The organism is Bifidobacterium porcinum (assembly GCF_055378475.1).
The window spans coordinates 1,267,083-1,324,753 of sequence record NZ_AP029603.1 but is presented as its reverse complement, the minus strand read 5'-3'; the positions used below and the strand labels follow the sequence as shown (position 1 = coordinate 1,324,753).

Annotated in this window: 44 protein-coding genes and 1 riboswitch (1 of these 45 only partly in view); of the genes, 33 read left to right on the top strand and 11 right to left on the bottom strand. The window is 61.0% G+C overall.

Going from position 1 to position 57,671, the window contains the following annotated elements; genetic code table 11:
- Positions 1-146: 146 nt before the first annotated feature.
- Positions 147-938: an ATP-binding cassette domain-containing protein gene (locus tag ACZ41G_RS05210; RefSeq protein WP_412170639.1), complete on the bottom strand. Its 792-nt coding sequence runs from the start codon at positions 936-938 to the stop codon at positions 147-149.
- Positions 939-943: 5 nt separating this feature from the next.
- Positions 944-3,169, bottom strand: a complete 2,226-nt coding sequence (locus ACZ41G_RS05205) for a glycosyltransferase (protein WP_464144789.1) — start codon at positions 3,167-3,169, stop codon at positions 944-946.
- A 60-nt stretch (positions 3,170-3,229) separates the two neighbouring features.
- On the opposite strand from ACZ41G_RS05205, the gene ACZ41G_RS05200 reads away from it, so the two are divergent.
- Positions 3,230-6,910, top strand: coding sequence for a tetratricopeptide repeat protein (locus tag ACZ41G_RS05200; RefSeq protein ID WP_464144787.1), 3,681 nt, complete (start codon positions 3,230-3,232; stop codon positions 6,908-6,910).
- 279 nt (positions 6,911-7,189) lie between these two features.
- On the top strand, positions 7,190-9,988 hold the full coding sequence (gene ligA, locus ACZ41G_RS05195) for an NAD-dependent DNA ligase LigA (RefSeq protein WP_464144786.1): 2,799 nt from the start codon (positions 7,190-7,192) through the stop codon (positions 9,986-9,988).
- Positions 9,989-10,163: 175 nt separating this feature from the next.
- Here the strand turns inward: ligA and ACZ41G_RS05190 are convergent, their stop codons facing one another.
- The 5 genes from ACZ41G_RS05190 to ACZ41G_RS05170 form a co-directional block, all read right to left on the bottom strand.
- Positions 10,164-11,435: an Mrp/NBP35 family ATP-binding protein gene (locus ACZ41G_RS05190; RefSeq protein ID WP_464144785.1), complete on the bottom strand. Its 1,272-nt coding sequence runs from the start codon at positions 11,433-11,435 to the stop codon at positions 10,164-10,166.
- 202 nt (positions 11,436-11,637) lie between these two features.
- Positions 11,638-13,074, bottom strand: a complete 1,437-nt coding sequence (glnA, locus tag ACZ41G_RS05185) for a type I glutamate--ammonia ligase (RefSeq protein WP_321046566.1) — start codon at positions 13,072-13,074, stop codon at positions 11,638-11,640.
- 359 nt (positions 13,075-13,433) lie between these two features.
- Positions 13,434-14,225, bottom strand: coding sequence for a DUF4191 domain-containing protein (locus ACZ41G_RS05180; protein ID WP_464144783.1), 792 nt, complete (start codon positions 14,223-14,225; stop codon positions 13,434-13,436).
- A 149-nt stretch (positions 14,226-14,374) separates the two neighbouring features.
- Entirely contained in the window at positions 14,375-15,853 is a 1,479-nt protein-coding gene (gene lpdA / locus ACZ41G_RS05175) for a dihydrolipoyl dehydrogenase (protein WP_464144782.1), read from the bottom strand.
- Between the two features lie 222 nt (positions 15,854-16,075).
- On the bottom strand, positions 16,076-16,702 hold the full coding sequence (locus ACZ41G_RS05170; protein WP_464144780.1) for a DUF3043 domain-containing protein: 627 nt from the start codon (positions 16,700-16,702) through the stop codon (positions 16,076-16,078).
- A gap of 181 nt (positions 16,703-16,883) precedes the next feature.
- On the opposite strand from ACZ41G_RS05170, the gene ACZ41G_RS05165 reads away from it, so the two are divergent.
- Positions 16,884-18,254 (top strand): M20/M25/M40 family metallo-hydrolase, encoded by a 1,371-nt coding sequence (locus ACZ41G_RS05165; RefSeq protein ID WP_464144779.1) that lies wholly within the window; start codon positions 16,884-16,886, stop codon positions 18,252-18,254.
- A gap of 296 nt (positions 18,255-18,550) precedes the next feature.
- Here the strand turns inward: ACZ41G_RS05165 and ACZ41G_RS05160 are convergent, their stop codons facing one another.
- Entirely contained in the window at positions 18,551-19,165 is a 615-nt protein-coding gene (locus ACZ41G_RS05160) for a hypothetical protein (protein WP_464144777.1), read from the bottom strand.
- Positions 19,166-19,502: 337 nt separating this feature from the next.
- On the opposite strand from ACZ41G_RS05160, the gene ACZ41G_RS05155 reads away from it, so the two are divergent.
- The 10 genes from ACZ41G_RS05155 to ACZ41G_RS05110 all read left to right on the top strand — a co-directional run bounded on the left by ACZ41G_RS05155 (position 19,503) and on the right by ACZ41G_RS05110 (position 31,872).
- Positions 19,503-20,243, top strand: a complete 741-nt coding sequence (locus ACZ41G_RS05155; protein WP_464144776.1) for a hypothetical protein — start codon at positions 19,503-19,505, stop codon at positions 20,241-20,243.
- Between the two features lie 69 nt (positions 20,244-20,312).
- Positions 20,313-21,017, top strand: a complete 705-nt coding sequence (locus ACZ41G_RS05150; RefSeq protein ID WP_152356113.1) for a hypothetical protein — start codon at positions 20,313-20,315, stop codon at positions 21,015-21,017.
- Positions 21,018-21,687: 670 nt separating this feature from the next.
- A complete protein-coding gene (locus ACZ41G_RS05145; RefSeq protein ID WP_464144774.1) occupies positions 21,688-22,464 on the top strand; it encodes a hypothetical protein in 777 nt (258 codons plus the stop codon).
- A gap of 68 nt (positions 22,465-22,532) precedes the next feature.
- On the top strand, positions 22,533-23,618 hold the full coding sequence (locus ACZ41G_RS05140) for a hypothetical protein (RefSeq protein WP_464144773.1): 1,086 nt from the start codon (positions 22,533-22,535) through the stop codon (positions 23,616-23,618).
- Positions 23,609-24,364: an ABC transporter ATP-binding protein gene (locus tag ACZ41G_RS05135; protein ID WP_152356117.1), complete on the top strand. Its 756-nt coding sequence runs from the start codon at positions 23,609-23,611 to the stop codon at positions 24,362-24,364. Before ACZ41G_RS05140 ends, ACZ41G_RS05135 begins: the two co-directional genes overlap by 10 nt.
- On the top strand, positions 24,361-25,512 hold the full coding sequence (locus ACZ41G_RS05130) for a hypothetical protein (RefSeq protein ID WP_464144772.1): 1,152 nt from the start codon (positions 24,361-24,363) through the stop codon (positions 25,510-25,512). The genes ACZ41G_RS05135 and ACZ41G_RS05130 overlap by 4 nt, the downstream gene beginning before the upstream one ends.
- 814 nt (positions 25,513-26,326) lie before the next feature.
- Positions 26,327-26,437, top strand: a riboswitch (TPP riboswitch).
- Positions 26,438-26,468: 31 nt separating this feature from the next.
- Positions 26,469-27,098 (top strand): ECF transporter S component, encoded by a 630-nt coding sequence (locus ACZ41G_RS05125; protein ID WP_464144770.1) that lies wholly within the window; start codon positions 26,469-26,471, stop codon positions 27,096-27,098.
- 228 nt (positions 27,099-27,326) lie between these two features.
- Positions 27,327-28,022, top strand: coding sequence for an ECF transporter S component (locus ACZ41G_RS05120; protein WP_464144769.1), 696 nt, complete (start codon positions 27,327-27,329; stop codon positions 28,020-28,022).
- A 258-nt stretch (positions 28,023-28,280) separates the two neighbouring features.
- A complete protein-coding gene (locus tag ACZ41G_RS05115; protein ID WP_464146231.1) occupies positions 28,281-30,809 on the top strand; it encodes an ATP-binding cassette domain-containing protein in 2,529 nt (842 codons plus the stop codon).
- 304 nt (positions 30,810-31,113) lie between these two features.
- On the top strand, positions 31,114-31,872 hold the full coding sequence (locus ACZ41G_RS05110; protein ID WP_464144767.1) for a hypothetical protein: 759 nt from the start codon (positions 31,114-31,116) through the stop codon (positions 31,870-31,872).
- A 53-nt stretch (positions 31,873-31,925) separates the two neighbouring features.
- Here the strand turns inward: ACZ41G_RS05110 and ACZ41G_RS05105 are convergent, their stop codons facing one another.
- Complete coding sequence (locus tag ACZ41G_RS05105; RefSeq protein WP_464144766.1) at positions 31,926-32,498, bottom strand: TIGR01440 family protein; 573 nt, start codon at positions 32,496-32,498, stop codon at positions 31,926-31,928.
- 469 nt (positions 32,499-32,967) lie between these two features.
- Here ACZ41G_RS05105 and ACZ41G_RS05100 point away from each other — a divergent pair, with 469 nt between their 5' ends.
- The 20 genes from ACZ41G_RS05100 (at position 32,968) to ACZ41G_RS05005 (ending at position 56,608) form a co-directional block, all read left to right on the top strand.
- A complete protein-coding gene (locus ACZ41G_RS05100) occupies positions 32,968-33,876 on the top strand; it encodes a TrmH family RNA methyltransferase (protein WP_464144764.1) in 909 nt (302 codons plus the stop codon).
- A gap of 57 nt (positions 33,877-33,933) precedes the next feature.
- On the top strand, positions 33,934-35,001 hold the full coding sequence (gene pheS, locus ACZ41G_RS05095) for a phenylalanine--tRNA ligase subunit alpha (RefSeq protein ID WP_033493423.1): 1,068 nt from the start codon (positions 33,934-33,936) through the stop codon (positions 34,999-35,001).
- A 7-nt stretch (positions 35,002-35,008) separates the two neighbouring features.
- Entirely contained in the window at positions 35,009-37,621 is a 2,613-nt protein-coding gene (gene pheT, locus ACZ41G_RS05090) for a phenylalanine--tRNA ligase subunit beta (RefSeq protein WP_464144763.1), read from the top strand.
- Positions 37,622-37,817: 196 nt separating this feature from the next.
- The gene (locus tag ACZ41G_RS05085) at positions 37,818-38,615 is read left to right on the top strand and encodes a hypothetical protein (protein ID WP_033507328.1); all 798 of its coding nucleotides are present in this window, start codon (positions 37,818-37,820) and stop codon (positions 38,613-38,615) included.
- A 148-nt stretch (positions 38,616-38,763) separates the two neighbouring features.
- Positions 38,764-39,858 (top strand): N-acetyl-gamma-glutamyl-phosphate reductase, encoded by a 1,095-nt coding sequence (gene argC / locus ACZ41G_RS05080; protein WP_033507329.1) that lies wholly within the window; start codon positions 38,764-38,766, stop codon positions 39,856-39,858.
- Entirely contained in the window at positions 39,855-41,024 is a 1,170-nt protein-coding gene (gene argJ / locus ACZ41G_RS05075) for a bifunctional glutamate N-acetyltransferase/amino-acid acetyltransferase ArgJ (protein WP_464144761.1), read from the top strand. Before argC ends, argJ begins: the two co-directional genes overlap by 4 nt.
- A gap of 71 nt (positions 41,025-41,095) precedes the next feature.
- A complete protein-coding gene (gene argB / locus ACZ41G_RS05070) occupies positions 41,096-42,049 on the top strand; it encodes an acetylglutamate kinase (RefSeq protein ID WP_101452661.1) in 954 nt (317 codons plus the stop codon).
- Positions 42,039-43,337, top strand: coding sequence for an acetylornithine transaminase (locus ACZ41G_RS05065; RefSeq protein ID WP_464144760.1), 1,299 nt, complete (start codon positions 42,039-42,041; stop codon positions 43,335-43,337). The genes argB and ACZ41G_RS05065 overlap by 11 nt, the downstream gene beginning before the upstream one ends.
- A gap of 131 nt (positions 43,338-43,468) precedes the next feature.
- A complete protein-coding gene (argF, locus tag ACZ41G_RS05060; RefSeq protein ID WP_464144758.1) occupies positions 43,469-44,434 on the top strand; it encodes an ornithine carbamoyltransferase in 966 nt (321 codons plus the stop codon).
- 14 nt (positions 44,435-44,448) lie between these two features.
- Complete coding sequence (gene argR, locus ACZ41G_RS05055) at positions 44,449-44,967, top strand: arginine repressor (protein ID WP_029577051.1); 519 nt, start codon at positions 44,449-44,451, stop codon at positions 44,965-44,967.
- 266 nt (positions 44,968-45,233) lie between these two features.
- A complete protein-coding gene (locus tag ACZ41G_RS05050) occupies positions 45,234-46,472 on the top strand; it encodes an argininosuccinate synthase (RefSeq protein WP_152356140.1) in 1,239 nt (412 codons plus the stop codon).
- A 232-nt stretch (positions 46,473-46,704) separates the two neighbouring features.
- Positions 46,705-48,207, top strand: a complete 1,503-nt coding sequence (argH, locus tag ACZ41G_RS05045) for an argininosuccinate lyase (RefSeq protein ID WP_033507341.1) — start codon at positions 46,705-46,707, stop codon at positions 48,205-48,207.
- A gap of 1 nt (position 48,208) precedes the next feature.
- Positions 48,209-48,733 carry an HD domain-containing protein gene (locus ACZ41G_RS05040; protein ID WP_033507343.1) on the top strand — a complete coding sequence of 175 codons (525 nt, stop codon included), beginning with the start codon at positions 48,209-48,211 and terminating at the stop codon, positions 48,731-48,733.
- The gene (locus ACZ41G_RS05035) at positions 48,733-49,548 is read left to right on the top strand and encodes a putative ABC transporter permease (protein ID WP_033507375.1); all 816 of its coding nucleotides are present in this window, start codon (positions 48,733-48,735) and stop codon (positions 49,546-49,548) included. The genes ACZ41G_RS05040 and ACZ41G_RS05035 overlap by 1 nt, the downstream gene beginning before the upstream one ends.
- Positions 49,549-49,808: 260 nt before the next feature.
- Positions 49,809-50,762 (top strand): hypothetical protein, encoded by a 954-nt coding sequence (locus tag ACZ41G_RS05030; RefSeq protein WP_464144755.1) that lies wholly within the window; start codon positions 49,809-49,811, stop codon positions 50,760-50,762.
- A 167-nt stretch (positions 50,763-50,929) separates the two neighbouring features.
- Positions 50,930-52,255, top strand: coding sequence for a tyrosine--tRNA ligase (gene tyrS, locus ACZ41G_RS05025; RefSeq protein ID WP_321046216.1), 1,326 nt, complete (start codon positions 50,930-50,932; stop codon positions 52,253-52,255).
- Between the two features lie 153 nt (positions 52,256-52,408).
- Positions 52,409-54,511 carry a helicase gene (locus tag ACZ41G_RS05020; RefSeq protein WP_464144753.1) on the top strand — a complete coding sequence of 701 codons (2,103 nt, stop codon included), beginning with the start codon at positions 52,409-52,411 and terminating at the stop codon, positions 54,509-54,511.
- Positions 54,508-55,542 (top strand): HAD-IIA family hydrolase, encoded by a 1,035-nt coding sequence (locus ACZ41G_RS05015; RefSeq protein WP_033507350.1) that lies wholly within the window; start codon positions 54,508-54,510, stop codon positions 55,540-55,542. Before ACZ41G_RS05020 ends, ACZ41G_RS05015 begins: the two co-directional genes overlap by 4 nt.
- The gene (locus ACZ41G_RS05010) at positions 55,539-55,838 is read left to right on the top strand and encodes a hypothetical protein (RefSeq protein ID WP_464144751.1); all 300 of its coding nucleotides are present in this window, start codon (positions 55,539-55,541) and stop codon (positions 55,836-55,838) included. The genes ACZ41G_RS05015 and ACZ41G_RS05010 overlap by 4 nt, the downstream gene beginning before the upstream one ends.
- On the top strand, positions 55,835-56,608 hold the full coding sequence (locus ACZ41G_RS05005; protein WP_033507354.1) for a TlyA family RNA methyltransferase: 774 nt from the start codon (positions 55,835-55,837) through the stop codon (positions 56,606-56,608). The genes ACZ41G_RS05010 and ACZ41G_RS05005 overlap by 4 nt, the downstream gene beginning before the upstream one ends.
- On the opposite strand, the gene ACZ41G_RS05000 is transcribed toward ACZ41G_RS05005, so the two are convergent.
- Together ACZ41G_RS05000 and ACZ41G_RS04995 are read right to left on the bottom strand one after the other, a co-directional pair.
- Complete coding sequence (locus ACZ41G_RS05000; protein WP_464144749.1) at positions 56,572-57,375, bottom strand: hypothetical protein; 804 nt, start codon at positions 57,373-57,375, stop codon at positions 56,572-56,574. The two genes, ACZ41G_RS05005 and ACZ41G_RS05000, sit on opposite strands and share 37 nt — an antisense overlap.
- A gap of 170 nt (positions 57,376-57,545) precedes the next feature.
- Positions 57,546-57,671, bottom strand: the final stretch of a protein-coding gene (locus ACZ41G_RS04995; RefSeq protein ID WP_464144748.1) for a potassium channel family protein. It continues 528 nt past the right edge of the window; only the last 126 of its 654 coding nucleotides appear in the window; the start codon falls outside the window, past its right edge — the gene reads right to left on this strand; the stop codon is at positions 57,546-57,548.

Sequence of the window (57,671 nt, the reverse complement as noted above, 5' to 3'; positions counted from 1 at the left end):
CCGCGAACGGAAACCCCAAGAACTTTGGTGGCAAGAACCCAAGTTCACTGATATCAGGCGAACAGTGGAGCAAACGGCGCGAACATCGCAAGCGGCGCAGACATATCGCGCGCGCGAATCATCGACTTACGCGAGCAGGCTTAGTCTTACGCGCGATCGCGCAGGCGGCGAATCAGATCAGTATAGGCGGTGACCGCGTCTTGGGGGCTCCCGTCGAACACAATACGTCCGCCGTCCAAGAGCAATGCCCGGTCAATCGCGTATTCCGGTCTGGTGATCATATCCGTGTCGTGCGTGGCGAATACCACTTGACGGTCAAGCGCAAACAGGGCGCGCGCCACGTGGGCGGTTCCGATTTCGTCAAGTCCCTTCGTCGGCTCGTCGGCGACCAGAACCGCAGGATCAAGGCATAACGCGGCCGCGATGGCCAGCAGATGACGGTGCTCACTGTCGAGCGCGTCCGCCGGCCTGTCCCGCCACACCGACAAATCAAGCTGCGCCAACAGCGAGCCGATACGCGCCTGACGCTCCGCATCCGCGATGTGTCGCGCCTGCATATGCGCGTCAAGCGCCTTCGCGATGTTTTCGCTGCGGTAGAAGCTGTTCGGAATCTCCTCCCGTCGCACACAACCGATTAGCTGTTCGACACGTTTGCGGTCTTTGCGGGAGCCGGGGTGCAGCGTGTGCTCGCCCGCGCAGATTGTGACCGAACCTGAAGTGGGGGCGAGCGAGCCATCGAGCAGTTTCAGCAGTGTCGTCTTGCCGGAGCCGTTCAGACCGATTACCGCGGTGCGTCGTGTGTCGAGGGTCAGGGTCGTATCGTGCAAGCCCGTGTTGCCATCCTCATACGTGTACGAGGCCTGTGCCAACGTGAACGTCACATGGTCGGGGCGGGGCGTGTCATCCCTGCGCGAGAACAATCCTGAGAAGATACCCATACCAGTCATCCTAGCAGCGAGAACCAGGCTTGAATCCGCGCGAAAATGTCCGGGGCCGAGCGTTGCAGCGAATCATCGCGGCCGGTGACGAAACACGAGGCGAGAAGGAACAGGATGCTCGCCAGCAGGAGCATCATGATCAGGATGCGCCTGGTATCAAGCGCGAACCGTTGCCAGCGTCCCGTCATGCGAACGTCTTGCAGCGCATGTGTGCCGGTGCCCCCCGTGCCGCCTGTGACCCCTTGTTCGGGCAGTTCGCCGAGCACCCACAGCAGCCCCGGCAGGCTTGCCAGTGTGATGAGCCACCCGAAATCGCAGATATACCGCCAGCCCAACCCGGCTTTGAACGCATCGACCAGCATGATGGCGATGCCGAGCATCAACATGCAGGAGAACAGCGCGCCGAATCGCTCACGACGATGCCGACACAACAGCGGAATGAGGAAGGCCAGCAACGCCATCGGACACATGGCGAACAATCCGGCAACCATCGGCTCGGCGAACCCCCAATGTGGCAATGGCGTGGGGTTGATTGCCACGAACGGGAACGTCGATTGCAGTCGGGGCGGCAGCAGCAGATAATAGCCGATGATCCAAGGGATATTCGCCACCGGTTCGCTGTATGAGGTCATGTCGTTGACGGTGATCTGATACGAATTGCCGAAATTGAACAGCGAGCCGAAACGTAGCGCGTTGTAGACGCACACCGGAATCACCACCGCGATCGCGGGCAGGATCACCGCCGCGGGGCCGGCCCATAGTTGACGCGTCGCCTTGCGTGCCCTCACCAATCTCGCCATCTGCCTGATTTGCCGCCAGAACATGGGGAAGATCAGCAATGCGCTCAACGCGAAGGTCGGGCGGCACCCCGCGTTCGCCGCGATGCAGGCGGCGCCGCAAGCCAACCGTGGCAACGACAATCCGGGGGCGTCACCCACATACCACAGCCGGCGGGAGCCTTCCGGACGTTCAGCTCCCGCCCACAGCCACAATCCAAGCGTCGTGAACATCAGCGAGGCGGCGATCGGCACAGAATAGAAGTTCGTGCGAAGCCACAGATACCCTACGTTCGAACCCAACAGCAGCGTCACCAAAGCCATGCTCATGGCGGCCACCGAGCAATTGGGGGCAACACGCCGCAGCATTCTGATCGTCAGCAGCGAACCGAACAGGACGAATCCGAACAGGAACACCAGCACCGCGCTCGCCGACGGCAGCATGGCCGGCATGCCGTCTATCACGTGCGACAGCGCCTGATAGGGCACGAACAGAATAATCGCCGGAATCACACCAAAATACGAGTACCAGTGCCCGTGATAGAACGCGTAATCCCAATAAATGGGAGATGCCCCCGCTTCCAACAGACGTTCCCTCAGGGCGGGATCATATGGATTGGCACTCTGCGCAAACGTTGATGATACCGGCAGATCAAGCCAGACCCTGCCTTGCAGAAGCGCATCGGCGATATGACCATACTGGTCGAAATCGTACGTGTACTCGTTCGGGGCTTGGAATACCAATGGTTTCCATATGGTGGCGATAATCGCCGCGCCGGTGAGCGAAATCACCCCGACAACCGCCATCACCGCGAAAAAGGCCAAGCGCTGGGCGGCGCTCGCCGGGTTGACGCGAATGCGCCACAGCGCCGAACGAGGCCGCCAACAGGCGATGAGGACGGCGATGGCGGCCATCACGGCGACGCGCAGCCAATCGACTTGGAACGCGACGCGAACATTGGGACGGACCGCGAAAATCGGAACCTGGGTGCCGGCGGGAGCCTGAATCCACAATCTCACCGTATGCTGCGCATCTGTGCGCAGATACAATGAGCGCGGACGGGATATGTCGACCAGCGTGGACGAGCCGGCGCGGCCGTCCGAATCAAGACGGACACGAACGACGGATACGATGTGGGAGCGTGCCGTCCCTGTTGCCCCGGTGATTTGCGCCAGATCGAGGCGAACATAGTGTGAACTGCCGTCCACAGGTACGGACAGAAACGCCTTCGTCTGATCGGTCACTTCCAGCGTGCCGGAGGCTTCACGCACCAGTCCTGAGCCCATGGTGTTGAGCGTGGCGGGTGAATCGGTGCTCGCCGCCACGCCTGTCCAATACGGCAGGTTGAACACCACGCATTCGAGCACGGCGATGATGAGTACGGATATGAGGGCGAACCGCGCCGCCGGATGGGACCGGCCGCGGCGGACAAGAGGTTCGTGGACAGACAGCACGGTTTTATTCTAAGAGCAAGACCACCCCGCCATGTCTGCGCGCATTGGGACAATCGCCGTATGACACGATTCAGGAAGCATACGGACGCACACGGCAGCCAGCCGAAACCATCGATGTTCGCCAAGCTGAAAGAATCGATTCGCCATTCGGTATTCGGCCAGTCGGATGGCAACGGGCACGGCTCATCCGCGCCGGCGAATCCCTTCGGACGGGCGCTGTCGAATCCAGACAATGTGGTGGACGAGCTGAGCCGCCACGCCATCAAACTCACGCCAATCGTCAAGCGCCGGGTCTACGAGGGCCTTTCTGGTGTGCCTGAGGGATTGCGCCTTGGATGGGCGCAGTTGCCGCAGACACGCGGGCGGGCGTTTTCCCTGGGCATGTTCATCGGGGATGATCGTTTCGCCCAGATCGCGCTCGCCGACGATCGCGGCCGTGTATTCGCCGGAACAGACCCGACGATGGATGTTCAAGGCGCTGAAATCCGATTCATGTTCAGCAAGGACGGCGAATCGCGGTTGCCGGACCATACACGGCTGGGAACAGGGGCTCGCGCGCAGGCGTCCATGGGCGTACGCGCCGGCGATTTCCTGCGCGGTGTAATCGGAGGCGAGCGCAACGGCGAATCCGAGGTCGATGTGCTGCAAGGCAGCATCGTCGGGCGTGGACAGGACGGGCGGATGATGTGGCTCGCTTCGTGGATCAAACGCAACAACCGCTATACGTTGGAACAGTTGCGCGCGGAGCTCGACCCCCAGATGCGTTGCGACCTCGAATACCGTGACGCCATCGCGATTGCCTTCTTCACCGCCTATCTGCTGCCCCAGATGAGTGGCTTGCTTATCGGCTTCGGATCGGGCAATATCTTCCGCAGACTCAACCGTGAGGCCCCGATGGGTGCAATCCGGCGCAGCGTCCGCGACACGTTGGAAGCGCGGGCGCATGGCTTGCGCTCTTCCGGCCTTGAAGACTACTTCTCCGACCTCATGCGGGAGGCCGGAGCGCTTCAACCGGTCGCCGGTCTGGAGGCAGTTCATGGCGCCGAGCCGCTGCACCTGTACACTTCGAGTTTCTCGGGGAGCTATTTCTTCAGTTGGGATTCCTCGCTTGAATTCTCGCCGGCGCTTGCATCCTTGGTGATTGAAGGCGGGCTCAACCGTTTCGCCGCCGTCAGCGCGGTGTTGGAACGCAACGCGAGAGTCGGACAGCAGCCGATCGAAGACAATGTCACCCGTGCACAGGCGGCGCAGCTTGATATGGCGTTGCTCAACGATCCCGCGCTCATCGCCCTGCGCAGCGACGACCGCATGCCGTTGGATCCGTTGCATGACGACGGTATCGCCCCGTTGCACACCATGATGCGCATCGCGCGGGATGCCGCCGAGCAGACGGCCCATGATTTCCCCGACCCGACAGGGCGTGCGATGACGGGCGCCAATGATGCCGCGGGGTCCGAATGGGTGTACCGCCAGACGTTGTCGCTGTTGCTGCGCAGCATGCGTCTGCCCTTCCGATTCGACGTTGATTTCCGCACGAACCTGCATGACGGCAACGTGGCAATCGCCTTCACCACGGCGGGCGCCGCGATGATGCCGAAAAGCCGGTACAGCGAACGCCGGCATGACTGGGTGAAACTCGAGGAACATGAGCGCGCCGCGATGAGTGCGGCATACAACCTGCGCGTCGGTCTGATGATGGCCGGTACGGCGTTCGCCGTGGACACACGGGTGCGGCAGGTGTCCGTGACCATTGATTCCATCGGGCTTGAGGAGGCGGTCGCCGAACAGGACAGCGCCATCGCCAAACTCATGGGCGAGGCACTTAAAGCGTTCGAACGCATGCGCACCCAGGAGCCCGGAGCGGCGATGGGCGGCAAATCCGCGCCGAAGGACGGCGATGTGCACGGCGATCCGTCGCTGGCGTCCCCCAAGCCGGAAGACGGGTCGCATGATGCCGCTGATTCGCATGTGGGCGAGGGGCGCATTCCGGCCGACGGGCTGAGTGCGCAATCCTCGTTTGAACACGGCGAGGGGTATGGCGAGGGTCAAGACGAAGGTCATGGTGCGCCGGATAATGCTTTGAAATCCGCGGAAGAGCAGGAATTCGAGGATTTGATGCAGGGCGCCGACATCGACGAAGCGGTGTTCAGCGTTCCGCAAGGCAATAACGAGCGAGATGGGTCCGGAGCTGAATCCTTCACCATCGCCGATTCCGGTTCGACATCGAGCACATTGGACGCTGTGAACGGGGCTGCCGGGCAGGACGGGTCGGATGGATCCGACGACCGAAACAGTTCGCTTGGGCAGAATGAACCGAACGAATCGAAACGAATCGCGGGAAGCGCCGGAATCGCGGGCAACGCCGGGAACGCCCACACGGGCAAACGCGGCGACGACCCGCTGGAAGCCCTGCGCAGCAACCCGACCGTACGGCATATGGTCGCGGTCACGTTCAGCCGGGACGCTTTCTTGGGCTATGTACACAATCATGGGCTCAACGACCCGGTCACCACGTACCGCATGTTCGATGCGGTCATGTCGGTCGATTCCGATGGCGCGCTTGAACCGGTGGACACCGACCTTGATTTGCGTGACGCCAAGTTTAGCCCGCTCGCCTCGCAGCAGGAGCCGGAGTTCTCGGAAGCCCATTTCGGCCCCCAGACCAGCCGGGTTCTGGGATGCACGGATGCGACCGGATTGTCCATTCAGCGAGTCGATCTACTGCAGCGTGCCGTTACCGATTTCCATCACCTCGCCTCGGATGACAGCATGCCGTCGGTCGCCAAAGCGCAACACGCCATGCGCATCGTCGAGCATATCGGCGATCCGGAACTCTCCCAGCTCGCCCCGCAGGTCGGGGCCGCGCTGATTGACGGCAAGGACACCCCCGACTTCGATTTCACCCTAGCCAAACGCTTGGATGCCGAACGTGTCAAAGCGCGAGACCTGCTGTTCTCAGGGCAGCCTGACCAGGCGATCGAGGTCCAGGAAGCGGCGGTCAGTCGGGTCGACACATTGTTTGCGCAGTCGAAAGGCGTGCCCCGATACTTCAACTCCTACGCGGAACGGGTGGTGTACAACCGCCTGTTCGCCACGGCGGGGGAGCGCACGGTCTTGATTCCCGACAGCCTGTTCTACGCGCATATGGAGCTTGCTGACATTCTCTCCCAAGTCAAGGGGGCCAAGGCGTCGCTGAAGCATCTCAACGCGATGGTCTCGTACGCGCCTGCCTACCCGCTGTCGCATATGCGTTTGGCGGTGCAGCTGGCCAGGGACGAGGATTGGGATTCCGCACGCGCCGCCTGCCTCAACGCGCTGCGGGTCGCGCTCGACCGGGCTGATGCGGCGTTCGCATACTACCGGTTCGCATACTCCGAATGGATGCGCGACCGGTTCGACACCGCTGCCGCCGCCTACCTTATGGCCGCCCATATCGCTCCCGGACAGTTCTCCACACTTCCTGCGGAGTTGGATGAGCTCATGGAACGGGCGCGTTCGCAATGCATCCCCGTGCCGCACGATGTCGTGGATGCGGCGACGGTGCTGACTGAACATGATCTGCCGGTGTGGCCGCACACCGAAGTTGAACCGATTGTGCGTCAGGCCGCGCGGGTGTGCGTCGACAACGGCATGTTTGTGCCCGCCCGCACGCTGTCCATCGCGGATGCCCGGTTGAACGACGGGCAAAGCGATGGTATCGATATGGCGCAGGCGCAGTTCCTCCGGTCCTTGGACGCATGAACCGGTGATGTCGCGGCGATGCCGACGCTGATCGGCGGGGTGCGACGCGCGCATTGAAATCGGTTGCGTGAAGCGTCTGCGTGAAGCCGGCACAAGGCGACACACAGCGGCACGCGGTGACGCGCGACGGAAAACGCTAGTGGCGACGCGCGGCGGAATCGGTGACCGCCTCCCCAAGCCGGGCATCATCATGCGCCCATGGTGACGGGCTTCTACTATCATCGAGTGCATGGAAGCGGGCGTTCGGCCCGCGCAACGATGACGAATGGCGGGTTTGGCATGACTGCACATGATGCACACAAGGCTGGCGAGGCTGAAGGGGAACAGCTGGCATGGGATTTCGACGCTCCTGATCAGGAGTCTGGAAATACGCCAGCAACGGGCACACAAGGCATCCCGGTGGCCGCAGACGAAGGCGTGCGCAAGTACGCGCCCGGCAGTGTGCAGTGGATTGCGGCTTTGCGCGCGGATGACGAGGATGCGCTGCGGCTCGACCGGCTCGATGTCAGCGTCATGGATGCGGATGCGGCGGCACGGTTGTGGGCCAAGGTCGCCGCGTGGGTGGAAAGCGACCAGGTCGCCTACTATATCGACGATTCGCCGGTTTCCTCGGACGCCGCATATGACGCGCGCATGCGCTGTCTGCAACGTCTTGAGGCCGCGTTCCCCTCGCTTGATTCCCCGCAGTCGCCCACCCACCGTGTCGGCGGGGCGTTCTCCAATGATTTCGTGTCGGTGCGTCACCCTTCGCGGATGATGAGCCTCGACGACGTGTTCTCCATCGAGGAGCTGCACGACTGGTACAACGGTGTGCGGGAAGACCTCGAATGGCCGGAAGACAAGCCGCTGCCGATGACCTGCGAAGTCAAAATCGACGGTCTCGCCTTGAACCTCATCTACCGCAACGGCGTACTCGAACAAGGCTTGACACGCGGCGATGGCGTGGTCGGCGAAGACATCACGATGAACGTGCGCACGATTTCGACCATTCCGCAGAATCTTGCCGGCCCTGCTTCGGATATCCCTGAATTCGTGGAGATTCGCGGCGAAGTGTTCATGCGGTGGGATGATTTCCACGCGCTCAACGAACGCAACGAGGACGAGGGACACGCCCCGTTCGCCAACCCGCGCAATGCGGCCGCCGGTTCGCTCAGGCAGAAGGACCCGCGGATCACCGCGACCAGACGATTGAGCTTCTACGCGCACGGCCTGGGCACTTTGCGTTGGGGTGAGGGCAGCGCGCATCAGGGTCACGACCAGGTGGACGATCAGTCGCAGGCGTACGACCTGTACAAGAAGTGGGGAATTCCGGTATCCCCGCATAACCGCGAGGTCACGGATTTCAGCCAGATTCTCGACATGATCGACTACTACGGCGAGCATCGAGGCGATATCGAGCATGCGCTCGATGGCATTGTCGTCAAGGTCGACGATCTGGCGTTGCAACGCCGGCTGGGCGCCACCTCGCGCGCCCCTCGCTGGGCGATCGCCTACAAGTACCCGCCGGAGGAGGTCAATACCGAACTGCTCAACATCATCGTGCAGGTCGGGCGTACAGGACGCGTCACGCCTGTCGCCGTGCTCAAACCCGTGTATGTCGCCGGATCGACGGTCGCGCGCACCACGCTGCATAATCCCTTCGAAATCAAGCGCAAGGGCATTCTCATCGGCGATACCGTGGTCGTGCGCAAGGCGGGCGACGTAATCCCGGAGCTTGTCGGGCCGGTATTGGAACGGCGCAAAGGCAGGGAAGACCAGCTGCATGAGTTCGTGATGCCCACCCGCTGCCCGTCCTGTGGAGCGGTGCTCGCCCCGGCGAAGGAAGGCGACAAGGATATCCGCTGCCCGAATGTCGAATCCTGCCCGGCACAGCTGACCGAGCGGATTATCAACCTGGGGTCGCGCAAGGCCTTCGACATCGAGCATCTGGGCGACCAGAGCGCGATTGCGTTGACCAATCCGGAGGAGAACCGGCCGGATTCCGTGGCATCCTACGACCCGTACCGCGCCGAGATCGACGTGAAGCCCGGACAAGAACCGGAGCCCTATGAGCCGGTGGAAGGCTTGCAACTGCCGCCCATGCAGACGCCGGTATTGTCCAGCGAAGCAGGGCTGTTCGGGCTGGACGCCGAAATGCTGCGCGATGTGCAGGTGTGGCGTGAGGCGCCGATTATCGAAGTGCGCGAGCAGACTGACGAAAACGGAAGGAAACGCAAGATACGCCGTCGGATTGGCGGATCCGGCCTGTGGCATCAGGTGCCGGCGTTCTGGACGACGCCGACAAACGCGAAAGCCGCGACCAGTGGGAAGACGATCGAACAGGCGAACGCGCGCGGGGACGATCTGGAATCCTACCCGGGGTACGCTGTGCCGCGCGACGCGCATGTCGTGCGCGAGCTGATCCGGACCCTGCGCGACGGCACGGTTGCGCGCCAGCCGGTGTATGTACGGCCGATGGAGAACACGTACAAGCTGCTCGATGAGATCAGCAAGGCCAAGCAGGCGGATTTGTGGCGTGTACTGGTTGCATTGTCCATCAGGCGGTTGGGGCCGCCGACCGCCCGCACGATTGCCGACCATTTTGGCTCGCTTGAGGCGATTGAGCGTGCGAGCGTCGCGGATTTGACTGAAATCGGCGGTATTGGGGAGGAAATCGCCAGTTCGGTGGTCGACTGGTTCGCCAAGTCACGCGAACCGGGCGATTGGCGTGGCAGGATTCTTGCCGCTTGGAAAGCCGCCGGAGTGGGGCAGGTCGAGCATGAGAACACCGAGCCGCAGACCTTGGCCGGCATGACGGTCGTGGTGACTGGATCGTTGGAGGATTTCAGCCGGGAATCCGCCAAGGAGGCGATTGTATCGCACGGAGGCAAGGCCGCGGGGTCGGTCAGCAAGAAAACCACATACGTGGTGGTCGGCGAGAATCCGGGCTCGAAAGCGACGAAAGCCGAGGAACTCGGCCTGCCGATCCTCGACGAAACCCAGTTCCACCGCCTGCTGGACACCGGCGAACCGGGAGAACCGGCCGCTCGTGCTGGCGCTGGTGCAGCTGATACGACCCAACCCGAACTCGCTGACTGACCTCTCCGAACCTTCTACCGACGCTGAGACCGCCGTCAGCGTCGGTAGAAGCAGCAGTTGCACAAACTGGTTACGCTGGGAGGGCTGTTTGCATAGACGGTTTGGGAAGGGGCTGCGTTGGGGATTGGGGTGGCGTTGCTTATCCGAGTTGCTTACCCGCCTTGTTTGGTGCTGTTTACTTGGTACTGGACATGAGGGATTGGGCGAGGGTGGTGAATTGGGCGGCGAGCGGAGTGCCGGACAACTCGCCGGATGGCGTCAGTACGGCCGGTCGCCCGGAATCGTCGATCTCGCGGATTTCCGGCTCGAGCGGCAGCTGGGCAAGCAGCGGCACATCATATCCGAGCGCGTGGGTCAGCTGTTCGCTGACGCGCTGTCCACCGCCGTGTCCGAAAATCTCCAACCGTTCGCCCTTGTGTTCGAAATAGCTCATATTCTCAACGACTCCTCGCACTTTCATCGGCACCTGCAGGGCGACCAGACCTGAACGTACCGCGATTTCCGAGGCGCTCGGCTGCGGGGTCGTCACCACTACAAGTTCGGCGTTCGGCAAGGTCTGCGCGACCGAAATCGCCATGTCACCGGTGCCGGGGGCCATATCGAGCAGCAGCACGTCCGGGCTGCCCCACCACACGTCCGACAGGAATTGCTCCAGCGAGCGTTGCAGTCTCGGCCCGCGCCACAGGATTGCGCGCTCCGAGCCGGCGAACATGCCAATCGACATGAGTTTGACGCCCCATGAGACCACAGGCATGAGCATGCCGTTCAGATTCGTGGGTTGCGTGTGCACACCGAACAGCCGCGGAAGCGAGAATCCGTAGATATCCGCGTCGATGGCAGCGGTATCGTAGCCGAGCGCGGCGAAGGTGGCGGCGAGATTCGCCGTGACCGAGGATTTGCCGACCCCGCCCTTGCCGGAAGCGATGGCGAAGATTCGCGTCTTGATACCCGGCTTGGTGAACGGGTTCTGCCGGCGTTCGGCCTTGAGCTGGGCGACGAGGCTCGCAAGCTTGTCCTGGCTCATCGCGCTCACTTCGATGTGGGGAATGAGCGTGGCATCCGGGTAAGCCGCCACAGCCTCGTTGATTTGGTTCGTGATGGTTTTCGACAACGGGCATCCCGCCACGGTGAGCTCCACGTGCACAATCACGTCGTAGGTCGCGGGGAGCGCATCGTGAGGGGTCGCCTCGATTGCGGCGATCATGCCCAGATCGGTGATGGAACGCCCCAATTCCGGGTCGATGACCTTGCTCAACCGGTGGTAGATGGCGATTTCGATGGCATTCGGCTGACTGTTCGGGACGTGTGCTAAGCCGTCAGTGTTGTCAGTGCTGTCAACGCTGACGGTATTGCTCGTGATGCCGGCGGTGCCGCCAGCAGTGCCGTTTGTGCCGGTGGCACCGTTGATGCTGTGCGTCGCCTGCTGGGAAGTCGGGGTGTGTGCCATGGTTCCTCCTGATTGTCCTTGAACACCGTAGCGCGCTTCCGTCCGCCACGCCAGTGGCGAAGCGCATATACGGGGACCGATTACCGGACAAACGTCCCGATGGCAACGATGTCATGCTGTGATCAGGCGTATCCCGCACACATACGAAAAAACGGGAAGCAAGCCCAAACTTGCTTCCCGTTTCAGCTACTGATTAGCGAAATCAGATGTTGAAGTACAGCTCGTACTCGAGCGGCGTCGGCTGCAGACGAGCCTGGTCGATTTCACCGCGCTTGAGGTCAAGCCAGGTCTCCAGCAAATCGTCGGTGAACACGTCGCCGGCGGTCAGGAAGTCGTGATCTTCCTCGAGGGCGTCGAGCGCCTCGCCGAGGGAGCCCGGCACCTGCTTGATGCCCTCATGCTCTTCCGGCGGCAGCTCGTAGAGGTCCTTGTCAACCGGAGCCGGAGGCTCGATGTGGTTGAGCACACCGTCAAGGCCTGCCATCAGCTGTGCGGAGAAGGCGAGGAACGGGTTGGAGGACGGATCCGGAGCGCGGAACTCGATGCGCTTGGCAGCCGGGCTCGTGCCAGCCAGCGGAATACGGATGGCGGCGGAGCGGTTACGAGCGGAGTACACCAGGTTGACCGGAGCCTCGAAGCCCGGAACCAGACGGTGGTAGGAGTTCAGCGACGGGTTGGTGAAGGCGAGCACGGAGGAAGCGTGCTTGATCAGGCCGCCAACGTACCAACGAGCGATATCGGAAAGCCCGCCGTAGCCCTTCTCGTCGTAGAACAGCGGCTTGCCGTCCTTCCACAGGGACTGGTGGCAGTGCATGCCGGTGCCGTTGTCGCCTGCGATCGGCTTCGGCATGAAGGTCACGGCCTTGCCGGCGAGGGCAGCGGTCTCGTGAACGACGTACTTGTACTTCATCAGGTCGTCGCCCGCGTGCTGCAGGGTGTTGAAGCGGTAGTTGATCTCCTGCTGGCCGGCGCCCGCGACCTCATGGTGCGAACGCTCGAGAATCAGGCCGACCTTCTGCAGGTTGGCGACCATGTCGTCGCGCAGATCCTGATAGTGATCGTTCGGCGGAACCGGGAAGTAGCCGCGCTTGACGCGGTTCTTGAAACCGATGTTCGGGGTGCCGTCATCTTCGGTGTCCACGCCGGAGTTCCACGGAGCCTCGATGGAGTCGACCTCGTAGAAGGAACGACGCATGCTGTTCTCGTAACGCACCTTGTCGAAGATGAAGAATTCGGCTTCAGGTGCGAAGGATGCGGTGTCGGCGATGCCGGTGGACTTGAGGTAGGCTTCGGCCTTGCCTGCGACCTGGCGCGGATCGCGGGAGTAAGGCTCATCGGTGATCGGGTCGACGATGGAGAAGGCCACGTCGAGCGTCTTGTGCTTGCGGAACGGGTCAATGAACGCGGTGGAGACATCCGGCACCAGCTTCATATCGGACTCGTTGATGGCCTGGAAGCCTTGGACGGAGGAACCATCGAACGGCATTCCGTCGGTGAAAGCATCCTTGAGGAACTCGCTGGCGGGAACCGTGAAGTGCTGCTGAATACCGATGAGATCGGTGAAGCGAACGGAGACGTACTCAACGCCCTCTTGGTTAATCAGGGCCTCGACGTCTGCTTTGGTTTCGAGTGCAGTCAAGGGACCGCTCCTTTCATGTGAACTTACAGGCTCCAAGTCTAGGTTCGTCGGTTTCGGCCACTCGCCGTTTGCGTTACGAACATGTTTCGTACTTCGGTAACATTTGGGTGAAATCGTTGGAAAATCAAGGTTCTGTATTTTTAAATCCGTAAGGATTTCGTGCATTTGGCGTTCGAAACATGGACATGTGGGCGTATCTGGGCGTCGTGGGCGGAGAATGTGCGCATGCCGTTGGCGCCGTCTCGGGCGGCGTGCGGAACGACGAATGCCCGGCCGGAGACAAGTCCGACCGGGCATTCGTGTGGTGTTGTTGTGTGATGTCGCTGTGCGTTTAGTGTTGCCGCGACCAGCGATATAGGTCAGCGACCGCGCAGCGCTCGACGATTGACATGCTGAGCACGCGTCGGATCGATGCCCTTCGGGATGCCGTAGCCCTGCTTGAGCTGCAGGGTGCGCAGACGCTCGTTGAGCGTGTTGAGCTCGGTTTTGGTCAGGTAGAAACGGGTGCGCGGGTGGAGTTTCTTCGCGATCCACAGCTTGTGGTGGGTCGGCTCGTAGCTCTTGCACTTGAGCACGGCACGACGCACGTCCTTCAAGCGCACCTGATGTTCGCCGGTGCCCACGCAGATGCGGTAGACCGGGATTGACGAGCCGGCGGTGACGCCCTTGATCTTGCGCTCTTCGCGGTCCATCGCGCGGCTGACGCGCTGCTCGTCGCCCTCACCGAGCAGGTAGATGCCGGAATTGCTGGTGCCGCGCCAGATCATATCCTTCGTTTTCGGATCGACCCACACCGGTTCCTGCGGGAAGGAGTAGCCGGCCTTGCTGATATTGCCCAGCACACCGATGGCGGCGCCCGGCTGGCCTTCGAGCTTCGCGTAGCCGACGCGGTCGGCGCGGTTGGTGAGCACCATGGTGAAGAACAGGGCGCCCAACATGACCGCGGTGATCATGAGCAGGATCCAGGCGATGACCGACCAGTGAAATACGATGCCGAGCACAATCGCGACGACAATCGGCGCGATGGCGGCGCCCGCGGCCAGCCAAGGCAGCTTCTTATCCTCTTTGTAGGTGAACTTGAACAGCGCGATGATATTCTTCACCATGTTCTGGCGCTTGCCGCCATTGCTCTTTTCGGCCTTGTCTGCCATTTGCGATCCTTATCTTCTGGGAAACGGACACACTGGGCACCACTCTATCAAACGGTATGGAAGCGCCGGAGACTGCCCGCGGGTAGCGAAATCGCTGTCTGCGGGCAGTCTTCCTCGGTCGGTTCTGGCTCGCGGCGGTGTCGTGCGGCTCAACGCGTATGCAACGGCCGCCCGTCCGCCTTGAGCATCGCCTCGCCGAGCGTCTCGCTGAAGGTCGGATGCGGGTGGATGAGCCGTGCCGCCTGGCTCAGCGGCACATGGTTGCCGACCAGTTGCTCGGCTTCGGCGATCAAGTCGCTTGCCACAGGCGACATCATGTGAACGCCGAGGATCACCTCGGTATCCGGGTCGCTCGCCCGCATGCCGCTCACCACGGACATCGAACCCGCGGAGCCGCTCATCAGCATGCGCGCGTTCGACAGCATCGGGTACAGGGTTTCCTTGACTTCCTGCACATCGTCGCGCTTCTGCGCCTCGTCAAGCGTCATGCCGACGGACGCGACCTCTGGCGTGGAGAATACGATCTGCGGCACGGCGTCATCGTCAACCGGCGGGGGATTGAGCCCGGCGATCGATTCCGCGATGACGATGCCCTGCTCGTACGCGCGGTAGGCGAGTGCTGGCCCGACCGTAATATCACCCACCGCCCACACGCCGGGCACATTGGTGCGTCCGTATGCGTCGGTGACGACGAAACCGCCGTCGGTCAGGGTGATTCCGTTCGAAGCGAACCATGGGCTTGACGTGTTCGGGGTACGGCCGATCGCGGCGAGCACCACTTCGCCGTATGCGGTGTGGTCCGTCGCATCATCACCACGCGTGTAGTGGACGGTTGCGCCGAGATTGACGCCCGTATCGACATGGCTGACTGAGGTGTGGTCGATGATGGTGATGCCACGCCGCTTCAACTCGCGCGTCAACGCCATGGAAGTCCTGCGGTCCCACGCCGACAGCAGCCGCTCCTTGCGGATCAGCATGGTTACGTCAGTGCCAGCGGCATGCCACATCGAAGCGAATTCGATGGCGATGGCCCCGGCGCCGATAATCACCGCGCTGGACGGGAACTGGTTGCGCGCCAACGCCTGCGTGGAGTCGATGAGCGCCCCGCCGAACGGCTGACCGGGCAGCGGCTTGGGTTCCGAGCCGGTGGCCAGGACCACATGTTCCGCGTTGAAGACCAAGGTCTGGCCGGCATCCTCGGGGATTTCCGCATTGCGGAACCGTTGTACCTGCTGTGTTCCGGCACTGGGGGTGACACTGACCGTGGAATGGTCGGTCAGCTCGGCCTGCCCGCGGATGACTGTGACCTTGCGGTGGGCGAGCAAACCGGCCAGCCCCTTGGTCATCGTGTCGACGATGTGCAGCCGATAATCGCGTAGCGCGCCGTAATCCACACCGCTGAGTGTGGCATCGATCCCCAGCTGCTGGGCGCGTCCGATTGTGTCGATGGTGCGTGTGGCGGTCAGCAGTGCCTTGGAAGGGATGCACCCGCGGTTCAAGCATGTGCCGCCGAGTGTGGCGTCCCGTTCAATCAGCACAACGGATTTGCCTAGTTGCGCGGCTCGCAGTGCGGTGGCGTATCCGCCCGGCCCGGCCCCGATGATGACGATGTCGGCATGTTCACTCATATGGCCTCCTCGCGCATGACCCGCCGCGCTGCCGTGTGCGCCGGGCTTCGGTTCAGGTTGCAATGTCTTCCAGTCTAAGGTGACGCTTCTACCTGCCGCCCGTATCCGCCTGTGGCGAAGCGTGCGGTTGGCGGACAACATGCCGCCATATACAACAACCCCGCTGCGGTGGTATGCCGCAGCGGGGTGTCAGACAAAACCGGAAAAGCGACCGAACGAAACTCAGTCCGGCCAGTTGCCGCGCTTCGGGGAGGTGGGCTTGGGCAGACGCCACCGGCGGATCTGGATTGACCGGCTCCACGCGTACATGCACGAGCGCGAACCGCGGGCTACCGCGCGGTCACCGAACTTGGCGACCAGCTTCTTCTTGAGCTTATGCCACATCACCACGATGTCGATGATTACTGCGAACAGGTACGCGTACATGAGAATCGTCAGCACGATCACTGCTTGCGGGCTGCGGGAGCTGAACACCATCATGACGACCATCATCACGACAATCACCGGAATGAAGAACTCGCCCAGATTGTAGCGGGCATCCACATAATCGCGGATATACACGCGCCACGGCAGCTGCTCCGACTTCGGCATATGACGGACGTCGCCGTTCTGCATCGCCTCGTATTCCGCGTCTTCCTTCGCACGAATCCGCTGCTTGGCGGCCTTCGCGCTCGCCTTGCGGTCCTTGGGGACGAGCGGGCGAAGATTGCGCGCCTGCGCCTCCTTGCGTTTGGGGGTCGGGCGGCCCTTGCCTTCAGTGATTTTCGCGCCTGATTCCTTCGACGCGGCCGGTTCATCCTGCTCGACCGGCTGCTCGTCGGTGGTCTTCTTGAACGGGTTCCATGTCATGCTTGCAGGTTACGGTGACCACTAGACGCTCGCAGCCCGGCAATCCGCCCGGATCCGCCGAAAACCGGCCCGATGGACCGGCCGGACGGCACGGTACCACGGTAATACGGTATGCGGATGGTGCGCGGCGGCGACACATCACCCATCGCACACACGATGACCAGATATATAAGGAGAACCCATGACCGCGTTGAATGAACAGACCGTCCGCGCGCGCGTAGAAGCCGACTGGACCAGGATTGTCGACCTGCTCAAAGAGAAGATCGCACTCAAAGCCGTGTCCGCACAAGGCATCACCGGCGAGCATATGAAGCGTTCGGCTGAATTCGTCGCCGGCGAAATGCGCAAGGTCGGCATTGATGCGCACGTCGAACAGTCCACCAACCCGGACGGCACCCCGGGAGCATGGGAGGTCATCGGCTCGCATATCGTCGACCCGAAAGCGCCCACCGTGCTCCTGTACGCGCACCACGATGTGCAGCCCGCCCCGAATCCTGCGGACTGGAACATCGACGACCCCTTCATCGCCACCCAGGTGGGCGACCGCCTTTACGGGCGCGGCACCTGCGACGACGGCGGCGGCATCGCCATCCACTCGGGCGCGCTCAAGGCGCTCGGCGATGACCTGCATGTCAATATCAAAGTGTTCTTCGAAGGCGAAGAGGAAATGGGCTCGCGCAGCTTCATCCCGTTCATCGAAGCGCATCGCGACGAATTCGACTCCGACGTCATCATCGTCGCGGATTCCGGCAACTGGACCCCGGACATCCCCAGCCTGACCACCAGCCTGCGCGGCAACACCACGCTCGACGTGAGCGTGAAAGTCCTCGACCATCCCGTCCATTCCGGGCAGTACGGCGGGCCGATCCTCGACTCGAACACGCTCGCCTCCATGCTCATCGCTTCCATGTACAACACCGACGGCGAGCTTGACATCCCCGGCCTGCTCTCCCAGGAGCCAATCGGCGGCTTGCAACAGGATCTCGACCCTGACAAGGTGCGTTCCGACACGTCGCTCGTGCCAGGCTACCGCTTCGCCGGCACCGGTTCGCTCGCCTCGCGCCTGTGGACCAAGCCGAGCGCCACGGTCATCGGATTCGACGCACACCCGGTCGACGGGTCGTTCAACGTAATCGCCAACGAGACGCGATTCCGCCTGTCCGTGCGCACTGCCCCCGGCCAGCGGCCTGAAGAGGCCCAGCAGGCGGTTGCCGATTTCCTCACCGCGCACGCGCCATTCGGTGCGAGAGTGACCGTGACCCCGCTGGACAACGGCATGGGGTGGGCCATGGACCCGAGCGCCGAAGCAACCGAGGATGCGCTCGCCGCCATGCGTGAGGCGTTCGGCGTCGAACCGATCAACAAGGGTGAGGGCGGTTCCATCCCGTTCATCCCCGAATTGCAGCGCATCTTCCCGAAGGCGCAAGTGCTGGTGACCGGGCCTGAAGACCCGCAATCCAACGCGCACAGCCCCAACGAGTCGGTCAGTCTGCCCGGGTTGAAGAAGAACGTGGTCGCCGAGGCGCTGCTGCTCGCCAAACTCGGGCAGTGATGCGACGGCGGATGTTGCGGTCGAGGTGATCGATTGCGCGTTGTTTGCCTGGTGAGACGGTGGTGCCGGTGCTGATTCTGGGCCGGGAACCGGTCTCTGTGTGAGGATTGGCTCACATGGAACCCCGTCCGGATGACTTCTGGTTGTGTTTTCTGCTTGGCGCACGTCGGTTTGTGAGGATTGGCTCACACAACGGAGGTCTGAGCGGGCCGGAATCGGGAATCGGGCTACTTCGGGTGTCGGTTTGTGAGGATTGGCTCACACAACGACACCCACAGCCTGCCGTCCGCAACCTGTCAGCTTGCGGGTACTTCGTCGACGGTCAGCGTTGCGGGCAGGTTGTCGCCGGAGTCGTTGTTCACCCGGTTGAAGGTCTCCCCGCTGATATCCTGTTCGGTTGCCGTGCCCGTTTGTGCCTTCGCTTTCGCGGTGGTGGGGGCGAGGTAGATTCCGGCGTCCGCTCCTGTCACGTAGTATTGCGAGGCGAGGCCACCGGACAGTCTACTGTGCACGAGGAACAGCAGGTAGGTCGATCCGGTTTTCATGATCGCCCCCGCGGTCTGGTTCTTGGTTGAACCGGTCTGGCGGACAACGACGGTCTCATCGCCGGCATCGCCTTTCTTCGTCGTGATGACTTTGACCGTGGAGAGAGTGAAGTCAGTGTCATCGTCGATGTCCTGGACAACTTTCTGGTCGGCGACAGTACCGACGATCACCAGATCGGAATCATCCGTAATCGCTTTGACGGAGTCGTACATTTTCGCGCGGGATGTTCCATTTTCGCTTGCCGTAGTGCTCCCGCCAGTCTGGGTCGGTGCGCTGCCGGAACCGCAGGCGCCGACGCCAAGAGCCAGCGAGAAGGCCGCCACCATTGCCAAAATCGGCTTCACGAGCCGTGGTTGCTTCTTCATGCCAGCACGCTTTCCATAGTTGGGTTGGTATTCAATGCCGTAATACTCGCAAATTCCGTATGCAAACACCCCTCCTTTGCTTTGCTCGATGTCTGACACCAATGTCAATCACAATTATATTTCATAGATGAACCCGGAAAGTAAGGCAAACGTTCCCGGCAGCCTGCCTGGTGAAATACGGATACTCCGCGAACGACGCGCGCGATGAAAGCGCATACTGGAAACCGCTGGGATAGGCTATACTGAGAGCAATATGTTCCTTCGCTGGTTGGTCAGTGGGGGGGGGGGCTTGGCAAAACGACTCCGATGATGGAGCACATGGGAAGAGGAGAAGGCCATGAAGCCCAAGATGATGCATGTTGTCGCGGTTGGTCTTGCGATGGCGATGATGCTGTCGGCATGTTCGATGCGCACTTCTGCACAGAAGCAGGAAACAACCTCGTCTCCTTCAGCGTCGGCGTCGCAGACGGGCGGGAAGATAGCGTCGTCCTTGCAAGAATTTGCTCAATTCTTGCTGGATGCGGATGCAAAACACCCGTCGATGGCCGACGAACAGAAAGAAGCCATCGAGCGTGCCGTCAAGAACAACGGTAAACTTACGCGCGCTGACTATGAGCAGGCGTGGAGCACGTATCGCACATGCATCACTTCAAGGGGATGGACGTCCCCGCCCGTGATACAGCATGGGGACTTGTATGGTGAACCACAGGTCAACACGAAAGGGATGAGTAAGGAGCAGTCAGACAGATTGTTCGAGGACATTCAGGATTGTGCATCCAAATACAAGACCAATGTAGATTCACTGTACCGTACGCAAGTTGGCAATCCTGGTTTGTCTTCCGATACGGATCAGCTGATTGTTGACTGTCTCATCAAGAATGGTGTAGTTCCCGCGTCGTTCACTAAGAAACAATACAAGAAGGAAATGGGAGAAGACCGGTCCCCAGAAGAGAAATACGTGGGACCGACATCATTTTCCGTAAGCGATGAGCGCGTCCAATCCTGTTTCTTCGCCCAAGGCTTCTATTTCAACGACGATGCGGGAACGTCGGAACCGGTATGGAAACCGATATCTTGAACAAGCCAGAATAGTTGATATCAGTATTCGATGATGAAATCTGCAATAGTCCAAAGAAGGTGATGGGTTATGAGAGACAAGCGCCATGAAATAACCGGTATTCTTGCCGTTGTGACGTGTTGCGTCATGCTGCTGTCATCGTGTTCTCATCCCGGTTCCCCTCATACCTCTGTTTCATCTGAGTCTCCATCGGCATCACAGACCGGGGCACGTCTTGCCTCATCGTTGAAAGCATACGCACAGTCGATTCTTGATGCTGATAAACAATCGCAGAAGATGGATGACGAGCAAAGGAACGTAGTTGAGAAGGCTGCGAAAGGGGACGGCACTGTCTCTCGTGCTGATTATGAACAGGCATGGGCGAACTATAAACAGTGCATCGTAAGCCGAGGGTGGACCAGCCCCAATTTGCGGGAAGCAGACGGACTATATGCAGAGCCTCCGATTAATGCGGAAAACATGACGGAGGCGCAGATGACAAAATTATCCCAGGATACTGATTATTGCGCAAGGACATACGTGGTAGACGTCGATCAGCTGTACCGGACCCAGGTTGCCAATCCGACATTGTCAACGGCGAATGTTCAGTTGATAGTGAAGTGTCTTGTGGCAAACGGCGTCGTAAGCAGTGACTATACGGCAGAAGAATTCCAAAAAGATAGCAGCGGTCTGGATTTCTCAGATAGCAAGGTGCAATCTTGCCTGATTAAATATGGATACCACGCCGTCGATGGCACCAAAGAAAAAGACAGCCTATGGAAGCCGATGGGCTGATGGGCGCGACGGTGCCTCGTTCCTGCATTGTTATGAGAAATATATGCCGCTGATGAGGCAAGGAGTTGCTGCTGGAGAGAAAGACGGACATACACGGGCTGATATTTGATAGGGGTTTGTCGTAAATAAGTGATTTTCGAGCATGCTTCAACGCGATAATGAATAATAATTATATATTAACGAAAGATAACAATATCTAGTTGCATTCATGAACTGCTGGAGATTATTACTGAGATATAAATAAGTGAGCTGAGAATTTTCTTGATGGTCTTACTTGGTAAATTAATAATATATTTCCGAAATGCTGAGGAATATTAGAGCAGTATCATGTTGTTTGGTTTCAATATGTAGATGATTTACATTCTTAACGGGAGATGATGATATTTTGCCTAGATTAAATTGAGAAAAATGATGATGTGAATATATATGTAAGAACACAATGGGTTTGCTCGGTTTGGGTTATGGCACATCAGTGTGGCTGCAATTGTGAGCATGCTGTTGTTTGGTAATAGGGTGTAGCCTGTGAAAGTGGTATGGATACGAAGTTCTAGTCGTGGCATATTTTGTGAAAATGAAGATAATGGAGAACGAAGATGATAAAATGCTGATTGAGAGCTCTAAGGTGAGTTCTCAATCATAAAATAGATTGTTCACAAGGACGGTGACGAACGTGAAAATCAAGTGGCGGAGTATCATCAGCGCTCTTGCGATTATTGTTTGCGTCGGGGCCTGCGCCAGTGCATGTTCCGCGCCGTGGTCTGGGAAGACGCAGGCAGGCAAGGCTAACACTTCAGGGGAACCTTCTGCTTCTCAATCCAGTGCTGATCCGGATTTTGGGGAAGATAGTGGCCATCTTGCTTCTTCACTGCAAGCGTTGGCAAAACGAATGCTGAATGATGACAATACCTTGAAAAAAGAGAAAAAGGACAGCGATGATGTTATGAGCACCCAGCAGCGGGACATCATCGTACGTGCGACGAAGAACAATGGTAAAATATCGCGTTCGGACTACGAGCAGTCTTGGATGAACTTTCGTTCCTGCATCGTGAATCGTGGCTGGACCGATCCGAAACCCCTTTCATATGGTGGGTTCTATTCCATGCCCGCTATGAATTATGCTGGCTTGACAGATTCGCAAAGCAAGAAACTTGACAAAGATTTATCGTATTGCATCGGGCATGAAATGATGAATGTTGATTTACTGTATCGTACGCAGGAGGGCAATGCCGAACTGTCTACGGATTATCATCAGCTTATTGTCGATTGCCTGATTAAGAAAAACGTTGTCCCGACATCGTATTCGAAAGACCAGTTCTCGAAGGATACGTCGAGCGACTCGGCCCCGGAATTCTTCCATAGTGCAGAAGCGCAGGAATGCTTTGCGCTGTATCAGTACGGGTATGCCGAAACGTCAGATCAGGCGTCGTACTGGAAACCGTTGGGATAGACCGCGCATCATCCACACCGATTGCCGGTATGCGATAGTCCGTTAGCAACAAGAGAAGGGGAACATCGATGTTTCGTCATGAGCGTGGTGTCAAAGGCAAAGTCGACAACAAACGCCATCGGCATGTCAATATCGCGGCGTGGGTCATCATGTCCATCGTGGTGGCCGTGGCGATCACCGTGGGGGCGTGCGCGATGTTCATGCCCGACCGTCCGCCCGCACTACTGGGCGCATCCGGAGAAGTGACGCAAGCCAAAGTGTCGACGCAGCAGTACAACGGCGCGCAAACAGTCACACTGATCCCCGACATCGCCAGCGACAGAACCATTCTGGGTAACAGCACCGGCACCGTGACAGCGGATTATTCAGGCAACGGGCTATCTTCCGGCCATGCCTGCATGCGCGTCAACGACCGTGCCGTCATCGCCCTGAACACAGCCCTGCCGTTGTACCGTGACCTGCACGTGGAAGACCGAGGGCAGGACGTGCGTGCGCTGAACAATGAACTGTCCCGGCTCGGCTACCAATCCGACGCCGACAGCGACCGGTACTCATGGAATACCCAGCAAGGGTGGAAACGCCTCATGGCGGACAACGGTTCGGACAGTGACGGTGCGCTCCTGCTGAGCGACATCCTATGGATCCCCGAGCAGAGCGTCACCGTCAGCAACTGGCAGGGAACCACAGGCGCAAGCGTCACCCAAGGGTCGCAGATCGGCGACATTCCAGGGGTTTTGGTCAAACTCAGCATCAAGAACACGAACCCCTCGGACCAGGATCGGGTGATCACCGTATTCGGCCAATCGACCACGCTGCCCGCAGGCCAGACCGCCATCGACAACGCCGACTATCTCAAACAGATTTCGGCGACGGAAGAATACAAAACCCAGACCAAGGACACGCTCGCGGCAGGCATCAGCGGCACGCTCTCCCTGGCGCAATCCATTGAAGCGCTTCGCGTTCCCGCGGGCGCCGTATTCGGCCTGAACGGAAGCAAAGGGTGCATCATGACCACGGACGGGACGAAACATGCCGTCACCGTTGTCGGCTCTTCGCTTGGAGTCAGTCTCGTGCAGCTCAATGACGGCGGCAGTACGGCATCCATCACCTCGGTGGAAATCGGGTCGAAGATCGCGGGCGCAACATGCTCCTGAAAGCAATAGACCTGGCACATCGTTTCCCCGGAACGGATATTCTGTTCGAGCATCTCGATTTCGAAATCAGCCCGGGGCAGACTGTCGCGCTGTGCGGGCCTTCCGGATGCGGTAAATCCACCTTGCTGTCGATTCTCGCGGGATGGGTGAAACCATGGGCGGGGCAAGTCGAACGCGACGACATCCACCGCATCGGGTGGGTATTCCAAAACCCCTACGGCGTTCCGGAACGGACCGCGCTCGACCACGTGGTCTTCCCGCTGCTTTGCCACGGCATGAGCAGACGTGAAGCGATTCCTGAAGCGTTGCAAGCCATGGGGCTGTTCGATCTGGAATATGCGGCGGACCGGAGGTTTTCCGAACTCTCCGGCGGCGAAGCGCAACGGTTGATGCTCGCCAGAGCCGTATGCTCGCACCCTGATGTGTTGCTCGTCGACGAGCCGACCGCGCAGCTGGACACGCGAACGGCGGCATCCGTGAGCGAAGTGTTGGGCAATCTCGCGGGGCAAGGCATGATCGTGGTCGTGGCGACGCATGACCCGCGTGCCAGGGACGCGTGCGACCGGATCATTGATTTGGCTGATTACGCGCCGGTCGGTGCTGAAAACGCGGATGGGGACGCGGGTGAGAGCGCTGCTGCACGTGTGGACGGGCGTGCTGCTGGGAGCGCAGACGGAAGCATTGCAGGAAGTGTTGCCGGAAGCGATGCTGGAAGTGCTGCCGGAAGCGAGGGGGTTAGATCATGAATCTCCGGTCAATCTGTTCCGAAGCCGTGCGGAACATCAGCGCGGGGACCACGCGGGCAGCATGGTTTTTCCTCGTCATGCTCATCACCGGTGCGCTTCTTGGCGGGTACGAAGCCATGTCCATCGTGCAGCTCGAACAGGAAGCGATCACGCGCATCAGTTCGGACGCCGATACGAAAGCCCTCATCGGCGCAAGCGTCGACGGCCAAGCGTGCGACGGGCTCGAAATGGTCCACAACGGGCCAAGCCTTGCAGGAGCGGCCCGTGCTGTCGAAAGCATCACCGCGTCCTCGACGCCCGGCATGGAACTGCCCGCGTACGAAGTGACCCCGGGATTCATCAAACTGCTTGCATCCGGGCAGAAAACGGCGAACGCGGCATCGTCGTCTGCGTCCTCGTCTGCGCAACAGGGGGCGACATCAACGCAACAGGAAGTGAACGAGACCGCTGACACCTCGGGAATATGGATTTCAACCGACGTCTCGCATGATTTCGGACTGGTTAAAGGCAGCGTCATGCAAACCAACCGTGGCGATATGACCATCGCCGGCGTATTCTCCTGGCCCAACGACGGCCGCGACACCAGATTCGCCTATGCGGCGATGATCCCGGTTTCGGCATCCTCCGGCGAATTCACCGAATGCTGGGCGAAGCAGTGGCCTGTCAGCGAACAAACCAACGACCTGCTGTATTCCACGGCGATCGTTTCGGGAACGGGCGGAAACACGACGGTCGCGCAGGTCAACAAATCCTTCGACTCCCGGTACAATGCGTACTCCAGCTATAAGAACCGCATGACGGTATGGCTGCCGTACGTCTCGCTAGCGGTCGGAGTGATCGCCGGGGTGATTTCCGTGCGGCGCAGACGACTGGAATACGCGGGAGCCTTGCACGTAGGGCAGACCAAAGGCGCCCAACTGCTCGAAATGATCCTGGAGACGCTCATCTGGGCGGGGCTGGCGACCATAGCGTGCCTGGCGTTGCTGTGTGCCTACTGCTGGCGCATGTCCACCGACGGCTGGATGAACATCTTCATCGCCGCCTGCCGAATCCCTGCCACCGGGTTCGCGGGGGCGATGGCCGCGACGTTCCTCGCCGGGCTCAGCGTGCGGGAGTCCCAGCTGCTGCGGTTCTTCAAGAGCCGGTAGGGTTGGGGATTTGAGTGTGCGGGTTGGGTGCGGCAGGTGGGTACGCGGCGTGCGCTAGATAGGCGACTATCTCCGGATTTCTGCACGGTCGAGAGAACAGGAACGCCGAGATAACGCGGTTTATACGGTAAGTTGTGCGAGATGAGGTCGGGGTTGGCTGTTCCTGCGTGGCGTGGTTCGCGGGCTGTGGGAGATAGCTGCGTATCCGCGGTTTGCTGGTGTCGGGCGGGCGCGGGGGATGGGGGATGGCGCAGTAGTTTCGTCATGTTGTCTGGGTTGGGGATGTATGTGGCGTGATCTGTGTGACGTGGGTTGCGGGAAGTCCGGGATACGTTCGTATCTGCGGGTTGCTGGTGTCGGGTGGAGACGGGTTGTCGGAGATGATGTGGTTTATTGGTCAGGTTGTGTGGGTTGGGGATGTATGTGGATGGGCCTGTGTGACGTGGGTTGCGGGAAGTCCGGGATACGCGTGCATCTGCGGTTTGCTGGTGCGGGGGTAATGTGGGTTGTTGGAGATAGCGCGGTTTGTGCGGGAAGTTGTGCGAGATGGGGGTGGGGTTGGTGGTTCCTGTGTGGCGTTGCTCGCGGGGTGCCGGAGATGGCTGTGCATCTGCGAGTTGCCGGTGCCGGGCGAGTGCAGGCTGTCCGAGATGGCGTGATTACTGCGGACTCCTGCCCGAGTTGGAGGCGGAGTCGCCCGCTTCTGCACGGTATAGGGCACAGAAAACCTGAGATGCGGGCATATCGTGGGGCCGCCGTAGCGGTACGGGGACGATGCGTGAATCGTGCAAAATCATGGGGTGCCCCTAGACTGAACAACCGACACGGGGGCTTGGCTGAATGCCAGGCTGAGATGGGGGTTTCCTCCGACCGAATGAACGTGAACCGGGCAATGCCGGCGCACGGACGTCGCTCTTCCCGTGCCTGAGAACAACCGTTCAAGAAAGGCACAAATCATGACACAAGCCGCGAATACCGCAGCATCATCCACAGTGAATCTCAAGTGGCGCGTCGTCGATATCGCCGTCGCATCGGTGATCGGCGTGGCCAGCGCGCTGATCTATTGGCTGGTCGCCCTGCTGACCGCCGCACCTTGGACCGCACTGGACGCGGTCGTCCCCGGTCTGCCCGGCCTGTTCAACGGATTGTGGCTGTTCGCCGGGCCCTTGGCCGCCATCATCGTGCGTAAGCCGGGAGCCGCAGTGTATGCAGAGATCGTTGCCGGTATTCTTGAAGCGTTGATGGGCAACATGTGGGGTGGTCTCGCCACATTCCTGATCGCCTTGGTGCAAGGCGTGTGCGCGGAGCTCGCGTTCGCGATTGTGCGTTACCGCAAGTGGACCCTGCCAGTTGCCGCCCTGTCCGGCGCGCTGTCCGGGGTCGGATGCTGGGCGTACAGCTTCATCGAAAACCTTCAGGGCATCAATCTTGCCGGGTCGTACGGCATTGTCTACCTGATCACCACGGTGGTGTCCGGCCTGCTGATCGCCGGCATCCTCATGTGGTACCTGTACAGGGCAATCGCGCGGACCGGCGCGCTGGACAAGTTCGCTTCCGGGCGTGAAGTGCGCGGCATCAGCGCCTGAGAGACAACACCGTCTGAAATCACCGTCTGAAATCACCGTCTGAAAGCGTCATCTGAACGCGTCAGCGTCTGGATTCCGAGGCGTGCGGCGGAGCACCGATACGGCTTCGCAAGTCAGCGGCATAAGGCCCCCCACCAGTATGGGCGGGCGGTTTCGGGATCATCGCAGCGATATACCAACCCCTGCCGGGCATCATCGCAATCCGGCATCGCATAGGAAGACATCAATATGAGCAACAACTCTTCGAACGCATCCAACGCATCCGTCGCCACAGCGACATCAGCAGCCAATTCGGTCACCCCTCAACCTGAGGCAACCCCGGTCGCAGCACTACGCCCCAGCCTCAAGTGGCGCGTCGTCGATATCGCCGTCGCATCGGTGATCGGCGTTGCCAGCGCGCTGATTTTCTGGCTGGTGTCCCTGATTTATTCGCTGGGTGTCGGCGACCTGATCGGCCTGGTCATGCCCGGATTCCAAGGCATCTATAACGGTTTGTGGCTGTTCGCCGGCCCCTTGGCGGCGGTCATCGTGCGCAAGCCGGGCGCCGCCACTTACGCGGAACTGCTCGGCGGGGTCATCGAAAGCCTGATGGGCAACCAGTGGACGGGCATGGACACGTTCAGCACGTCGCTGATGCAGGGCGCGTTCGCCGAACTCGCGTTCCTCATAGTGCTGTACCGCGTGTGGAACGTGCCGATCACCATGCTGTCCGGCGCGTTCGCCGGGGTCGCCGTGTGGCTGCATGACATTTTCATGCGCGGCCAGGCGTTCACCGGCCAGTACATCACCATCTATCTGGTCACGTCCGTGATTTCCGGCATCGTATTCGCCGGCATCGTGGTGTGGTACCTGTATCGGGCGATTGCACGGACCGGTGCGCTGGACAAATTCGTATCAGGGCGCGAAGTGAGGGCCACCGCCTGAACCACGGCGGGGCTACGGTTCACGCCGGCAGAAGCGCCTGGCAGGCAACTGTTCAGGTGTGAAGCAATACAGAACAGCAGCAACAGCGGCACAGCGGTACGACAGCGCAACAGGCACGGCGGCGGAACCGAGGCCGGCGGACGGCGGTTCGCGATACAGTGGCGGACAGCGGTCGGGCAACGGTTCCGCGCCAGCGCATTTGAAGACGGCAGGACACAGGACGCGATGAAGTCAAGCGAACATGACAACAGCAGCACAATGACGGCAGTGTCGACACAACCGGCACGTCTCGAATTCCATGATTGGGGCTACCGGCATGCCTCACGCCGCCACTTCGCCGTCCGCGGCCTCAACCTGAGCATCGAACCCGGCCAGCGCGTACTGCTGCTTGGAGCCTCGGGCATCGGCAAATCCACCATTCTCGAAGGCGCGGCGGGACTGCTCGGCGGCGATATCGAAAGCATGAACACCGCCGCTAACGGCACCACCAGCACCATTGACGCAGACGGCGGGCTGACCGAGGGGAGTGTCACCGTCGACGGCACGCCCGTCAGTCAGGCCCGGGGGCGCGTCGGCCTCGTATTGCAGGACCCGGATGCGCAGGCGATTTTCGAACGGCTCGGCGACAATGTCGCGTTCGGCCCGGAAAACCTCAACGTGCCGCGTGAAGCGATCTGGCAGCGCGTCCGCGACAGCCTCGACGCGGTCGGCATGCACGGCATCCAGCTTGACCGTTCCACCATGCACTTGAGCGGCGGGCAAATGCAGCGCCTCGCCCTCGCCGGAGCGCTCGCCATGCAGCCCGGAGTCCTGCTGCTGGACGAACCCACCGCAAACCTCGATCCAGACGGTGTGGACCAGATTGTCGGCGCGGTGCGCAACGTGCTCGACAGTACGCACGCGACCATGATGCTCGTCGAACACCGTGCAGAACCTTGGATCGACATGATTGACAGAGTCGTCGTCCTTGGATTGCAAGACAGCCAGTCCGCGGGCAGGACCGGAGTATCCGGGGAAACGGCGGAATCCGGCGAACAGGGCGAACCAAGCAGCGGCACTGTTATCACCCAGCAGGGCGATGAAGCCGAAGTAGGCCGCCACGGCGACCAACGCACGGTAATCATCGCCGACGGCACCCCGGACGAGATCTTCTCCGACCGCACCATCGATTTCGCCGGCCTCGGCATCTGGCTACCCAAACGCTACCAACGCCCCGAAGACGCCATCACACGCATCCACACCGACAGCGAACCCGAATACGATCCGGCGACCGGCACCGGCGAGCCTATCCTGACCACCAGCGGTCTGGGCATCGGGCACAGTGAAGACGCCATCGCACGCGATATCAACCTCGCATTCAAACCCGGGCAGATCACCGCGCTCGTTGGAGCGAACGGCGCCGGAAAATCAACGCTCTCCCTGACCCTCGCCGGACTGCTCAAACCGCTCGAAGGCTCCGTGGAAGCCAGCCGCGAACTCGACGGGAACGCGCACGGCACCCAGCCAATCAACTGGAAATCAACCGAACTCGCCTCCCGCATCTCCTACGTTTTCCAAAACCCCGAACACCAGTTCGCCCGCGGCAGCGTCATCGACGAAGTCATGCTCGGGCCGCTGCGTACCGGCATCGCGCCGGACGAAGCCCGCCGCCGCGCGCACGACCTGCTCGAACGCTTCAACCTCAGCCGGTACGAGAATGTCAACCCGTACACGCTGTCCGGAGGCGAAAAACGCCGACTCACCGTGGCCGCAGCGCTCGCCGCCGCCCCACGCGTGCTCATTCTTGACGAGCCGACTTTCGGGCAGGACCGCCGCACCTGGATGCAGATTGTCCACCTCATCCACGGGCTGCGCGGCGACGGCGTCAGCATCATCGTCGTCACCCACGACCATGAGCTCGTCACCGCGCTCGGCGCACGAGTCATCGAACTCATCCCGCAAGGCGGGCACGGCCAATGGGACGACGAGCAGACCATCCGCGTCAGCCCGGTCAACGAACGCCACGAACAGCCACGCGCATCCAGCAGGTCAAGCATCATCGCATCCATCAACCCCGCCTACCGGCTCTTCGGCGCTCTGCTCGCCTCGCTGCCGCTTATTTTCAGCCTCGACTGGGTATCCGCATGCACGGCGCTCGTCATCGAATTCCTGGCGCTTGCCTGCCTCGGGCTCAAACCGTTGCGGGTCGTCAAATCCACGTGGCCGGTATTCATCGGGGCGCCAGGTTCTGCGCTCGCCGTACTGTTGTACGGCAAACAAGGGGGAGCCGTCTGGTGGCATTGGGGCATGATTACCGTCAGTGAACGGTCGGCGTGGCTCGCCTTGGCTACCGGTCTGCGCATTCTGGCGGTGGGTATTCCCGCGATTATTTTGGTGTTGGGCATTGATGCGACCGATCTGGCGGACGCGTTCAGCCAGATTCTGCATTTGCCGGACCGATTCGTCTATGGCGGGCTCGCCGGTATGCGCCTGTTTTCCGTGCTGCGCGACGACTGGGCGGCACTCACCGCCTCACGCCGTTCGCGTGGACTCGGCGACGACAACGCATTCAAGGCGTTCTTCCCGCAGGCGTTCGCGCTGCTGGTGCTGTCCATCAGGCGTTCGACCACCTTGGCGACCGCGATGGAGGCGCGCGGATTCGGCGGCGACGGGCCTCGCAGCCACGCGCGCGTCAGCACGAGCGGGATGCGCGACCGGGTGTTCCTCGTGTGCTGCTTCGTGGTGCCGATGATCGCGCTCGCGGTGTCGGTGTGGTTTGGTGCGTTCAGCTTCTTTGGCGGCAAGTGAGTGCGGTCGCGGCGGTAGCGCGCGGTTTTCGCTTTTGATATTGTCCACATGTTGAGACACAGAAAAACGTCAAACGTTTGACGAATGGTTTCTGATGGTTTTCTGCGTGTCGTTACGGATGTTGCGTGTGTGACGGGGGTATGGTCGTGCTGACGGGGAGCAGATGAACCGTTTGTGTGGCTGTGGCTTCTGCTTGGCTGAGAGGAGTGTGCCGTGGCGAAAGTGACGTACGTGGGGCAGATGTTTTTCCAATACTCATAATCGGCACCCAGGCACAATCCAAATCATCAAAATGAGAGCAGGGATGATGAACGAACCAACGAACGGCTGGCCGGCGTATGCAAAGCCGATGCCCAAGCCGACCTTGCAAGACAGGATCTATTTCGCGCGGGTGCGTAAGGAGAAGCAGCGCGACCTGTTGCATGGTCTGGCTGTGGCGGAAGGGCCGTTCTATGCGCGTCTTGAGCGGATGTGTTCTATCAACGGCGTTGTCCAGGTCGGTGAGATGGCGAATCCGGTGGCGCTCATCGCTGCGTATGCCGCGCAGTATGCGGCAGTGTACTCGGGTGTGCCTTCGGGTTTGCGTCTTGACACGGTGATGGGTTCCGATGGCAGCCGTTGGGTGATGGGCCCCGCGTTGGACCAGTATCTGCTCAATATGCAGGATTACAGTGTGACGGGTCTCGTGCAGTTCGGGTATCGAAACGTCTACCCGGATGGCGCTGATCTTGACATTCAAGGCATTGCCGACACTGTCGTCGGTTCAATGGTCGGCAATGGGTCGCATCAGATTCTTAGCGGAAGCTGGACGACCACGGTTGCACATGGCAATCAGCTGTGGGATATGTGGGAGCCGTCTATTCGCATGGTGTGCAGCAATCCGAAAGAAGCGGTGATTCTGTTCTCATGTCTGATGGTTGATTTCCTTCGTCATATCCAGACGAACGGCGATGGTACCGCAACCGATGTCCGTGAGAATTATCGTACGATGCTCACGCAGACGATATTCATGTCCACTGTTGACTTCGGGCTACTTGGCAAAACGACTGGGGCTGCCGAATAGTCACGGGCTTACGGGTTTTCCGACAAAGCCCGTGACTGGAGGCTGTCAGTGCTTTACATTAGCTTTTCATCGTAGATCGCGCGGCTGCCGCCGATGTACTTCGGGCGGTATCGCGCGCAGATAATGTGCGCTTTGCCAATCATGTCAATGGAAATGCGCAGCGGAACGACCACCGGGTGGATATGCATGCCGATGAGCGTGCCGCCGATATCGATGCCGGCTTTCGCTTTGGCTTGGATATCCTCGACCAGTACCGGATGGTCGAACGACCGGTAGGCGATGGTGCCGAACGCACCACCCGCATGATTGGGCTGGGGAATCGCGTTGACCTGGTCGAAATCGTAATGTTCCAAGCAATCCTGCTCGATGACCAGCGCGCGGTTGAGGTGCTCGCAGCATTGCGCGGCGAGGAAGATACCCGCCGGTTTCAGTACCGATTGGGCGCCTTCGAACAGGTACGGCGCCACATCCATGGACGTGTGGGTGCCGATCTGCTCGCCGAGCACCTCGCTGGACGAGCATCCGATGACGAAAATATCCCCGGCGGACAGATGCGCCGCCTCGAGGACCTCACGCACTGCCTGCGCGGTCTGCTGCCTGATCTGTTCGAAATCCTGTTTCTGCATACCGCCGATTGTACTAGCGCGGAGTTGCACAATGCCCCTGTGGTTCACCTGCGGTCAAACCAATCATCATTCATCATGTGGATTCCCGGCTTCTTTCAGGTAAATCGGTAGAACCATCCCAGTGTTACGCAATGGGAATGCAAGCTGCGCGGAAGTGTTCTCCCATAATTGCGGCTTGTAACAGTGTCCATCGTGTGAGTGAATCCTCACATGTTGGCCTGGTCAGATGGTGGATTCCGCTGGTCTCGGCCATCTGGCTGTCATTGTGCGAGCGGATTCTCACACAGTGGCCTGGTTGAGCGCATGCGGGTGGTCTGGGGGAGTGTTAGTTGGTCATCATGCGAGTGAATCCTCACATTGTGGCCCGGTTGGATGCTGTGCGGGTGGTCTGGAGCGTGCTAGATGCCCGCCGTGTGAGCGGATCCTCGCACGCCACGCCAGGTAGCCGCCGCCGCGTACAGTGGGCGGTATGCCGTTGAACAATGAGATACTGAGCAATCCGCATGCCGATCGCGTGCGCAAGATCGCAGGCTTGGAGTCCAAGTCGCAGCGCGAACGCTCCGGGCGCTTCCTTATCGAAGGCCCGCAATCCGTACGCGAAGCGATTCGTTGGCGTCCCGACGCCGTGACCGACCTGTACGTGCAGATGAGCGGGGACGACCCACAGCCTGCGAACCAGACCATCGCCGAAATCTACCGCGAGGCGCTTGACAACCCGCGGGCGGGCCAGCAGGGCGGCCTGTACATCCACGGCGCCACAGCCCAAGTCATGCGCCAGATCAGCGGGGACTGCCAAGGCATCGCCGCCGTCGGCCTCACCGAACGCATGCAAGACGACCCCGATGACCTCGATTGGTCAGATCATCCCATGGTCGCTGCGTTCTGGCAGGTGCGCGATCCCGGCAACGCGGGCACTGTTATCCGCGCCGCCGATGCCGCCGGCTGTGACGCCGTGATTTTCGTGGATGACAGCGTCGACCGCTTCAATCCCAAGGTCGTTCGCGCCACCGCAGGATCGCTGTTCCATGTGCCGGTCCTGACCATGACCACCCAGGATTTCCTTGGTTGGTGCGCTGGCGAGCACAGCACATTGGTCGCCGCCGACGTACATGGCACGCCGGATCGGGCCCCCGAACAGCTGCCGGGTCTGCTCGGCGAACGCGGCCACATGCTGGAACACGAACTGCAGGACTCCAGCCGTCCGCTTACCGTGCTGTTCGGCAACGAGGCGCGCGGTCTGCCAGCCCACTTGGTCGAGCAAGCCGACCGTGTTGTCGCCATCCCGATTTATGGGAAGGCCGAATCGCTGAACCTGGCGACCAGTGCGGCAGTCATGCTCATGAGCCTGGCTATGTCGAGTCATATTGGGAAAATGTGAAGACGGTACAACGGCTTGAGCGAGAGCGACGTTTCACTGAAATAAGAAAGGGTACTCGTGGCACAGAGCGCGGTATTCGATGCACAGGCGGTGACCGCAGCGGTCAACGAAGGCATCGGGAAGATCGAAAAAGCCTCCAGCTCGGAGGAATTGAAAGCCATCAAAACCCAGTATGCGGGTGCGGAATCGGCAATGACGCAAGCGAGCAAGGCTATTGGCTCGCTCCCCGCCGACCAGAAGAAGGAAGCCGGCAAGCTCATGGGCAAGCTGCGCGCCGATTTCGGGCGCGCGTTTGGCGCCAAGCAGCAGCAGATTAAGGCTGAGGAGGAGCAGCGCGCCCTCGCCGCCGAGACGGTTGACATGACGCTGCCGATTCGCCGTAAGCCCTTGGGCGCGCGTCACCCGCTGCCGAGGCTTATGGAGGATGTCGAGGACTTCTTCATCTCGATGGGCTGGCAGATTTCGGCGGGTCCGGAAGTGGAAACCGAGTGGTATGACTTCGACGCCTTGAACTTCGGCCCCGACCATCCCGCCCGCCAGATGCAGGACACCTTCTACGTCAAGGGCAACCAGGCCAAGGACGCTGCGGGCTTCGTCGGCTCCAACATGGTGTTGCGTACGCAGACTTCCTCCGACCAAGTGCGCGCGCTGCTTACCCGTGGGGTTCCGCTGTATATCGCGTCCCCGGGCCGTGTGTTCCGCACGGACGAGCTCGACGCCACCCACACCCCGGTGTTCCACCAGTGCGAGGCGCTCGCGGTGGACAAGCATCTGACCATGGCCGATCTCAAGGGTGTGCTAGACAAGCTCGCCGTCGCCATGTTCGGCCCCGAGGCCAAGACCCGTCTACGTCCGAGCTACTTCCCGTTCACTGAGCCGAGTGCCGAGCTTGACCTGTGGTTCCCTGACAAGAAGGGTGGCGCCGGCTGGCTCGAATGGGGCGGCTGCGGCATGGTCAACCCGAACGTGCTCAAGTCCGCGGGGCTTGACCCGGAGGTATACACCGGCTTCGCGTTCGGCGTCGGCATGGAGCGTACGCTTCTGCTGCGCCACGACATCAACGACATGCACGACCTCGTCGAAGGTGACGTGCGCTTCAGCGAACAGTTTGTGATGGGGGAGTGATTGACCCATGCCTATGGTTGATATTGACTGGCTCAAGGAACACGTCGAGGTTCCCCAGGGCCTGACCTACGAACAGCTTGCCAAGGACCTTGTCAAGGTCGGTCTCGAAGAGGAACAGATCCATGCTTCCCAGGTGACTGGTCCGATTGTGGTCGGCTATGTGGTGGATGCCACGCCGGAACCGCAGAAGAACGGCAAGACCATCAACTGGTGCCATGTGGATGTCGGCGACAAGTACAATGCCGTTGACGAGAACGGCAACAAGGTGCCGCGCGGCATCGTGTGCGGAGCGCCGAATATGGCCGCCGGCGAGAAGGTTGTCGTCACGCTGCCGGGAGCTGTGCTGCCCGGTGATTTCCGTATCGAACCGCGCAAGACCTACGGGCATATGTCCGACGGCATGTGCGCTTCCGAACGCGAACTCGGACTCGGCGACAACCACGACGGTATCATCCTGCTGCGCAACTACGGCTTCACGCCTGACGAGTATGAGGCGCTCAAGCCCGGTGACGACGCGATGCACCTGCTGCATCTGGACCAGCCGATTCTCGAGATCAACATCACCCCGGATCGCGGGTACACGCTTTCCTACCGTGGTGTGGCGCGCGAATACCATCATTCCACCGGTGCGAAGTTCACCGATCCGGTGATTGAGCTCAACGAGAAGGCACCGGATCTGACCGCTGTGGCGGCTGGCACCCCGTCCGACATCGAAGTGTCCATCGAAGACGACAACCCGATTCACGGTGTCCCCGGTTGCGACCGCTATTATGCTCGTGTGGTGCGCAATTTCGACCCGTCCTCGCATACGCCGAACTGGATGCGTCGCCGTCTGATCCGTTCGGGCATGCGGTCCATTTCGCTCGCTGTGGACGTCACCAACTACGTGATGCTTGACTTGGGCCAGCCGATGCACGCCTACGATTTGGACAAGATCGAAGGCCCGATCGTTGTGCGCCGCGCCAAGGCGGGCGAGAAGCTCACCACGCTCGACGGCAAGGATCATGACCTGAGCCCGGAGGACCTGCTGATTACGGATTCGCCGAACGGCCAGCACGGTTCACGCATCCTTGGCATCGCCGGCGTGATGGGCGGTCTGTATGGCGAAGTGACCGCCGAAACGAAGAACGTGCTGCTGGAATCCGCGCATTTTGACCAGGTCACCATCGCCCGTTCGGCCCGTCGCCACAAGATTCCTTCCGAGGCGTCGAAGCGTTTCGAACGCGGCGTGGACTTCGCATTGCAGCCGGCAGCCGCGCAGATGGCAGCCGAACTGATGACCAAGTACGGCAACGGTGAGCCGTCTGAGCATCCTACCGACGTGAACAACACGCCTGCGCGTCGTCGTCCTATCCACTTCAAGGCCGATGAGGTGCGTCGCGTCGCAGGCCTTGATACTCCAGTCAACAAGATCAGCGATATCCTCACCGATATCGGCTGCATGGTCGCCGGCGGCGGCAATGGCGAATTCTCCGTCACCCCGCCGACGTGGCGTCCTGATTTGAACGAGCCGTGCGATTTGGTCGAGGAAGTCGCCCGTCTGGTCGGCTACGACCAGATTCCGACCACCGTGCCGCCGGCCCCCGTATCCGGTGCTGTCGGCTTGACCCCTGACCAGCGTCATCGCCGTGAGGTGGCCAACGAGCTCGCTGAATACGGTATGGTCGAGACGCTGAGCTACCCGTTCGTCGGCGACGCCGACTACAAGGCGTTCTCCTATGACGCCGACGCGGTCAAGCCCGTCAGCGTGGAAATCGCGAACCCGCTCGCCGGAGACCGTCCGTTCCTGCGCCGCGAAGTCCTGCCGACCTTGGCTCACACCGTGCAGCGCAATCTGCGTCGCGGCATTGAGAACGTCAGCCTGTATGAAATCGGGCATGTGTACCTGTGGGATCCGAACGCCCCTGCCATCCCGGCGCTCCCCGGCGGCGTCAAGCCGACCGACGAACAGCTCAAGGCGTTGGACGCGGGTCTGCCGGACCAGCCGCTTCACGTGGCTGGCATCCTTGCCGGCAAGGCTGAGGAAACCGGCTGGCTGGGCGTGCATCGTGACGTCGATTGGTCTGACGCGGTCGAGGCCGTGCAGCGGATCAGCGACCGTCTGGGCGCGCATCTGACGTTGTCGCAGCCGTCGGCCGCCGATGTTCCTGCGCAATGGCATCCGGGCCGTGCCGCCAAGGTGATGGCCGGTGAAACCGAGGTTGGCATGGTCGGCGAGCTGCATCCGCACGTCAACGATGCGCTCGAATTCCCGGCGCATACCGCCGCTTTCGAGCTCAATCTGACCGCGCTGTTCGGCACACTTGATGGCAAGCCCGTGCAGGCCAAGCCGATTTCAACCTTCCCGCCGGTCAAGCAGGACCTTGCGTTCACCGTCCCGGATACGGTGAGCGCCGCTCAGCTTGAAGCCGTGATCCGCAAGGCGGCAGGCGACCAGCTTGAATCCATCCAGCTGTTCGACGTATTCACCGGCGATCAGCTCGGCGAAGGCAAGAAGTCGCTTGCGTTCTCGGTGGTCTTCCGCTCCGCGGACAAGACCTTCGACTCACAAGACAGCGTTACGGTCCGTAAGGCCGTCACTGACGCTGCCGCTGAGCTTGGCGCGCAATTGCGTGCGTAATCGGCGGTTACGCTGACAAGGGTGCTATCGTGGTGTGCGCAAGCGGCGCACATCCGGAGGCCCGTTGATTCTGCCGGCTCCCGGATTGGGCGCCGGCAGATGTGTATTCAGGCTGTCCGGCCTTGTAACCGGGCGGTGTACAGGCCGGACAACGGCAGCCGCGGTGCGTGACATCGCGCGGCAACGAGGAGGAACCATGAGCGAAGCCGATCGTCCCGGACAGACGGCATCTGAACCGCAGCAGACCACGGGCGAGAGCACCGGTTCTGCGCAGTCCGCACAGACAAGCCGGCCCGGAGCGCCGGAATACGGTGCCATGCGCAGTCAGTTCCCCGCCGATTACAATCCTTACCAATTCGGCCGCGACGATGACGACAGCGGTAAGAACAAGCGTCAGGATGCCAATTCTTCTCCTGTGGGGCAACAGGGAGGCAACACCCAGCCGGCAATGCCGTGGGCGGGCGCGCCGCAGCAAGGGCAATGGCCGGGGAGCAACCAACCGCAAGGCCCGTCCCAGCAGTATCCGTCTGGGCAATACACCCGGCAGGGACCGCGGAATCCGAACCAGTCATACGGGCCGTATCCGTACGGACCGCAAGGTGTGTGGCCGCAACAAGGCAGGAACGGTACGCCGTTGCCGGGCCAACCTGGTTATCAGCCGCGGTATTTCAACGGTATCGATGTCAACGACCCCGCTTCCAATCCATTGTACGGGCGCTGGGACAGTTCGGCCATCGTGTCGTTCGTGTTCGCGCTCATGGGATTGCCTATCCTTCCGGCGATTCTTGGGGCCGTCTCAATCTGGCGTGACAAGACCTTCCATATGAAAGGCCGAGGATTCGCCATCGCCGCCGTCATCATCGACGTGATTATCACCGTGGCGTGGGTGTGGATGCTGGTCAAAGGCATCACCTCCGCCGATTTGTACCAGATGATCGGCAACCAGCTGTACGGCGGTGGATCGGGAAGCGGAACGGATTCCCTGAGCGCCTGACCGCGCCTGACTGCGCGTGCCCGGCGGGCTGTGGTGTCGCCTGAACGTTGTGCGCGACACACCCATGCATAGTTATACATGGTTCTGTATAGATATGCTATACTGGCAGTATTGATATGCAGCCATCATGCATGGGAAGTGATGTGAAATGGCAAAATACACCGTCGCGGTGGCGGGAGCCACCGGGTATGCAGGCGGGGAGGCGTTGCGCATTTTAGCGACGCACCCCGATTTCGAGGTGACGTGCGTCGCGGGTCATTCTTCGGTGGGAGACCGACTGGGCAAGCATATGCCGCATATCCCGCAGCTTGCGGATTTGACGGTGCAGGACACCACCCCGGAAGTACTCAATGGGCATGATGTCATCGTGCTTGCCCTGCCGCACGGCGCTTCCGGCGCTTTGGCCGCCAAGCTCGACCCGCAGTCCATCGTTGTCGACTTGGGTGCGGACCACCGTCTCGAAGAGCGGGACGCTTGGGATGCTTTCTATGGCGGTGATTTCTACGAGCACTGGACGTACGGCATGCCCGAGCTCATCACCGGCAAGAGCACTGACGGCACGTACACTCGTCAACGTGCCGCGTTGCCCGGCGCCAAGCGCATCGCCGGCCCGGGGTGCAATGTCACCGCAACCACATTCGCGTTGCAGCCCGGTATCGCCGAAGGGCTGATCGAGCATACCGGCATCGTCGCCGACCTCGCCGTCGGGTATTCGGGTGCCGGCAAGAACCTCAAACGCACCAACCTGCTGGCTGCTGAAGCCTTCGGTTCCGCGGTGCCTTATGGCGTCGGCGGCACCCATCGGCATATCCCTGAAATCCTGCAGAACTTCGCCCATGCCGCCGGTTTGCAGGCGGCGCAGGCATCGCAGTTCTCTCTGTCGTTCACCCCGGTGCTGGTGCCGATGGCGCGTGGCATCCTCGCTACGGTGAGCGCGCCGATGACCGACGCCGCCCGTGATCTGAGCGACGACCAGTTGCATGCGGTTTGGGAACAGGCATACGCAGGGCAAGATTTCGTCACCGTGTTGCCGCAGGGTACGCTTCCGGCCACAGGCAATGTCGTCGGCTCGAACGCAGCGCATGTTCAGGTCGTCGCCGACCGGCATGCAGGCAGGATCATCGCCTTTGCCGCAATCGACAACCTCAACAGGGGAACCGCCGGCCAGGCGGTCGAATCGCTGAACATCGCCTTGGGGCTTCCCGAGGACCAAGGTCTGACCAAGATTGGAGTGGCACCATGAGTGTAACGTTCGCACAAGGATTCTCCGCCGCCGGAGTCGCCGCCGGCATCTCCGCGAAAGCAGGCAAGCTTGATCTTGCCTTCGTGGTCAACAACGGCCCGCTTGACGCGGCGGCAGGCGTATTCACCTCCAACCGATTCTGCGCCGCCCCGGTACAATGGTCACGCAAAGCGGTGGCCGACGGCCATCTCAAGGCTGTGGTACTCAATTCCGGCGGGGCCAACGCCTGCACTGGGCAGCCCGGGTTCGAACAGTCCCAAGCCACCGCGCATGAGGCGGCAGGCCTGCTCGGCGTCGAAGACGGCAAGGTCGCGGTATGTTCGACCGGCTTGATCGGCGAGCTGCTGCCGCTGGACCACGTCCTGTCCGGAGTGCAAAGCGCTTACGCGGGGCTTGATTCCGGCGAACAGGGCGGAAGCGACGCCGCGCACGCAATCATGACCACCGACACCAAGCCGAAAACCGTGGCGTTGGAAGGCAACGGATACCGCATCGGCGGCATGGTCAAGGGCTCCGGCATGATCGCCCCACAGCTGGCTACGATGCTCTGTGTCATCACCACTGACGCCGTCGTCACCCCGGGCGCCATGCAGGCCGCGTTGTCCGCAGGCACCTCAGTGACCTTCAACCGCATTGACACCGACGGCTGCATGTCCACTAACGACACCGTGCTGCTGCTCGCATCAGGCGCTTCCGGCGTGGAGCCGGACCCTGACGAATTCAACGATCTCGTCCGTCAGGCATGCGCATCCCTCGCCCGCCAGATCGTAGGCGACGGTGAAGGCGCCAGCCACGACATCCGCATCAGCATCCACGGGGCAACCAGTGAAGACGCGGCGCTAGCCTGCGGGCGTGCCATCGCCGCATCGAACCTGTTCAAATGCGCGGTCAGCGGCAACGACCCGAACTGGGGTCGCATCCTCAGCTCGCTGGGCACGGTTCCGCCTAGTGTCGCACCATTCGACCCAACGCATGTTGATGTTGACGTCAACGGCGTGCGCATCTGCCAAGGAGGCGGCACCGGGCGTGATCGCTCCGAGGTCGATATGGCCCCGCGCGAAGTGGGGGTGGACGTCTACCTTAACGCCGGCGAGGCCGAAGCGACCGTGTGGACCGACGACCTGACCCACGAATACGTACACATCAACGCCGATTACGAGAGCTGATCGGCAAAGGTCGCTTACGAGGCTATGCCTGTCACAGACACGCAAGCGATTACACATACAGAAAGAACGGCATGAGTGATTTGAAAGGTCCGGGATACCACCTGGACGTACACACCGATTTGCGGGCGGATCAGAAAGCTGAAGTGCTGATCGAAGCGCTTCCTTGGCTCGAGGAGTTCGCCGGGCAGCGGATCGTCATCAAATACGGCGGCAACGCCATGGTCGACGAGCATCTCAAACAGTGCTTCGCCGAAGACATGGTATTTCTGCGTCAAGTGGGCATGCATCCCGTCGTCGTCCACGGCGGCGGCCCGCAGATTTCCAAGATGCTCAAGGCGCTCGGCATCAAATCCGAGTTCAAGGGCGGTTTACGCGTCACTTCACCTGAGGCGATGGACGTCGTGCGTATGGTGCTCACCGGCAAGGTCTCCCGCGAACTGGTCGGCTACATCAACTCCCACGGTCCGATGGCCGTAGGCCTGTCAGGTGAGGACGGCGGCCTGTTTTCCGCCATGAAGCGCAAACCTATCATCGACGGCAAACCCACCGATATCGGGCTCGTCGGCGATGTGGTCAGCGTCGACGCCTCCGCTGTTGAGGATCTGATTTCCGCTGGTCGCATCCCTGTCGTGTCCTCGGTCGCGCCAGACGAAGAAGACGCCACCCAAGTGCTCAACGTGAACGCAGACTCAGCGGCCGCTGCCCTCGCCTCCGCGCTTGGCGCCCGCAAACTGGTGATTCTCACCGATGTTGACGGCCTGTACGCGGATTGGCCGGACCGCAACTCTCTGATTGGCCGCATTGGTGTCGAAAACCTGCGTGACATGCTGCCCGATCTGGAAACCGGCATGCGGCCCAAGATGGAGGCATGCGTGCGCGCCATCGACGGGGGAGTGCCCCAGGCGCACATCATCGACGGGCGCAAACCACATTCGATTCTGAACGAGATATTCACCACCTCAGGCGTCGGCACCATGGTCGTGCCCGAAGATGGTGTGGAAATGAGGAGTTCCTATGACGACTGACGGACAGCTCGAGCAACTCGGGACCAAAGACAAAGCGTGGCTCGGCAAATACTCGCAAGTGCACATGAACGTGTTCGGCACTCCGCTGCGCGTCATGGATCACGGCAAGGGCACGCGCATCTGGGATATCGACGGCAATGAATACCTTGATTTCCTCGCAGGTATCGCGGTTAACTCGCTCGGTTACGCCCATCCGGCGTGGGTGAAGGCCGTCAGCGAGCAGGCGGCCAAAGTCGCCCACACCAGCAACTATTTCGCCACCGAACCGCAGATCGAACTCGCGGCGAAACTGGTCAAGCTCGCCGGGGCCCCTGAAGGGTCCCACGTCTATTTCGGCAATTCGGGCGCCGAAGGCAATGAGGCCGCCATCAAGCTTGCCAAGCTCTATGGCCGCACACTTCCGGGTGCCCTGCCTGAACCGGGCGGGAAACCCGCGCGTATCATCTCCATGGTCCACGGTTTCCACGGGCGCACTCTGGGCGCGCTGAGCGCCACCTGGAAGCCCGTGATCCGCGAGCCGTTCGAGCCGCTCGTCCCGGCGGTCGAATTCGTCGAACCCGGCGACGTCGAAGCGCTCAAGGCCGCATTCGACGCGACCGGAACCACAGCTGACGGCAAAGGCCCGGTCGCCGCGGTCATCATGGAACTCATCCAAGGCGAAGCCGGCGTCATGCCGGTCGGCGCCGAGTATGTACGCCAGGCGCGGCAGCTGTGCGATGAGCATCACGCGTTGCTCATCATCGACGAAGTGCAGACTGGCATCGGACGTACCGGCAGCTGGTTCGCCTTCCAACAGAAGGAACTCTCCGGTGGCGTGACCCCGGATATCATCACCTTCGCCAAAGGTGTGGCGGGAGGCTTCCCGATGGGCGGCATGATCGCCTTCGGGCAGCGGTTGTCCGACCTGTTCACTCCCGGATCGCACGGATCCACCTTCGCAGGCAACCCGCTCGGGGCCGCGGCTGCGCTCGCCACCTTGGGCGTCATTGAGCATGATGATCTGCTCGCCAACGCCCAGGCGCGAGGCAAGCAGCTGCGCGAAGGCATCATGGCCACCGGTAATCCGCTGTTCAAGTCAACGCGCGGCGCCGGTCTGCTGGATGCGGTCGAGCTGGCGCACCCGTGCGCCCATGCGGCGATGAACTGGATGCTTGAACACGGGCTGATCGTCAATGCCGTCGCCCCGAATGCGCTGCGCATCGCACCCCCGCTGATCGTTTCCGCGCAGGATGTAGATGAGGCCGTTTCGATTATGGCCGGCGTGCCGGCGGATCTCGCCGACGACTGACGTCACGGCCTTCGTGGCCGCTACGACCGATGTACAAACGGTTCGCGACCGGTGCAAGTGCGACGCCCGAGTTGGACAGACCGAAGAGACAGTACAGACCAAAGAGAACCAAAGAGAATGGAGTACACCGTATGGATGGGCAGTTGCGCCACATGCTTCGCGATGATGACGTCAATCATGACGAGCAGAAGCAGATCATCGCACTTGGATTGAAATTCCGTGAAAACCGCTTCTACAAGCGGCCGTTCGAAGGGCCGCAGGGCGTCGCCGTGCTGTTCGACAAGCCCAGCACCCGCACCCGTTCGAGCTTCTCAATCGGCGTGGCGGAACTTGGCGGATATCCGCTGGTCATCGACAAGTCCGGCTCCCAGCTGGGCCGAGGCGAGCCGGTCGCCGACACCGCGCGCGTACTCACCCGTATGGCCTACGGCATCGTCTGGCGCACCTTCGGGCAGGAACGCGTCGAGGAGATGGCCAAATATGCGACCGTCCCCGTCGTCAACGCGCTGACCGACCAGTTCCATCCCTGCCAGGTGCTCGCCGACTTCATGACCATCGCCCAGTTCCGCGGCGGTGTCGATGCGCTTGCCGGGCAGACCATCGCCTATCTGGGGGACGCGGCCAACAATATGGCCAACTCCTATCTGCTCGCTGGCGCGACTGCGGGTATGAACGTCCGCATCGCCGGGCCTTACGGTTATCTGCCTGAGCTGAGCATCGTGGATGACGCCAAGCGCATCGCGGCCGAAAACGGCGGGTCCATTCTTGTGACCACCGATCCGCGCGAGGCAGTCGAAGGCGCCGACTGCGTGTTCACCGATACCTGGGTGTCCATGGGCGAAGAGGCCGAGTATGAGAAGCGTTCCAAGCCGTTCTGGGATTACCAGGTCAACGACGAACTGATGAAGCTCGCCAAGCCGGACGCCCTGTTCCAGCACTGCCTGCCCGCGTATCGCGGCAAGGAGGTCACCGCATCGGTGATCGATGGCCCGCAGTCCGTGGTCTGGGACGAAGCCGAAAACCGTCTGCACGCCCAGAAGGCTTTGCTCACCTGGCTGACTGGCCAGCTGCGCGGCGACGAAAGCCTGCTCGCCTAAGCTGCACGGACGCTATGGAAGACAAGAAAACGCCGTTGCAACGGCCTGCGACACGGGCGGCTCGTCTCAGCGCGATCGAGGAGATGCTGCTGCATCACATCGTCACGTCCCAATCCCAACTCTCCGACATGCTGTCGGATGAGGGAATAGACGTCACCCAGGCGACGCTCAGCCGAGATCTCGAGGAGATCAACGCGACGAAAACACGTCTCGAGAACGGGACAGTCGCCTACGTGTTGGGGTACGGGCAGTCGACGACTCCGAAATCGGCGCAGCAGCAGATGTCGCGTATTCTGTCCGGACTGGTCACTTCCGTGGCGTCGGCGCGCAATCTTGCGGTGATACATACGCCTTCGGGGGCGGCCCAGTATGTGGCCAGTGTCATGGATCGCCAATCACTGGACGATGTGCTCGGCACAATCGCCGGCGATGACACCGTGCTCATCATCTGCAAGGACGACCAATCGGCAGCCGCGCGTGCCAAATGGCTGCTGAGCATCGCCTCCTCCAACAGCCAGCAGAGCACTGACTGATCCTGTGTGCCACGCCCGGTGGACTGTCACCACAATGACAATCCGCCGGGCGTACTTTTTTCTGCGTACCTTTTTCTGCGCGAGTTTGGTCATCGCGGCTCGTTTCGACAAATGGCGGTTTGTATGCAAATCCTGTCCTCAGACGGGTCTGCGCGCGGTCCGATCCGAAAAACGACACGCGGAACACCGCTTAATGCATACTTATGCATAGGTCTGTATATAATTACAGTATCAACATGCAAGAACTCCAATCAGAAAGGGCAGTCATGAGCGACAACAAGCGCATCGTCTTGGCGTATTCCGGAGGCCTCGACACCTCCGTGGCAATCCCGTACCTCAAGGAGCGCACTGGCAAAGACGTCGTTGCCGTGTCCCTCGACGTCGGCCAGGGCGGCGAAAGCCTCGAGACCATCAAGCAGCGTGCACTCGCCTGCGGCGCGGTCGAAGCATATGTCGTGGACGCCCGTGAGGAGTTCGCCGACGAATACTGCATGCTCGCCCTCAAGGCGAACGCCATGTACGAAGGCGTCTATCCGCTCGTTTCCGCCATCTCCCGCCCGCTGATCACCAAGCATCTGGTGCGTGCCGCCCACCAGTTCGGCGCCGACACCATTTCGCACGGCTGCACCGGCAAGGGCAACGATCAGGTCCGCTTCGAGGTCTCCATCCAGTCGATCGACCCGACGCTCAAAGCCATCAGCCCGATCCGCGATCTGTCCCTGACCCGCGACGTCGAAATCCAATTCGCCAAGGACCACAAGCTGCCGATCACCCAGACCGAGAAGAGCCCGTACTCCATCGACCAGAACGTGTGGGGCCGCGCCATCGAGACTGGCTTCCTCGAAGATCCGTGGAACGCCCCGACCAAGGACTGCTACTCCTACACCGACGACCCGGCGTTCCCACCGGTCGAGGACGAGGTGGTCATCGAATTCAAGCAGGGCGTCCCCGTCAAGATCGACGGCAAGGACGTCACCCCGCTGCAGGCCATCGAGGAAATGAACCGGCGCGCTGGAGCCCAGGGCATCGGCCGTATCGACCTGATCGAAGATCGTCTCGTCGGCATCAAGTCCCGCGAACTGTATGAAGCCCCGGGTGCTGTCGCGCTCATCACCGCGCATCAGGAACTCGAGAACTGCTGCCTCGAACGTGAGCAGCACCGCATCAAGCGCGATATCGACAAGCGTTGGGCGGAGCTCGTCTACGATGCCCAGTGGTTCTCTCCGGCGGTCCATTCGCTCAACGCCTTCATCGAGGACACCCAGAAGTACGTGTCCGGCGAAATCCGCATGACCCTGCACGGCGGCCGCGCGGTCGTGACCGGACGCCGCTCCGACAGCTCGCTGTACGACTACAACCTCGCCACCTACGATTCTGGTGACAGCTTCGATCAGCACGCGTCCAACGGCTTCATCGAGATCTACGGCCTGCCGAGCAAGGTCGCCGCCGCTCGTGACGTCAAGTTCGGCAACGGCATCGAAGTACCAGAGAACACCGTCGAGTAACCCCAACGCGGCACGCGCAACCTGCGGCACAGGATGTTTGCGTGCGGGGGAATGCATTGGGAAGGCCATGCCGGCACGCCGGTCCATGGCCTTCCCGGCATATCCGGCCGGTTTGACGAATCGCCGGTGTAGGGTAGGACACAACAAGCCTGCGGAATACCGAGTCCGGCAATATTGCATCCGACAACGCCGAATCCGACAACCCAGACAACACAGAAAGACGCCAACGTCCATGGAACAGAACAACGAACAGGAACATTCGAACGCACCGGAACATTCAATCGCGCTGTGGGGAGGGCGATTCTCATCCGGTCCCTCGCCTGAGCTGGCGCGGCTGAGCAAATCGACCCAGTTCGACTGGCGGCTCGCCGACGACGACATCGCCGGTTCGCGCGCCCATGCACGCGCTCTCGGTCGTGCGGGACTGCTCACCAAGGACGAGCTCAATCGTATGGAAGCCGCGCTCGACCAGCTGCAGCGTTCCGTCGATGACGGGTCGTTCACCCCCATCGAGGAGGACGAGGACGAGGCGACGGCGCTTGAACGAGGTCTGCTGGACATCGCCGGAGACGAGCTAGGCGGCAAACTGCGGGCAGGCCGGTCGCGCAACGACCAGATCGCCGCGCTTATCCGCATGTGGCTGCGTCGCCATGCCCGCTTCATCGCCGGGCAGATCATCGATGTCGTCCAGGCGCTGATCGGCCAGGCCGAACAGGCGGGGGACACCGTTATGCCCGGACGCACCCATATGCAGCACGCCCAGCCCGTTCTGCTCGCCCACCAGCTCATGGCGCACGCATGGCCGTTGCTGCGCGATGTACAACGCCTGGTCGACTGGGACCGCCGGGCGGACGCCAGCCCGTACGGTTCCGGTGCGCTCGCCGGCAACACCCTGGGCCTTGATCCTGATGCCGTGGCACGCGAACTCGGTTTCAGCCGTGTCACCGAAAATTCAATCGACGGGACGGCAAGCCGCGACGTGGTTGCGGAATTCGCCTTCGTCGCCGCGATGGCCGGCATAGACCTGTCGCGTCTGAGCGAGGAAATCATCATCTGGAATACCCAGGAATTCGCCTTCGTCAAACTTGATGATGCCTATTCGACCGGCTCGTCGATCATGCCTCAGAAAAAGAACCCGGACATCGCCGAGCTCACCCGTGGCAAGTCCGGCAGGCTGATCGGCGACCTGACCGGTCTGCTCGCCACTCTGAAGGGTCTGCCGACCGCATATGCGCGCGATTTGCAGGAAGATAAGGAAGCGGTGTTCGACCAAGTGGACACCCTTGAGGTCGTGCTGCCCGCATTCGCTGGCATGCTGCGCACCATGGTCTTCGACAAGGAACGCCTCGAGCAGGAGGCGCCGCGTGGTTTCGCGCTCGCCACGGATATCGCCGAATGGCTGGTGCGCAACGGTGTGCCGTTCCGCCACGCCCACGAGCTGTCCGGCGCGTGCGTCAAACTCGCCGAAGGCCGCGGCCAGGAACTGTGGGATTTGACCGATGACGATTTCATCATCGTGTTCAGCGGTTTCCTGCCCGCAGACAAAGCTCCGCAAGTGCGTGAAGTCCTGTCCACCAAGGGGTCGGTCACGGCGCGTAACGGCCGTGGCGGCACTTCGCCGGCGCGGGTGCGCGAACAGATTCGCGCCGCGAAGAACCTCGCCGTCGAGCTTGGACATTTCGCAACATCGCGCAGTGACGGCAGCGCCTTCAAAGCCCCGGGTTCTTTGGCCTGATATGCTCGATCGAATCCAGATCCAGCGCATCGTCGAGCGTCAGGGCGAGGAAATCATCCTGCACGAGCATATGCGCATCGAGCGTACCAGTTACCAGCATGGGTCGGTGACGACTTTCGCCCATTCCATCCGGGTCGCCTGCCTCAGCATCTGGCTGGCGGACCGGATGCATCTGTGGGACAGGGTCGATCAACGCGCACTGGTACGTTCCGCGCTGCTCCACGACTATTTCCTGTACGACTGGCATGAGTGGGACAACGGTACGCATCGTCTGCATGGTTTGACCCATGGGCAGACCGCGCTGCTCAACGCCTCCCGCGACTTCCAGCTCGGCGGCGTCGAACGTGACAGCATTGCGCGGCATATGTTCCCGTTGACACCGATTCCGCCGAAATACCTCGAAGGATACATCGTGTCACTCGCGGATAAGATCAGCGCCACTCGGGAGACCTTGTCGCCGACGCGGTTCAAGCGCCGCAAACGATATGCCAGACATTCCCGGCACTCCCGGATGTCCCGTGCATGATGCTCGGCACACTCGAACGGCTGTTCCTGTGGTTCATCGGCTACAGCATCGCCGGGTGGACTTACGAATCCATACTGGTGTCTGCAGCAAGCCGCCGCTGGGTGAACCGAGGCTTCCTCAATGGTCCACTCTGCCCAATATATGGAGTGGGAGCGGTGCTGGCCGTTTTGCTGCTCGGTGGCATCGCCAACCCGGTGGTCGTGTTCCTTGCGGCAGCTGGTGGCGCCAGCGCGCTCGAATACGTGACATCATGGGCGATGGAGCAACTGTTTCACGCGCGATGGTGGGATTACAGCCGTCGCCGGTTCAATATCCAAGGGCGGGTGTGCCTGCTGGGGGCCGTGGTGTTCGGTGCTGCAGGTGTGCTCATTGTCAAGGTGGCTCAGCCTGTGGTCGCGGGGCTGACGCAGACGATTCCGCCTGCCGTCTTGCATGCGGTATGCGCTGTCTGCGCTGCCCTGTTGGTAGCGGATACTGTCGTGACAATCCGCGGTATGGCCGGTTTCGAGGAGAATCTCGACAAGCTCAAAGCCATGATTCAGGAATATGCCTCGCGGGCGGGGGAGAGTCTGCCCGTGTGGGACGGACCTACGTTGACGCGTCGAATGCGCGCCTGGTCGAAATCCTCCCAGGAGACGTTTTCGCGGCTGCGCGACGCGGCGATGGGTGTGCTCAGCGCGCAGCAGCGTCGTATGATTGACGCATTCCCGCGCCTGACTTCCACCACATCCAGTACATACGATTCACTCATCGAAACTGTTCGACACCTGATTGACCGCAACGGTGGCGATGCGGCCGACGGCGACAATCGGTGAATATGCAAAATCGAACACGATGATGTATGCGATTCGACGTGAATCTGTCAAATCATGATGATGACTTGGTGAAAACTGGGAGAGCAGTGAGACAAGGAATGTCCAAGGGAACCAGTCGGGCACACTTTGGAATCCAGTAGGAGAACGGGGAAACCATGGGTGGTTCTGTAACCATGAGAGACGAGGAAACCGCCGCGTCAGAAGGATTCGTTCCAAGAACCGCAGTCGTGTGTACAAGACGTGGTGCCGGGGTGGATTGCATGTTCAGACGGTTCATTCTGGTCTTCGCATTGTTGTGCGGCATGATTCTGCCCTTGGGCGGCTGCAGCGTCGATACCGGGACAAGCCCGGAGGACTTCTCGAAGGAGGCCCGGGAACACGGCCTGACAGTCGAGGATTTGGGTCACGGATGCTCGAATGTCGCCAATGTGATTGGCAGCGACCTCTCGAATTTGTCCGACGAGATTACGTTCAAATCGTGCAGTGCAGCCGCTGACTCCTCAGAAGACGGGATTGTAATGATCTATGTCGAGGCCTTGGATCCCATTGATGCGGAAAAGTCACTGAACAATTACAGCGGCTATCTGAAGTCCAAAGTAATCAACATGACGAATGTGCCCAATGGACTTGAATTCTCCTACTCAGAAGATTGGGGAGCCATATATGCCAAGCGGTATTCCATTCTCTTCGCCTTGGCCGGTACCGCAAACAGAGACCGGGCCAAGGCGTTCTCCCAGAGCATGGGCTACGGTGTCAAATCGATAGATTCCCATGATTTAATCAGACCCGCCTGCTACGCGCTGGCCTTCGTCATCGGAGTGATTTCCTATGTGTGGAAGATGTTCCGCCAGAAGGGGCAAGCAGCGCGGATGGCGAGACTGGCGTGGCAGCAGCAGGCGACCGCGCCCAGCATGCCGATGTCGACGGATCTGTCGCAGGCACAGTTCGGCACGTTCCAGCCGCAATATCCGGCGCAGCCACAATACGCGGCGCGACAGCAGTTCCTGCCTCAGCCGCAGGCCGATGAACCGATGCAGGAGCAGTCGCAGACCTTCTTCCCGCAGCCGATTCCGGACCAGTCGTCCGCATTGCAGTTCGACGTCTCGTCCCAGAATGCCGGATCTGTCCCTGATGCTCCGCAGCTGTTCGACCACAGTCGTTCACCGCTCAGCCAGCTGGTATTCAGCCGGATGACGACCAGCCGCGAATCCTGACCAGTCGCAATATCCCGAGCGGCAGTAGGCGTGTCGGCCGGGCTTGGGCCATGTCCGGCTGTCGGCATGAGCTGGCACAATAGATGAGATTGAGTGTGTCTGTGCGGCAGTCGCGGTACGTGCCGATACAGCACACGGCACTGCATGACAACAACAGAGGGAGCATCATGGCCCAGGTAAGGAATTACAGGGATGCCGGCTTCTCCACACCTATGGAGGAGCTGGAGTGGCGCGGACTCATCAACCAATCCACCGACAAGGAACAGCTTGCGGCTGTTCTCAACGGGAATCCCATTTCTTACTATTGCGGCTTCGATCCGACGGCGCCATCGCTCCACATCGGCAATCTCGTGCAGCTCATCGTGATGCGTCACCTCCAGGCTGACGGGCATCAGCCCTATGCTCTGGTGGGCGGCGCAACCGGTCTGATTGGCGACCCGCGCCAAAGCGGTGAGCGAACCCTCAACCCCAAGGAGATCGTCGCCGGGTGGGTCGAGCGTCTGCGCACGCAGATTTCGCGTTTCCTCGACACTGAGGGCGACAATGCCGTGCGTTTCGTCAACAATTACGACTGGACCGCGAACATGTCGGTGATTGACTTTCTGCGCGATGTCGGCAAGAACTTCCGGCTCGGCACCATGCTCAGCAAAGAGACCGTCGCCCGTCGTCTCAACTCTGAAGAAGGCATCTCCTTCACTGAATTCAGCTATCAGGTGTTGCAAGGCAACGACTTCCTGCACCTGTACGACGAATACGGTGTGGTGCTTGAGACGGGTGGTGCCGACCAGTGGGGCAACCTCACGTCCGGCCTCGACCTGATCCGCAAGGTGCGGGGAACCTCCGTGAACGTGATGACCAGCCCGATCATCACGGATTCCCAGGGCAAGAAATTCGGCAAGTCCGAAGGCAACGCCATGTGGCTGGACCCGACCATGCTGAGCCCGTACAAGTTCTACCAGTTCTGGTTCAACCAGCCCGACGACCAGGTTGTGAAACTGCTCAAGGTGTTCACCTTCCTGCCCAAGGACGAGATCGAACGTCTTGCAGGCGAGGTCGAAGCAAATCCTGGCGCCCGTGAAGCGCAGAAGACGCTTGCATGGGAGGTCACCAGCTATGTGCACGGTGAGGAAGCCACTCGGCAGGCCATTGACGCGGCGGCCGCGCTGTTCGGTCGTGGTGGTGATTTGCGGACCATCGGCGAAGACACACTGGAAGCCGCCATCGAGGGGCTGAAAGTCGACGACGGTGAAGGCGGCCGGACCTTCGCACAGGTCGCGGCAGGCGACCGTGTGGCTGAGGCGGGCGTGAAGGCCGGACTGTTCAAGTCGGTGTCCGAAGCCCGTAAAACCATCAAATCCGGTGGCGTATACATCAACAACCAGCGTGTCGAAGACCAAGATCAGCTGCTCGCCGAGGATGATTTCCTCGAGGGCGGCTACGCGCTGATCAGACGAGGAAAGAAGGCTCTGGGCGCGGTCCGGCGCGCGCAATGACACCGTCCCGGCATCTGCCGGGTACGCACAGGGACGGGTGAGCCCAATCACCCGCGAAGAACTGATAACGACAATTTCGGCAGACAACAACACAGCATCAGAGCATTGGCGTCCTCATGACACCGGTGCACACGAAACACGGAAAGCAGACGTATGGCAGAAGAACATCACGGCAACGGCAAGCGTGGGGACGGAAAATCATTCGGATCTCGTCGTCCCGGATCCCGCGGCGGCAAGGGATTCAAGCCTCGCGGCAATGGAAAGGGGCGGTCGTACGGCCACGGGCGTGGCGAGCGTGACGGTGAAGGCTTCCACAAGGGGCCGCGCCGCGACGGGTATCGTAAGGATTTCCACCGTGACGGCGAGCGTCGTGGCGGATTCCGCAAGGACGGCGAACACCGCGATGGCGAGCGTCGCAACGACGGTGAGCGTCGTGGCGGATATTCCCGCGACGGGTATCGTAAGGATTTCCACCGCGACGGGGAGCATCGTGACGGGGAGCATCGCGGAGGGTTCCGCAAGGATTTCCACAAGGGAGGCTTCCATAAGGGCGGCTTCCACAAAGACGGCTACCGCAAGGACTTCCATCATGATGACCGCCGTGATGACCGTCGTGACGGTGATTCCCGCGAGCCGCGCGAGTATCGCGACCGTGACGGGCAGCGTCGCGACGACCGCGGATATCGCGGCGACCGCAAGGATTACGGCAAGCGCGGCGGCTACGGCAACAAGAACTTCCATCGTGGCGACGACCGCAAGGGCGGATACGACCGTCCACGTCGTGACGGTGAGGATCGTCGGGAAGGTGGCAATCCACGCTATCGTCATGACGATCATCGCCGGCCGTTCGACGATCATCGCGGCGGCAAAGATGAACGCCGTCCATGGCGCAACGATGACCGCAATGATCGCAACGACCGCAGGGACCAGCGTCATGATGATGACGCCAAGCAGGGTGGTGAGGAGCGTCGCGAGTTCAACCGTGAAGAGCGCCAGCAGTGGCGTGAGCGCAAGCGTGGGGAGTATATGTCCAAGCCGCGGCGCAACTCGGACGGCACGGTGTCCTACCCGTCCCAGAATCCGTATACGGACCGTCGCCCGGGCGAACCGAAGATGCCCAAGGGCCTAACGTGGTCCATGCTCTCTTCCGACGAGCGTGAGCGTCTGCGCGGCCTGTCCAAGGAGCACGCCGAGAACGTCGGCCTGCATATCCTCGCCGCATACGCGCTTGAGCAGGACGATCCGCAAGCCGCTTTGGAGCATGCCCAGTGGGCAGCTCATCAGGCGTCCCGCGTGGACTTCGCCCGCGAGGCCCTGGCCTTTGTTGCATACCGTCAAGGCAAGTACAAGCTGGCGTTGCGCGAGTTCCGCACCGCCTATCGTATGAACGGCTATCTTGATTATCTGCCGCTGATCGCGGATTGCGAGCGCGGCGTCGGCCACCCGAAGAAAGCCATCGAAATCGCGTTGTCTGACGAGGCGCGTGCACTGAGCGGCGAAGCGAAAGCCGAGATGTTCCTCGTGTACGCCGGTGCGCTGGGCGATCTGGAGCTTTGGGACAAGGCCATTGACATCGCCCATAAGCTTGGGCGTTCGCAGGGCCTGCCGGGTGCCTACCGCATGCGTGCCATCCAAGCTGAGCAGTATTTCCTCGAACAGGCCGGACATGACGACGAGGCTGCGAAGCTTGACGATGTACTTGACCGCCTTGAAGCCCAGTATGCTGAAGAGGACGAGGACGAGCAGTCCGCCGATGACATCGTCATCGACTACGATCTGGAGCATCTGCCGGAAGATCTGATGGAGGAGCTGGGTATTAGCGAGGACGATGCCCAGTATGCGCCCGAAGATCCCGAAAACGACGATGACGAGACTGAGTTGCCTGCCGAGGAGACCGAGGACGGTGCACAAGCCGACCAGGAACCCCAGCAGACGCAGGACGAAGCCGACGCGAACGCCGCGCAGGCCGATGCCGCCGATGGACACGACGCGGAGCAGTCCGCTGATGATGGGCAGTCCGAAGCTGAGGCATCCGATGCCGAATCTTCCGTTGAATCCGATGAGGCGGATGCAGGTGAGACGGGCATGTCCTCTGATGTTGTGGATTCCGCGGATGCAACTGATGCCGTCGATACACCGGATGCACAGGCTGCGTCGGACATATCGGACGCGGATGATTCCGACGACGAAGCGGCTGACGAAGCGACTGAATCCACTGACGAATCCGCTGAAAACCCGGATGGCGAAGAGGCATGAGCAAGCTGCTTGGCGGCAGCGACAAGCCGCTCGCCGAAGCATACCGGCTCGCGCTGCTCGACCTTGACGGGGTCGTGTATCGCGGCAAACTGCCTGTGGAACACGCGGCGGACAGCATCCGCCGCGCACAGGACGCCGGTATGACCGTCGAATACACGACCAACAACTCCTCGCGTTTCCAGCGCGTTGTGGCCGACCAGTTGCGCGGTTTCGGGCTTGATGTCGAATCATGGCAGGTGATTACCTCGTCGGTGGTCGCTTCGCGTATGGTCGCACGCCATGTCCCCGCAGGCTCGCCCGTGTTGGTGCTGGGTGCAGATCATTTGGCTGAGGAGGTTGCAGCCCAAGGATTACAAGTCGTCCGGCGCGCCGAAGACCATCCAGTCGCGGTCATCCAAGGCTGGTACCCGCAGATGAGCTGGGAGGAGATGGCGCAGGTCGCGTACGCCGTTGAACGGGGAGCGCAATATTTCGTGACGAATCGCGATCTGACCATTCCGCGTGAACTTGGTGTCGCCCCCGGCTGCGGCTCGATGATTCAAGCGGTAATCAACGCCACCGGCGTCGAGCCGATCGCATCGGCAGGCAAACCGGAATCGGCGATGTACGATGAAGCCAGACTGCTCGCCGCCCATGACGGCACCACACCCGTCGAACGGGAGCAATGCCTCGCCATCGGTGACCGCCTTGACACCGATATCGAGGCCGGCAACCGGGGCGGCTATGATTCGCTCGCCGTTTTGACGGGGGTGACTGACCCGCAACAGCTGCTGCACGCACCCGAACATCTGCGCCCGACGTATGTGGCGGCGGATTTGCGAGGACTGGTCGAGCCGATGCCCCAGCCGGTGCATCAGGCGGATGGCTCATGGCGGTGCGCCGGCGCCCTCGCACGCGTCGATGGCGGCGTATTGCGCATCGACGGCCCGCACGATATCAACGCGTTGCGTGCCGCCCTGTGCGCCGCATGGTCCTGTATGGATGCCTCGCTGCCTGTTGACACCTCAGACTTGAGGTTCGAGCTGGCATGAACGCGGACACCCTACGAATCCCCGGTGAAGGGCTGACATCGGCCAACGCCGGGGCACCGGTCGCGCACACTAAGTCTGCCGATACCAGCGCTGTCAATACCGGTGTTCCCGACACAGGCGTTTTGGGCATCGGCGCTTCTGATGCCGCCGACGACACCGTGCCCCCGGCACTCGAATCACGATACCCACAGTTGCGTGGGTGGCCGCAAATGGATGACGCGCAACGTATCGAAGCGCTTGGCGGTATACTCACTGACTTGCAGCATGCCTTGGATGAGGGGACGGCACGTCGATGAGCGCATCAGCAGCGCCCGTCCGGCTTGATATCGCCATCGTCGATCGAGGTTTGGCACCCACACGCACGAAATCCAGCCGACTGATCAAAGCTGGGCACGTCACGGTTAACGGCAAGGTCCAGACCAAACCGTCGTTCGCCGTCAGGCCGAACGACGCCATCGACGTCGACCGCGGAGACGACTACGTGTCACGCGGCGCCTACAAACTGGTCGGCGCATTCGAAGCTTTCAAAGATCACGGCCTTCCCGAGCCGATCGGCATGTCCTGCCTGGATATCGGCGCTTCAACCGGGGGATTCACCCAAGTGCTGCTGCGGCGCGGCGCCGCCCGGGTCATCGCTCTCGATGTCGGACACGGGCAGCTCGATCAGCGGATCGAGGCCGACCCGCGCGTCACGGACATGAGCGGCGTCAATATCCGTGATGTGACGGGCGACGACCTGCCTTGGAGCCCTGACATGATTGTCTCTGACGTGTCGTTCATCTCCCTGACCTATGTGATTCCCGTGATCGCAAGGATTTCCCGGCCGGGCACGCATGTCGTGCTCCTGGTCAAACCGCAATTCGAAGTGGGGCGCGGCAATCTCGGCAAAAACGGCATCGTCGACGATCCGCAGCTGCGAGAACAAGCCCTGCTGCGTGTCAGCGAATGCGCCCAGAACCACGCGATGACCGTGTGTGGCATGGCGGTCTCACCGATTGAAGGGACCTTCGGCAACGTGGAATATCTGCTTTATCTGCGCACCGGGCAAGTTCGCACCGCGCAGTGAACCGGTGTCGTGCCGCTGGACATCGCCCGTCCTGCGGAAAGCAGCTGCCCGTCGCGGCGTTCGAAGAAGCGGATGCGGGAATCTTCATCGACTGACAGATGGGCTTCGAGCGGTACCGTACGTACATCGCTGGTGTCTTCGAGCATGATGCACTCGGCGCTGATTTGGTCGCAGTGCAATCTGCGGGCTTCGACTTGGTGCGCTTCGATTCTGCGAATCGTGCTGTGCGGGTCACGGCAGCGCAGCGTCCGATGTGCCCACAGTCCGTCGCCCAGTGTGTCAATCAGAACTGAGTTGTTCGCCACAAGATGCGGGGCGTTCATCACCCCGGTCATGGCCAAGGCGGATGCGAGCAGCCCGCCTCCCGCTTGCAGCATGCCGGTCATTTTCACTTCGCCGCAGCATGTGACTTGTCCCACGCACCGGATGTCGCCGACGAAGTTGAGTTCGCGGCAGGCCGCCTCGCCTTGTACGACAATGGTGCCGTATCCGCTGATTTTCGAGACATGCAGATTGCCATCGCATACAATGCGCGCGTTCTCGCAAATCAGAGTGCCTCCGTCGATTTGCGGCGCATGCAGCCGTCCAAGTACCCTTGCCTGCCGGATGACGAGCGGCTCGTCGCGCCTGATCGTATGGATAATCGTCGTGTACAGCGGGTCATATTCGTGTTCTGGACCCTGCCCGTGCTGCCCGTGTGCGGAATGTTCTGTGGTGTTGTCCCCAATTGCGGGCCGTTGTATGTGTTGCCGGCTCTCCGTGGTCATCTTCGCCCTTCTGTGAAGTTGCCGGCGTCCCGGTATCCCCACCGGCGCTGGCAGTGCCCAGTGACTTAGGCCGTCCCTGGCCGAACGTCACATGATGAGCTACGAGTATAGCGAATCACCGGGAACGGTGGCAAATCCGCAGTTGCCGCGAACGACGGTGACGTCCGTGCTCAACCGCGCATGAAATGGTCAATCTGGTCCTGCTTGCCCATAATGACCAGTTCGTCATTGCGGTGCATGACGATATCTTTCGAACCGTACTGGAGTTCCTGGCCGGGGGACTGGACAGCGACGAC

Coding starts and splice junctions, on each gene's coding strand:
- ACZ41G_RS05210 (WP_412170639.1), bottom strand. CDS start 938: ATGGGTATCTTCTCAGGATTGTTCTCGCGCAGGGATGACACGCCCCGC.
- ACZ41G_RS05200 (WP_464144787.1), top strand. CDS start 3,230: ATGACACGATTCAGGAAGCATACGGACGCACACGGCAGCCAGCCGAAA.
- ligA (WP_464144786.1), top strand. CDS start 7,190: ATGACTGCACATGATGCACACAAGGCTGGCGAGGCTGAAGGGGAACAG.
- ACZ41G_RS05190 (WP_464144785.1), bottom strand. CDS start 11,435: ATGGCACACACCCCGACTTCCCAGCAGGCGACGCACAGCATCAACGGT.
- ACZ41G_RS05180 (WP_464144783.1), bottom strand. CDS start 14,225: ATGGCAGACAAGGCCGAAAAGAGCAATGGCGGCAAGCGCCAGAACATG.
- lpdA (WP_464144782.1), bottom strand. CDS start 15,853: ATGAGTGAACATGCCGACATCGTCATCATCGGGGCCGGGCCGGGCGGA.
- ACZ41G_RS05170 (WP_464144780.1), bottom strand. CDS start 16,702: ATGACATGGAACCCGTTCAAGAAGACCACCGACGAGCAGCCGGTCGAG.
- ACZ41G_RS05165 (WP_464144779.1), top strand. CDS start 16,884: ATGACCGCGTTGAATGAACAGACCGTCCGCGCGCGCGTAGAAGCCGAC.
- ACZ41G_RS05160 (WP_464144777.1), bottom strand. CDS start 19,165: ATGAAGAAGCAACCACGGCTCGTGAAGCCGATTTTGGCAATGGTGGCG.
- ACZ41G_RS05155 (WP_464144776.1), top strand. CDS start 19,503: ATGAAGCCCAAGATGATGCATGTTGTCGCGGTTGGTCTTGCGATGGCG.
- ACZ41G_RS05150 (WP_152356113.1), top strand. CDS start 20,313: ATGAGAGACAAGCGCCATGAAATAACCGGTATTCTTGCCGTTGTGACG.
- ACZ41G_RS05140 (WP_464144773.1), top strand. CDS start 22,533: ATGTTTCGTCATGAGCGTGGTGTCAAAGGCAAAGTCGACAACAAACGC.
- ACZ41G_RS05135 (WP_152356117.1), top strand. CDS start 23,609: ATGCTCCTGAAAGCAATAGACCTGGCACATCGTTTCCCCGGAACGGAT.
- ACZ41G_RS05130 (WP_464144772.1), top strand. CDS start 24,361: ATGAATCTCCGGTCAATCTGTTCCGAAGCCGTGCGGAACATCAGCGCG.
- ACZ41G_RS05125 (WP_464144770.1), top strand. CDS start 26,469: ATGACACAAGCCGCGAATACCGCAGCATCATCCACAGTGAATCTCAAG.
- ACZ41G_RS05120 (WP_464144769.1), top strand. CDS start 27,327: ATGAGCAACAACTCTTCGAACGCATCCAACGCATCCGTCGCCACAGCG.
- ACZ41G_RS05115 (WP_464146231.1), top strand. CDS start 28,281: ATGACGGCAGTGTCGACACAACCGGCACGTCTCGAATTCCATGATTGG.
- ACZ41G_RS05110 (WP_464144767.1), top strand. CDS start 31,114: ATGATGAACGAACCAACGAACGGCTGGCCGGCGTATGCAAAGCCGATG.
- ACZ41G_RS05105 (WP_464144766.1), bottom strand. CDS start 32,498: ATGCAGAAACAGGATTTCGAACAGATCAGGCAGCAGACCGCGCAGGCA.
- ACZ41G_RS05100 (WP_464144764.1), top strand. CDS start 32,968: ATGCCGTTGAACAATGAGATACTGAGCAATCCGCATGCCGATCGCGTG.
- pheT (WP_464144763.1), top strand. CDS start 35,009: ATGCCTATGGTTGATATTGACTGGCTCAAGGAACACGTCGAGGTTCCC.
- ACZ41G_RS05085 (WP_033507328.1), top strand. CDS start 37,818: ATGAGCGAAGCCGATCGTCCCGGACAGACGGCATCTGAACCGCAGCAG.
- argC (WP_033507329.1), top strand. CDS start 38,764: ATGGCAAAATACACCGTCGCGGTGGCGGGAGCCACCGGGTATGCAGGC.
- argJ (WP_464144761.1), top strand. CDS start 39,855: ATGAGTGTAACGTTCGCACAAGGATTCTCCGCCGCCGGAGTCGCCGCC.
- argB (WP_101452661.1), top strand. CDS start 41,096: ATGAGTGATTTGAAAGGTCCGGGATACCACCTGGACGTACACACCGAT.
- ACZ41G_RS05065 (WP_464144760.1), top strand. CDS start 42,039: ATGACGACTGACGGACAGCTCGAGCAACTCGGGACCAAAGACAAAGCG.
- argF (WP_464144758.1), top strand. CDS start 43,469: ATGGATGGGCAGTTGCGCCACATGCTTCGCGATGATGACGTCAATCAT.
- argR (WP_029577051.1), top strand. CDS start 44,449: ATGGAAGACAAGAAAACGCCGTTGCAACGGCCTGCGACACGGGCGGCT.
- ACZ41G_RS05050 (WP_152356140.1), top strand. CDS start 45,234: ATGAGCGACAACAAGCGCATCGTCTTGGCGTATTCCGGAGGCCTCGAC.
- argH (WP_033507341.1), top strand. CDS start 46,705: ATGGAACAGAACAACGAACAGGAACATTCGAACGCACCGGAACATTCA.
- ACZ41G_RS05040 (WP_033507343.1), top strand. CDS start 48,209: ATGCTCGATCGAATCCAGATCCAGCGCATCGTCGAGCGTCAGGGCGAG.
- ACZ41G_RS05035 (WP_033507375.1), top strand. CDS start 48,733: ATGCTCGGCACACTCGAACGGCTGTTCCTGTGGTTCATCGGCTACAGC.
- ACZ41G_RS05030 (WP_464144755.1), top strand. CDS start 49,809: ATGTTCAGACGGTTCATTCTGGTCTTCGCATTGTTGTGCGGCATGATT.
- tyrS (WP_321046216.1), top strand. CDS start 50,930: ATGGCCCAGGTAAGGAATTACAGGGATGCCGGCTTCTCCACACCTATG.
- ACZ41G_RS05020 (WP_464144753.1), top strand. CDS start 52,409: ATGGCAGAAGAACATCACGGCAACGGCAAGCGTGGGGACGGAAAATCA.
- ACZ41G_RS05015 (WP_033507350.1), top strand. CDS start 54,508: ATGAGCAAGCTGCTTGGCGGCAGCGACAAGCCGCTCGCCGAAGCATAC.
- ACZ41G_RS05010 (WP_464144751.1), top strand. CDS start 55,539: ATGAACGCGGACACCCTACGAATCCCCGGTGAAGGGCTGACATCGGCC.
- ACZ41G_RS05005 (WP_033507354.1), top strand. CDS start 55,835: ATGAGCGCATCAGCAGCGCCCGTCCGGCTTGATATCGCCATCGTCGAT.
- ACZ41G_RS05000 (WP_464144749.1), bottom strand. CDS start 57,375: ATGACCACGGAGAGCCGGCAACACATACAACGGCCCGCAATTGGGGAC.